The organism is Enterococcus moraviensis ATCC BAA-383 (assembly GCF_000407445.1).
Lineage (GTDB): Bacteria > Bacillota > Bacilli > Lactobacillales > Enterococcaceae > Enterococcus_L > Enterococcus_L moraviensis.
This window is the reverse complement of sequence record NZ_ASWB01000003.1, coordinates 634387-692057: the sequence shown is the minus strand read 5'-3', so window position 1 is coordinate 692057 and position 57671 is coordinate 634387. Positions and strand designations below refer to the sequence as shown.

53 protein-coding genes and 1 pseudogene (1 of these 54 running past the window's edge) are annotated in these 57671 nt (G+C 35.1%); 32 read left to right on the top strand and 22 right to left on the bottom strand.

The features are described from left to right. The 19 genes and pseudogenes from essC to I586_RS13250 form a co-directional block, all read left to right on the top strand. Positions 1-242: the 3' portion of a type VII secretion protein EssC gene (gene essC / locus I586_RS13340; RefSeq protein WP_010766670.1), read on the top strand. 4282 nt of this gene lie to the left of the window's left edge; only the last 242 of its 4524 coding nucleotides appear in the window; its start codon lies beyond the left edge, outside the window; the stop codon is at positions 240-242. 15 nt (positions 243-257) lie between these two features. Beyond that, positions 258-698 carry a hypothetical protein gene (locus I586_RS13335; RefSeq protein ID WP_010766669.1) on the top strand — a complete coding sequence of 147 codons (441 nt, stop codon included), beginning with the start codon at positions 258-260 and terminating at the stop codon, positions 696-698. Between the two features lie 16 nt (positions 699-714). Continuing rightward, positions 715-996: a hypothetical protein gene (locus I586_RS13330; protein ID WP_010766668.1), complete on the top strand. Its 282-nt coding sequence runs from the start codon at positions 715-717 to the stop codon at positions 994-996. 19 nt (positions 997-1015) lie between these two features. Continuing rightward, positions 1016-1315 (top strand): hypothetical protein, encoded by a 300-nt coding sequence (locus tag I586_RS13325; RefSeq protein WP_010766667.1) that lies wholly within the window; start codon positions 1016-1018, stop codon positions 1313-1315. Between the two features lie 30 nt (positions 1316-1345). Beyond that, positions 1346-6241 (top strand): DUF6531 domain-containing protein, encoded by a 4896-nt coding sequence (locus tag I586_RS13320; protein WP_010766666.1) that lies wholly within the window; start codon positions 1346-1348, stop codon positions 6239-6241. Positions 6242-6268: 27 nt separating this feature from the next. Next, positions 6269-6751: a hypothetical protein gene (locus I586_RS13315; protein WP_010766665.1), complete on the top strand. Its 483-nt coding sequence runs from the start codon at positions 6269-6271 to the stop codon at positions 6749-6751. 104 nt (positions 6752-6855) lie between these two features. Further along, positions 6856-11925 (top strand): DUF6531 domain-containing protein, encoded by a 5070-nt coding sequence (locus tag I586_RS13310; protein WP_010766664.1) that lies wholly within the window; start codon positions 6856-6858, stop codon positions 11923-11925. Positions 11926-11935: 10 nt separating this feature from the next. Continuing rightward, a complete protein-coding gene (locus tag I586_RS13305) occupies positions 11936-12616 on the top strand; it encodes a hypothetical protein (protein ID WP_010766663.1) in 681 nt (226 codons plus the stop codon). A gap of 387 nt (positions 12617-13003) precedes the next feature. After that, the gene (locus I586_RS17290; RefSeq protein WP_010766662.1) at positions 13004-13237 is read left to right on the top strand and encodes a hypothetical protein; all 234 of its coding nucleotides are present in this window, start codon (positions 13004-13006) and stop codon (positions 13235-13237) included. Continuing rightward, a complete protein-coding gene (locus I586_RS17285; protein ID WP_155854792.1) occupies positions 13215-13391 on the top strand; it encodes a hypothetical protein in 177 nt (58 codons plus the stop codon). The genes I586_RS17290 and I586_RS17285 overlap by 23 nt, the downstream gene beginning before the upstream one ends. Positions 13392-13901: 510 nt before the next feature. Then, positions 13902-14192, top strand: coding sequence for a hypothetical protein (locus I586_RS13295; RefSeq protein WP_010766661.1), 291 nt, complete (start codon positions 13902-13904; stop codon positions 14190-14192). 467 nt (positions 14193-14659) lie between these two features. Continuing rightward, positions 14660-15370 (top strand): annotated as a pseudogene (locus I586_RS13290) (FtsK/SpoIIIE domain-containing protein); the annotation flags it as partial. A gap of 55 nt (positions 15371-15425) precedes the next feature. Continuing rightward, complete coding sequence (locus tag I586_RS13285) at positions 15426-16058, top strand: hypothetical protein (RefSeq protein WP_010766659.1); 633 nt, start codon at positions 15426-15428, stop codon at positions 16056-16058. 613 nt (positions 16059-16671) lie between these two features. Beyond that, positions 16672-17478, top strand: a complete 807-nt coding sequence (locus I586_RS13280; protein ID WP_010766658.1) for a hypothetical protein — start codon at positions 16672-16674, stop codon at positions 17476-17478. Further along, complete coding sequence (locus I586_RS13275; RefSeq protein WP_010766657.1) at positions 17475-18041, top strand: hypothetical protein; 567 nt, start codon at positions 17475-17477, stop codon at positions 18039-18041. The genes I586_RS13280 and I586_RS13275 overlap by 4 nt, the downstream gene beginning before the upstream one ends. Positions 18042-18312: 271 nt before the next feature. Beyond that, positions 18313-18492: a hypothetical protein gene (locus I586_RS13270; RefSeq protein ID WP_010766656.1), complete on the top strand. Its 180-nt coding sequence runs from the start codon at positions 18313-18315 to the stop codon at positions 18490-18492. A 3-nt stretch (positions 18493-18495) separates the two neighbouring features. After that, the gene (locus I586_RS13265; RefSeq protein ID WP_010766655.1) at positions 18496-18966 is read left to right on the top strand and encodes a hypothetical protein; all 471 of its coding nucleotides are present in this window, start codon (positions 18496-18498) and stop codon (positions 18964-18966) included. A gap of 874 nt (positions 18967-19840) precedes the next feature. Then, positions 19841-20254 (top strand): hypothetical protein, encoded by a 414-nt coding sequence (locus I586_RS13255; RefSeq protein WP_010766653.1) that lies wholly within the window; start codon positions 19841-19843, stop codon positions 20252-20254. Between the two features lie 31 nt (positions 20255-20285). Beyond that, positions 20286-20639: a hypothetical protein gene (locus tag I586_RS13250; protein WP_010766652.1), complete on the top strand. Its 354-nt coding sequence runs from the start codon at positions 20286-20288 to the stop codon at positions 20637-20639. 59 nt (positions 20640-20698) lie between these two features. Here I586_RS13250 and I586_RS13245 read toward each other — a convergent pair whose 3' ends face one another. Beyond that, positions 20699-21748: a bifunctional transcriptional activator/DNA repair enzyme AdaA gene (locus tag I586_RS13245; RefSeq protein WP_010766651.1), complete on the bottom strand. Its 1050-nt coding sequence runs from the start codon at positions 21746-21748 to the stop codon at positions 20699-20701. A gap of 15 nt (positions 21749-21763) precedes the next feature. Next, a complete protein-coding gene (locus I586_RS13240; protein ID WP_010766650.1) occupies positions 21764-22591 on the bottom strand; it encodes an isocitrate lyase/PEP mutase family protein in 828 nt (275 codons plus the stop codon). Between the two features lie 806 nt (positions 22592-23397). On the opposite strand from I586_RS13240, the gene I586_RS13235 reads away from it, so the two are divergent. Further along, positions 23398-27705, top strand: a complete 4308-nt coding sequence (locus I586_RS13235) for an LPXTG cell wall anchor domain-containing protein (protein WP_034702470.1) — start codon at positions 23398-23400, stop codon at positions 27703-27705. 316 nt (positions 27706-28021) lie between these two features. On the opposite strand, the gene I586_RS13230 is transcribed toward I586_RS13235, so the two are convergent. From I586_RS13230 to I586_RS13220, 3 genes are all read right to left on the bottom strand, one after another. Next, the gene (locus I586_RS13230; RefSeq protein ID WP_010766648.1) at positions 28022-28996 is read right to left on the bottom strand and encodes a dimethylarginine dimethylaminohydrolase family protein; all 975 of its coding nucleotides are present in this window, start codon (positions 28994-28996) and stop codon (positions 28022-28024) included. A gap of 100 nt (positions 28997-29096) precedes the next feature. Continuing rightward, a complete protein-coding gene (locus I586_RS13225; RefSeq protein ID WP_010766647.1) occupies positions 29097-29861 on the bottom strand; it encodes a peptidoglycan amidohydrolase family protein in 765 nt (254 codons plus the stop codon). Between the two features lie 147 nt (positions 29862-30008). Then, positions 30009-30356 (bottom strand): hypothetical protein, encoded by a 348-nt coding sequence (locus tag I586_RS13220; RefSeq protein WP_010766646.1) that lies wholly within the window; start codon positions 30354-30356, stop codon positions 30009-30011. 258 nt (positions 30357-30614) lie between these two features. Between I586_RS13220 and I586_RS13215 the strand changes: the two genes are divergently transcribed. Further along, positions 30615-31148: a hypothetical protein gene (locus I586_RS13215; protein WP_010766645.1), complete on the top strand. Its 534-nt coding sequence runs from the start codon at positions 30615-30617 to the stop codon at positions 31146-31148. 352 nt (positions 31149-31500) lie between these two features. Here I586_RS13215 and I586_RS13205 read toward each other — a convergent pair whose 3' ends face one another. The 9 genes from I586_RS13205 to mnmE form a co-directional block, all read right to left on the bottom strand. Then, positions 31501-31824, bottom strand: coding sequence for a hypothetical protein (locus I586_RS13205; protein WP_010766644.1), 324 nt, complete (start codon positions 31822-31824; stop codon positions 31501-31503). Further along, positions 31818-31991, bottom strand: a complete 174-nt coding sequence (locus I586_RS17280; RefSeq protein WP_155854791.1) for a hypothetical protein — start codon at positions 31989-31991, stop codon at positions 31818-31820. The genes I586_RS13205 and I586_RS17280 overlap by 7 nt, the downstream gene beginning before the upstream one ends. 119 nt (positions 31992-32110) lie before the next feature. Continuing rightward, positions 32111-32491: a hypothetical protein gene (locus I586_RS13200; RefSeq protein WP_010766643.1), complete on the bottom strand. Its 381-nt coding sequence runs from the start codon at positions 32489-32491 to the stop codon at positions 32111-32113. Positions 32492-32504: 13 nt separating this feature from the next. Further along, positions 32505-32825, bottom strand: a complete 321-nt coding sequence (locus tag I586_RS13195; protein ID WP_010766642.1) for a hypothetical protein — start codon at positions 32823-32825, stop codon at positions 32505-32507. Between the two features lie 247 nt (positions 32826-33072). Further along, the gene (locus tag I586_RS17490; protein WP_010766641.1) at positions 33073-33783 is read right to left on the bottom strand and encodes a barstar family protein; all 711 of its coding nucleotides are present in this window, start codon (positions 33781-33783) and stop codon (positions 33073-33075) included. A gap of 123 nt (positions 33784-33906) precedes the next feature. Then, positions 33907-34248 carry a hypothetical protein gene (locus tag I586_RS13185; protein ID WP_010766640.1) on the bottom strand — a complete coding sequence of 114 codons (342 nt, stop codon included), beginning with the start codon at positions 34246-34248 and terminating at the stop codon, positions 33907-33909. A gap of 15 nt (positions 34249-34263) precedes the next feature. After that, positions 34264-35835: a polymorphic toxin-type HINT domain-containing protein gene (locus I586_RS16985; RefSeq protein WP_010766639.1), complete on the bottom strand. Its 1572-nt coding sequence runs from the start codon at positions 35833-35835 to the stop codon at positions 34264-34266. A 533-nt stretch (positions 35836-36368) separates the two neighbouring features. Then, on the bottom strand, positions 36369-38267 hold the full coding sequence (gene mnmG / locus I586_RS13175) for a tRNA uridine-5-carboxymethylaminomethyl(34) synthesis enzyme MnmG (protein ID WP_010766638.1): 1899 nt from the start codon (positions 38265-38267) through the stop codon (positions 36369-36371). Between the two features lie 13 nt (positions 38268-38280). Next, positions 38281-39678 carry a tRNA uridine-5-carboxymethylaminomethyl(34) synthesis GTPase MnmE gene (mnmE, locus tag I586_RS13170; protein WP_010766637.1) on the bottom strand — a complete coding sequence of 466 codons (1398 nt, stop codon included), beginning with the start codon at positions 39676-39678 and terminating at the stop codon, positions 38281-38283. 307 nt (positions 39679-39985) lie between these two features. Here mnmE and I586_RS13165 point away from each other — a divergent pair, with 307 nt between their 5' ends. Next, entirely contained in the window at positions 39986-40327 is a 342-nt protein-coding gene (locus I586_RS13165) for a hypothetical protein (RefSeq protein WP_010766636.1), read from the top strand. A gap of 269 nt (positions 40328-40596) precedes the next feature. Here I586_RS13165 and jag read toward each other — a convergent pair whose 3' ends face one another. The 4 genes from jag to rpmH form a co-directional block, all read right to left on the bottom strand. Beyond that, positions 40597-41367 carry an RNA-binding cell elongation regulator Jag/EloR gene (gene jag, locus I586_RS13160; protein WP_010766635.1) on the bottom strand — a complete coding sequence of 257 codons (771 nt, stop codon included), beginning with the start codon at positions 41365-41367 and terminating at the stop codon, positions 40597-40599. Positions 41368-41382: 15 nt separating this feature from the next. Continuing rightward, on the bottom strand, positions 41383-42210 hold the full coding sequence (locus tag I586_RS13155) for a YidC/Oxa1 family membrane protein insertase (protein ID WP_010766634.1): 828 nt from the start codon (positions 42208-42210) through the stop codon (positions 41383-41385). A 15-nt stretch (positions 42211-42225) separates the two neighbouring features. Beyond that, entirely contained in the window at positions 42226-42564 is a 339-nt protein-coding gene (gene rnpA / locus I586_RS13150) for a ribonuclease P protein component (RefSeq protein ID WP_010766633.1), read from the bottom strand. Positions 42565-42915: 351 nt separating this feature from the next. Next, entirely contained in the window at positions 42916-43050 is a 135-nt protein-coding gene (gene rpmH / locus I586_RS13145) for a 50S ribosomal protein L34 (RefSeq protein WP_010762140.1), read from the bottom strand. A 744-nt stretch (positions 43051-43794) separates the two neighbouring features. Here rpmH and dnaA point away from each other — a divergent pair. Both dnaA and dnaN read left to right on the top strand, forming a co-directional pair. Further along, positions 43795-45138 (top strand): chromosomal replication initiator protein DnaA, encoded by a 1344-nt coding sequence (dnaA, locus tag I586_RS13140; protein ID WP_010766632.1) that lies wholly within the window; start codon positions 43795-43797, stop codon positions 45136-45138. Between the two features lie 200 nt (positions 45139-45338). Further along, the gene (dnaN, locus tag I586_RS13135; RefSeq protein ID WP_010766631.1) at positions 45339-46469 is read left to right on the top strand and encodes a DNA polymerase III subunit beta; all 1131 of its coding nucleotides are present in this window, start codon (positions 45339-45341) and stop codon (positions 46467-46469) included. Between the two features lie 93 nt (positions 46470-46562). Here dnaN and I586_RS13130 read toward each other — a convergent pair whose 3' ends face one another. Together I586_RS13130 and I586_RS13125 are read right to left on the bottom strand one after the other, a co-directional pair. Then, on the bottom strand, positions 46563-47165 hold the full coding sequence (locus tag I586_RS13130) for a DUF2812 domain-containing protein (protein ID WP_010766630.1): 603 nt from the start codon (positions 47163-47165) through the stop codon (positions 46563-46565). A gap of 9 nt (positions 47166-47174) precedes the next feature. Continuing rightward, positions 47175-47483, bottom strand: coding sequence for a PadR family transcriptional regulator (locus I586_RS13125; protein WP_010766629.1), 309 nt, complete (start codon positions 47481-47483; stop codon positions 47175-47177). A 312-nt stretch (positions 47484-47795) separates the two neighbouring features. Here I586_RS13125 and yaaA point away from each other — a divergent pair, with 312 nt between their 5' ends. The 6 genes from yaaA (at position 47796) to I586_RS17275 (ending at position 54498) form a co-directional block, all read left to right on the top strand. After that, complete coding sequence (yaaA, locus tag I586_RS13120; RefSeq protein ID WP_010766628.1) at positions 47796-48038, top strand: S4 domain-containing protein YaaA; 243 nt, start codon at positions 47796-47798, stop codon at positions 48036-48038. Continuing rightward, positions 48025-49152 carry a DNA replication/repair protein RecF gene (gene recF, locus I586_RS13115; RefSeq protein ID WP_010766627.1) on the top strand — a complete coding sequence of 376 codons (1128 nt, stop codon included), beginning with the start codon at positions 48025-48027 and terminating at the stop codon, positions 49150-49152. Before yaaA ends, recF begins: the two co-directional genes overlap by 14 nt. Next, positions 49149-51098 (top strand): DNA topoisomerase (ATP-hydrolyzing) subunit B, encoded by a 1950-nt coding sequence (gyrB, locus tag I586_RS13110; RefSeq protein WP_010766626.1) that lies wholly within the window; start codon positions 49149-49151, stop codon positions 51096-51098. Before recF ends, gyrB begins: the two co-directional genes overlap by 4 nt. Positions 51099-51117: 19 nt before the next feature. Further along, positions 51118-53637, top strand: coding sequence for a DNA gyrase subunit A (gyrA, locus tag I586_RS13105; RefSeq protein WP_010766625.1), 2520 nt, complete (start codon positions 51118-51120; stop codon positions 53635-53637). Positions 53638-53773: 136 nt separating this feature from the next. Next, positions 53774-54205: a hypothetical protein gene (locus I586_RS13100; protein WP_010766624.1), complete on the top strand. Its 432-nt coding sequence runs from the start codon at positions 53774-53776 to the stop codon at positions 54203-54205. 125 nt (positions 54206-54330) lie between these two features. After that, complete coding sequence (locus tag I586_RS17275) at positions 54331-54498, top strand: hypothetical protein (protein ID WP_010766623.1); 168 nt, start codon at positions 54331-54333, stop codon at positions 54496-54498. A gap of 43 nt (positions 54499-54541) precedes the next feature. Here I586_RS17275 and I586_RS13095 read toward each other — a convergent pair whose 3' ends face one another. Continuing rightward, positions 54542-54913 carry a PaaI family thioesterase gene (locus tag I586_RS13095; RefSeq protein WP_010766622.1) on the bottom strand — a complete coding sequence of 124 codons (372 nt, stop codon included), beginning with the start codon at positions 54911-54913 and terminating at the stop codon, positions 54542-54544. A gap of 20 nt (positions 54914-54933) precedes the next feature. Then, positions 54934-55272 (bottom strand): hypothetical protein, encoded by a 339-nt coding sequence (locus tag I586_RS13090; RefSeq protein ID WP_010766621.1) that lies wholly within the window; start codon positions 55270-55272, stop codon positions 54934-54936. A gap of 172 nt (positions 55273-55444) precedes the next feature. Between I586_RS13090 and I586_RS13085 the strand changes: the two genes are divergently transcribed. Together I586_RS13085 and I586_RS13080 are read left to right on the top strand one after the other, a co-directional pair. Beyond that, positions 55445-55828, top strand: coding sequence for a YccF domain-containing protein (locus I586_RS13085; protein ID WP_010766620.1), 384 nt, complete (start codon positions 55445-55447; stop codon positions 55826-55828). A gap of 258 nt (positions 55829-56086) precedes the next feature. Beyond that, on the top strand, positions 56087-57601 hold the full coding sequence (locus I586_RS13080; RefSeq protein WP_010766619.1) for a zinc ABC transporter substrate-binding protein AdcA: 1515 nt from the start codon (positions 56087-56089) through the stop codon (positions 57599-57601). Positions 57602-57671 lie beyond the last annotated feature (70 nt).

Here is a 57671-nt window from a genome sequence, read left to right as displayed (position 1 = left end):
ATGGTTCTCAAATGGGTGTCTACTTACTTTATGGATCACTATTCAATGCTGTAAGTGGCTATGATGAAGTAAGTAAATTACTCAAAAAAGTGGATAAAGGTCTTGTACTTGGAAAAGTTGGTGATCAAGGACAACTAAAAGCATCAAATATTGGTTACAGAGATCCAACACCAGATGATACAGAAGGTTACTTTATTGAAAATGATTTTGCAGAAAAAATCAAAGTATCCTTGTCATTATAAAAAAGGAGGATAAACATGGACGATAGTAAAGAAAAAGCACGGGAACAAGCAAGAAAGGCGGCCGAAGAAGCTGAAAAAAATAGACGCCGTCAAGAACTTCAAATGAAAGCGGAGAAAGTCAGAGGGAAAATCTCTAAAGCCAATAACCTTGTTACTAGCTTTCACTCCAAAAAAAGTGAATTCGATCAAGCAATTTCTCAGATAGAGCAGAAAAAAAACTCTGCTCTATCTAGTCAAATTGTGTCACAAGTAAGAGTTCCTAAGGTTTTTGAAGGGGTTATTGCCGAAAAACAAGCCTCTCAACTCCCGAAAGGAATCAAAGCAATGGATGAAAATATAAAAAAAGTAAGAAAAGTTGTAGAAGGCATTGATGATCAAATAAGAGAATTAAATACCTATCAAGATACACAACAAGATATTTTAACCAATATCATGGCTCAAATAGCCAGTATTTAAATAAAGGAGCGATATTATGGGAAAAATAGCAGTAATCAATCATGAATTTGAGCAAACTACATCGAATTTGAAAAGAAGCCATCATGAAATCATTAATTCTTATAAGAAAGTAATCGAATTGACGAATCAACTAGGTTCAGGTTCTTTAAATACTGATAATTTAACACCAAAAATTCAAGGTTTAATGGATGGTGTTAACTCTGACGTAGTTTCTAGATTAACAGAACTATTCAACCAAACCGAAAATGTAATCAAAGATTATGAAGCAGTCATCATGAATGTGGACACTAGCTGCTAATTATTAAGGAGGAATAAAAATGGGAAAAGTAGATATAAATTATGGACAAGCAAGAAGTGAAATCAGTCATATCGAAAACCAGATCAACTCTAGTTTATCATCAGCTAAGAGTGCAGTCTCTCAACTGTCTTCTTTGCTTAATGAGTCAGAAGGAGCATTTGTCTCAGAGATCAAGCAACAATTTAAAGCAGAAGAGCAAATTATTATTGCATCAGAAGGTTTTTTTAGAGAAATGTGCCAAGCCCTTTTAAGTGCTGTGGATACCTACGAAGAACAAGATCGTAACATTTCAAATAGTATGGATAAAGCTATTTCTTAATAAATATGGATAGAAAAGGAGGAGAAAAAAATGGGAGTTGGAAAAGATCGCGTGTTTCTCTTATCGGCCATCGTCGAGTTAAAAACACAATATGAAACCCTCTTCAAAACCGCTGAACAATTCAGTCACGAAATGGAAGCCAAAGTTTCTAGCGTTCGATCACTAGAAGCTCAAGTACCCTCAGAAGCCAAAAGCGGACGCTTAACTGGGGCCACTAGCGGCTTTAAATTAGAAAAAAATAAATTTCAGGATTTACTCCAAAAACTACAACGAGATGTGGAAAAGCTTCAAAATGATTTACCCACGCTAGATAAAGCAGCCGCGAGTAATGTGTCTGATCTAACCAGCGCGGCCAATGAACTCGCTAGTCTGTTTAAAGAATACCAATCGTTTATCAATGGCGGCTTCACTGCTCAAAGCGTTGATGCCTTTAAAAAATCCTTATCCAAAATGCGCTTAAAAAATGGCATGCGTATGTCTGATGTGGACAAAACACTGAAACGTGTGTCTGAAACCTCTAAAGGCTTAAAAGTAGCCAGTGCCCGATACAGTAAAGATCCAGTCAACCTCACAACTGGAAACTTCAGCGCAGACAAAGAAGATTTAATCATTCAAGGGGAAGTGCCTTTGAGCTTCACCCGTACCTATAATGCCATGGACGAGTACCAAGGAGCTTTAGGGAAAAATTGGGTCCATCCGTTTGAAGTCTGTGTGACCGAAGAAACAGATGAGCTGAAAATCATGATGGAAGATGGGCATGTTGTTTTCTATGAGTTCTTAGAAGAAAACCACTACCATTCTCCCCTATTCCCTAGTCACATTGTGGTGAAAGAAGATACTGGCTATCAGTTAACGACAGAAGACCAAACCCATTACCACTTTAACAAAAATGGTCAATTGATAACTAAACAGACAGAATCTGAACCGAAAATCCGTTTCTCCTACAATTCAGAGCAACGATTGAAAAAAGTAGAAAGTCCTAGTGGCTTCATTCGTTTCCGTTATGATGACACTGGATTACTCACAAACATCAAAGATCAAGCCAAACGAAAAGTAAGCTTCTCCTATGAAGATGATTGCTTGACAGAAGTGAAGTTGCCAAGCAAAGCGATCATCCGTTACGGCTATGAAAATGGCAAACTCACGACAACGACCAATCCGAGAAGGATTGATTTAGTCAAAAATGAATACGACTATCTTTCAAGAATCACGAAACAAACCTTCCCAGATGGCGGAGTTATGACCTATGAGTACGATGACGAAGCGAAAAACATTGTCGTAACCGAACAAAATGGACTAAAAGTCACTTACTATCGAGACAAACACTACCGTAATACGAAAGTCGTTTATCCAAATGGTGAAGAAATCACCACCTACAATGAACAAAATAAACCCACTTCTGTGACCGACAGAAAAGGCAATAAAACACAATACAGCTATGATGAAAAAGGAAACCTAATCAATGTCACCAATCCATTAGGTGAAGTGACCACAATCAAGTATGATGAACAGAATCACCCGATTTATATGAAACAACCTAATGGCGCAGAATATAAATTCACCTATGAAAATGCTAATTTATTAAAAGTAGAAAATCCATTAAACTACTCATCTGAAACGACCTATGATGAACAACATCGACCAGTTAGTGTAAAACAACCCGATGGTAGTCTGATGTGCTTTACGTATGATGAACGGGGCAATCTAGCGAGTATTCAATACCCAAACCAAGGAACAACTCATTATGTCTACGATCACCAAAATCAAGTGATTGAAACCACCAATCCAAGGGGTGCCGTCACGAAATTCGAGTATGATTCAGAAGGCAATTTGACGAAAGTTACAAATGATGAAGGCAATACACGCGAATATACCTATAATAAAATCAATAAAGTGACTGCCGTTAAAGACTTCGATGGGACAACCGTCACACAAGAATACAATGAATTAGGGAAAGTTTCAGCTATCACGAATCAATCTGGACACGTGACAGAGATGGAGTATGATTTGATGTGGAATATCTCCAACATTAAAGAACCCAATGGCGCAGAAACGGCCTATTTGTACAACCAATACAACCAACTAAGTCAAGTCACCAATGCCAAAGGACACAGCGTTCACTATGACTATGATGAAAATCAAAATGTGACGAGCATTCGTTCTCCTAAAGGAGAAGAAACAACATTTGCGTATGATGCCTTAAACCGACGGACAAAGATGGTTGAAGCAGATGGTGCGACCACTCGTTATACCTATACTAAACTAGGTAAAGTCGCAACGATTACGGATGCCTTAAACCATACGACGACCTTTGAATACGATTTAATCGGTCAGCTCGTCCGCCAAACAGATGCTTTAGAAAGTGAACTCACCCTTTCTTACACCTCACTTGGACAATTAGAAGCTGTGACAGACGCAAACGGTGGGATCACGTCTTATGCGTATTATCCAGGTGGAAATTTAAAACAAGTGACCTACCCTGCCGGGGAAACAGAACACTATGTGTATGACTTGAATGACAATGTCATTGAAAAATGGTCAGGGGAAGAAAGTAAAATCACCTATACCTACGATAGCTTAGACCGTGTCACAGCTATTACCAATCCATTAGGCAACTCTCGGAAGTTTTCTTATGATGCTGCCGATCGAATCGTGTTGTATCAAGATGAAACAGGAGCCATTACGGAATACGATTATTCTCCAACAGGGAATCTTACTCTCGTTAAAGATGCGTTAGGCAACGAAACCCACTATGATTATGATATGGTGGGCAATCTAACCACCATTCAACAATACGGCTTAATTGATGCCGAACTGGAAAAAGTGTCTGAACAAAATCGTGTGACACAGTATCAATATGACCTACTAGGAAACGTAACCACTGTCACAGATGCTTTAGGAAACCAAGAACAGTATGGCTATGACGAAAACAATCAGCTTATCAAAAAGACGGATAAAGATGGCTATCAAACTGTTTTAAGTTATAACCAAACAGGTCAAGTTCAGAAATTAAACTATTCCGATGGTAAAGAAGTCCTGATGCAGTATAATCCCTTACGTAAATTGGAAGCGGTGAAAGACTGGTTAGGCACCACTCAAATGCAATTAGATGCTTTAGGTCGTGTAGAAGAAGTTCAAACACCAGATCAACAAATTACAAAATATAGTTGGGACGGTCAAAGTAATCGTACCAAACTAGTCTACCCAGATGGAAAAGAAGTACAGTATGTTTACAATCCTTCTAACAAACTAACAGAACTACACACAGACGATCAAGTCTACCGTTATCAGTATGATGCCCAAGGACGCTTGATTGAAAAATCTTTACCAAACCAAGTGACAACACGCTATGAATATACACCTGCTTCTCAATTAAGTGCCTTGATCCATCAAAAAGAGCAAGAAATTTTGGAAAAATACCAGTATCAGTACGATCCAGCTGGCAACAAACAAGTAATTGAGAAACAACGTCAAGGGTTGACCGAAGACAGCGGACACTACCAGTATCAATACGATGCCTTACAGCGTTTGACACATGTCTCAAAAGACCAAGAAGTCTTACGTCAATACACCTATGATGCGTTTGGCAACCGTACAAGTAAACAAGAATCCACTGGTTCAACAACCTATCAATACAATGCTCTAAATCAACTAGTAACTCAAAAAACAGCACAAGAAACAAAACAATTTAACTACGACCACCGTGGAAACCTTGTGGAAGAATTGATCAACAATCAAGTCGCTAAAGCATTTACTTTTGATGCGACAAATATGATGACACAAGTGACCACTGCATCAGGTGACAAAGCAACGTATCAATATAACGGTTTGAGAAACCGAACAGGTCAAACAGTTGAAAAAGCCAATGAACCATTGAAACAGATTCAATATATTCTAGATTTGACGAAACCATATAATAATTTGTTGGCACGTCAGGTGAATGAAGACACCGAACAGTATTTATGGGATAATGACTTATTGGCAAAGAATGAAGAAGAATACTTCTTGTTAGATGATCTAGGCAGTCCGTTAAGACAACTAACGACTACTGGACAGACTATGGAAGAATATGGCTTTGATGAGTTCGGGCAAGCGTTATTCAACACACCAACAACTCAACCCTTTGGATTTACTGGGTATCAACAAGATGAAGTTAGTGGATTGAATTATGCGCAAGCGAGATACTATGATCAGAAGCAAGGGCGTTTTGTCAGTGAAGATAATATTAAAGGAGCTGCTCCTCTCCCAAAATCACTAAACCCCTATTCCTATGTATGGAATAACCCCCTGATACTTGTAGATTTAGATGGAAATAGACCAGATTCTATTAATGGATCCAATTTTGAAAATGACTGGGCTGGACGAGATATATTATGGCATTATCTTTATGGAGATGGAAAAGATTTGAATCTTGAAGATAGTATAAAGTGGGCTAACTATATGAAAAATAATGAAAACTTGTCAGCACAAATATCTGATAAGATAAAAGAACTATCAAATCCCGTTCCTAACAATTCTTCAATTAAAGTTGATGAACAATTTCCTATGGAAATAGAAAATGGAGAAGCTGTAATAGGTTATCAATATTTACACGGAACAAATGCCGATGCAGGTGGTTTTACTATTGAAGGAACGATTTGGAAAGATAACAATGGGAATATAGAAACTGACTTGAGATATACTTGGAATGACATCATTGATCCCAACTTTACGTATGAAACTGATAGTTGGAAAGCAAATTTCGCTAAAAAAATTCCTTTTGCTAATCCAAAAGATTATCGTATAAAAATTTCTTGGAAAGATAATTCTAAAATGAATGCTAATGGTGACTTCACAAGTGGATGGCTTAAAACAAAATACAACTGGTGGGAAAAATTAATTAATCAATTTGTAGTAGTAGGCCCCACTCCTTGTGGACTAACATAATTCTATAAAAATGAGGAGAAACACCTAATGAAAAAAGTTATACTTTTCTGCAGTAGTATACTCGTTTTATTTATACTAATAACAATATTTATCTACTTTAGATCTTCTAATGTAGATATTCAAAGCCATAATTTTGAACAACTTAAATCAGCTTCTGGAGATTATATTTTAGTACAAGAAGAAAAAAAAGATAAATATGGCGTTGATGGTTATAGTTTTATAATCAAATCAACTAAAAACTTAAAAGATGTATACAAAGATGATGATGACTATTTTAGTAAAAACTCCAGATTCCTTCTTTCTTGGTCTGATGATGAAGATATAGTTTGGGTTTATAGCGGTGATGTTGGTCTTTACTACTGGACTCTAAACAGTGAAGATAACACATGGAAAAAACAACTCTTAAGTCAAAATACAGAAAATCCACCCTCACTTCCGAAAGTATTCAAAAAGGAATTAGCGGAAAGTAGTATTAGTAAAATTTTGAAAGAACGTGGACAATGGAAGTAAATATATACCGTGTTTAAATTATAAATAAGTAAAAGGAAGATAATGTAAAACTGTTATCTCCTTTTTACTTAAAACACAACTAAAGCAGATAGTAGGAGGAAAAAATGGGAGTTGGAAAAGATCGCGTGTTTCTCTTATCGGCCATCGTCGAATTAAAAACACAATATGAATCACTCTTTAAAGCAGCGGAACAATTCAGTCACGAAATGGAATCCAAAGTATCGACTGTTCGTTCATTAGAATCTCAGGTTCCCTCAGAAGCCAAAAGTGGACGCTTAACTGGTGCCACTAGCGGCTTTAAATTAGAAAAAAATAAATTCCAGACATTATTACAAAAACTACAACGTGATGTTGAAAAGCTTCAAAATGATTTACCAACTTTAGACAGAGCTGCGGCTAGTAATGTTTCTGAGTTAACGAGCGCTGCCAATGAACTCGCTAGTCTATTTAAAGAATACCAATCTTTTATTAACGGCGGTTTCACTGCTCAAAGTGTCGATGCATTTAAGAAGTCATTATCTAAAATGCGCTTAAAAAACGGCATGTCTATGTCAAATGTAGACAAGACTCTAAAACGAGTATCTGAAACGTCTAAAGGCTTAAAAGTAGCCAGTGCCCGATATAGTAAAGATCCAGTCAACCTGACAACTGGTAACTTCAGCGCAGACAAAGAAGATTTAATCATTCAAGGGGAAGTACCTTTGAGCTTCACCCGTACGTACAATGCCATGGACGAATACCAAGGGGCTTTAGGAAAAAATTGGGTCCATCCGTTTGAAGTCTGTGTAACCGAAGAAACAGACGAACTGAAAATTATGATGGAAGATGGTCATGTTGTTTTCTATGAATTCTTAGAAGACAACAACTACCATTCTCCTCTCTTCCCTAGCCACATTGTAGTGAAAGAAGAAACTGGCTATCAGTTAACAACAGAAGACCAAATCCTTTATCGCTTTAATACCAAGGGTCAACTAGTGACTAAACAGACAGAATCTGGACAAAAAATTCGCTTCTCCTACAATTCAGAACAACGTTTGAAAAAAGTAGAAAGTCCAAGTGGCTTCATTCGTTTCCGGTATGATGATACCGGGTTACTCACTAGTATCAAAGATCAAGCCAAACGAAAAGTAAGCTTCTCCTATGAAGATGCGTGCTTAACGGAAGTAAAACTACCAAATAAAGCAATCGTCCGTTACGGCTATGAAAATGGCAAACTCACGACAACGACCAATCCAAGAAAGATTGATTTAGTCAAAAATGAATACGACTATCTCTCAAGAATCACGAAACAAACCTTCCCTGATGGTGGTGTCATGACCTATGAGTACGATGATGAAGCCAAAACAATCGTTGTAACCGAACAAAACGGATTAAAAGTCACCTACTATCGAGACAAACACTACCGAAATACGAAAGTCGTTTATCCGAACGGTGAAGAAATCACCACTTACAATGAACAGAATAAACCAACTTCTGTGACCGATAGAAAAGGCAATAAAACACAATACAGCTATGACGAACAAGGAAATCTAATCAATGTCACCAATCCATTAGGTGAAGTGACCACAATCAAATATGATGAACAGAACCACCCAATCTATATGAAACAACCAAACGATGGCGAATATACCTTTACCTATGAAAATGGTAACTTATTAAAAGTAGAAAATCCATTAAGCTACTCATCTGAAACGACCTATGATGAACAACATCGACCAGTTAGTGTAAAACAACCCGACGGTAGTCTGATGTGCTTTACGTATGATGAACGGGGCAATCTAGCGAGTATTCAATACCCGAATCAAGGAACCACTCACTATGTTTACGACAACCAAAATCAAGTCATTGAAACCACCAATCCAACGGGTGCTGTCACGAAATTTGAGTACAACACAGAAGGAAACCTAACGAAAGTTACGAATGATGAAGGCAATACACGCGAATATACGTACAATGACATCAATAAAGTGACAGCTGTTAAAGACTTCGATGGGACAACCGTCACACAAAAATACAATGAGCTAGGAAAAGTTTCAGCGATTACGAATCCATCTGGACACGTGACAGAGATGACGTATGATTTGATGTGGAATATCTCCAACATCAAAGAACCCAATGGCGCAGAAACGGCCTATTTATACAATCAATACAACCAATTAAGCCAAGTCGTTAACGCCAAAGGATATAGCGTTCACTATGACTATGATGAAAATCAAAATGTGACGAGCATTCGTTCTCCTAAAGGAGAAGAAACAACGTTTACGTATGATGCCTTAAACCGACGGACAAAGATGGTTGAAGCCGATGGTGCGACCACTCGTTATACCTATACTAAACTAGGAAAAGTCGCAACGATTACCGATGCATTAAACCATACGACGACCTTTGAATACGACTTACTAGGACAATTAGTCCGCCAAACCGATGCCTTAGACAATGAACTCACCCTTTCTTATACATCACTTGGTCAACTAGAAGCTGTTACAGACGCAAACGGTGGGATCACGTCTTATGAGTATTATCCAGGTGGAAACTTAAAACAAGTCACCTACCCTGCCGGTGAAACAGAACAATATGTGTATGACTTGAATGACAACGTCATTGAAAAATGGACAGGTGAAGAAAGTAAAATTACCTATACCTACGATATCTTAGATCGTGTCACAGCGATTACCAACCCATTAGGCAACTCTCGGAAATTTTCTTATGACGCCGCCGATCGAATTGTATTGTATCAAGATGAAACAGGAGCCATTACGGAATACGATTATTCTCCAACAGGGAATCTTACACTTGTTAAAGATGCTTTAGGCAATGAAACCCACTACGATTATGATACTGTAGGGAACCTAACAACCATTCAACAATACGGATTAATTGATGCCGAACTGGAAAAAGTGTCTGAACAAAATCGTGTGACACAGTATCAATATGACCTACTAGGAAATGTGACCTCTGTCACAGATGCCTTAGGCAACCAAGAACAGTATGGCTATGACGAAAACAATCAGCTTATCAAAAAGACGGATAAAGATGGCTATCAAACTGTTTTAGACTATAACCAAACAGGTCAAGTTCAGAAATTGAATTATTCCGATGGTAAAGAAGTCATCATGCAGTATAATCCATTGCGTAAACTTGAAGCGGTGAAAGACTGGTTAGGCACTACTCAAATGAAATTAGATGCTTTAGGTCGTGTAGAAGAAGTTCTAACGCCAGATCAACAAATCACTAAATACAGTTGGGACGGGCAAAACAATCGAACAAAATTAGTTTATCCAGATGGCAAGGAAGTTCAATATATTTACAACCCATCCAATAAACTAACCGAACTACACACTGGGGATCAGGTCTATCGTTATCACTATGATGCCCAAGGACGCTTGATTGAAAAATCTTTGCCAAACCAAGTGACCACACACTATGACTATACACCTGCTTCTCAATTAAGTGCCTTGATCCATCAAAAAGAGCAAGAAATTCTGGAAAAATACCAGTATCAGTACGATGAAGCCGGGAATAAACAAGTCATCAAGAAACAACGTCGTGGTTTGACCGAAGACAGCGGACACTACCAGTACCAATATGATGCCTTACAGCGTTTGACACATGTCTCAAAAGACCAAGAAGTCTTACGGCAATATACCTATGATGCCTTCGGCAACCGTACCAGTAAACAAGAAGCAACTGGTTCAACAACTTATCAATACAATGCCTTGAATCAGCTAATCAAACAAAATACGCCTCAAGAAACCAAACAATTTAACTACGATCAACGTGGCAATCTTGTGGAAGAATTGATCAACAATCAAGTCACTAAATCATTTACCTTTGATGCGACAAATATGATGACACAAGTGACCACTGCATCAGGTGACAAAGCAACATATCAATATAACGGTTTAAGAAATCGAACTGGTCAAACAATTGAAAAAAACAATGAACCACTGAAACAGATTCAGTATATTTTAGATTTGACGAAGCCCTATAACAATCTTTTGGAACGAAAAGTGAATGAAGACAAAGAACAGTATTTATGGGATAATGACTTATTGGCAAAGAATGAAGAAGAGTACTTCTTGTTAGATGATCTAGGCAGTCCGTTAAGACAACTAACGACTACTAGACAAACGATGGAAGAATATGGCTTTGATGAATTTGGGCAAGCGTTATTCAACACACCAACAAATCAACCCTTTGGTTTTACTGGGTACCAACAAGATGAAGTTAGTGGATTGAATTATGCCCAGGCTAGGTATTATGACCAGAACCAAGGCAGATTTGTGAGTGAAGATGGCATTAAAGGCGTATTGACTTCACCTATGACATTAAATCCATATACTTACGTTTGGAATAGTCCTTTAGATTTAGTAGATAAGGATGGATATTTCCCTTCACTGGGCGATATTGGAAAAGGAATTTCAGATTTTTGGAATAATAATATACATGGGAAGTCTAATACAATAGAGGAGACTCTTCCAGATGGGACCAAGCATGTTACTAGCGAGTCAAGTGGCGGTGGTATACTTGTTGAAACTTCCAAGATATCAATTGATCCTATTACTGGTAAGAAATCCGTAAATGCTGGAGTACAAGTAAATATTCCAATAGACATTTCTATCCCTACTCCTTGGGGAAAAATAGGTTGGTCTAACAAATCTAGCATCTCAGTAGATTCAAGTGGCCTTTCTTCTTTGAAAGCTACCCAAGATCAAAAAGCCTCTTTCACAGATAAACAAGGGAATACGTCTGATATTCATAGAAATATTACTATCAGCAAAGACCCATCTGTTACTCTCGGAGCAGGAACTAAATCGTCAGATGGGAATTTGAATGTATCTGATTTTGGTTTTGATAAAAATGGTTGGACCGGAACTGGTACAACAGGTAAAAGTAAAGGTAGAATGACAGATAAATTGGTTAAATCTATTAGCTCAAAAACTTGGAAAGAATTGTTTGAATATGCTAAAGTACCTGCTAAGGTGCTTGGAGCTGTAGCTCTTACAGCACTTATGGCTTATCTAATAGCAAATGATGCAACTATTATAGGTATCCTAGACGATGCCTTAATCGGTCCAGTTGGAGCGGCACTTTCTAAACTATTACTTCAACTAGGAGAGGCATTTGGTAAAAATCCAAGATTTGCATCTGCTATGAGCTGTAGCTTAGCATAAGGAGGGAACTATGAAAAAAATACTCACTTTTTTACTATTAGGAGGATGTATCCTCAGTTTGCAAGGATGTATTAATTTTAGTGATAGTGAAGGAAATAGTCCAACTAAAGTTGAACGTATTACTGAAGGTGATGAAGACTTCAATGAAGATGATTACATTACAGGATACTATCCAACACTTGCAGAAGCCATCAAACATAATACTTTAGCAGATGGAAAACCTATTGATTTTGAGTTGGTGAAAACCATAAAAATAATTGAAGATGAAGAAAGCTGTATTTTTTATGGAACATTATTTCAAGCTGATGATAGCGGTGAATTTTTTGCAGTCATGAGATTTAGAACAAAAGATAAAGATGGAAAAAAAGAATATTCTAATCCTCTGTCTTACGGACCATTGCCAACCGAATTCATAGACAGTAAATTGCATAAAAATGATAGTGTTATAGAAGAACAAAATATGTTCCTAAATCTTTATAGTAGTACCTATGCCACAAAAACACTAAAAAATCATCCTAATTTTGTATGGTCTCTATCTGCAAAAAAAGAGGTACAAAAAATTAAAGTAAATAATCAAAAGCCAACGGAAGTAATTCCCTTTAAAGTAGAAAAAGTCCAGCTATATTTTTACTACTTCGATGATTTAAAAAATAACACTAAGGATGATGAATTTGTTATAACAATTCAGTAGCTAGAGTGAAAAAACAGTTTAAGTATCTTATCTCAGATACTTAAACTGTTTTCTACCTTTATCACTTATAGATTTAGATGGGAAATTCCCTTCACTTAGATACATTGGAAAAGGTATCGGTGATGCTTTCAATAGTGCTGGGGACTGGTTAGGTAATAATGTATTTGGTACAAGCAATACAGTGGAGATCTCTGCTCCAGATCTGCCAGATATGGATGGAGGGATAGTTTACTCTGAATCATCTAGTTCTAAAACTGAAACAAATGGTGGCGGTATTTTTGTACTCAACAGTACCAATGAAAACGTCGATGGAATATCAATAAATTTACCTTCTTTAGACACTCCTTTGGGAAAATTTGGTTTTGATGGAACAAGTTTAGGAATAAGTTGGGGCGATGCATATCTGTTGATGCCTCTGCATCTGTTGAAGCATTCTCTCATGGAGTGAATGCTGATGCACGTCTTACTATAGGAAACAAAGATATTGTAGGTATTAGCGCTGGTGTCCATAACGAAAATAGTAAATACGGTCTTGGTACCGATATTGGATTATTTGGTGATACAAAATTATTTGGATTTGGTTCAACAACTGATGAAAATGGCATTACCACTACTAAATAAAATAGGTGTAAGATTACCTACATGGGCAGTTGCTCTGATTGCTGCTAGAATCGTTCTTTCACCAGCAATATTAGCAGCTCTAGGGGCAGCAAGCTTACTTTTTCTAATTTTTGGAAATGCAAGTTCTGTTAATGCCAGTAATTGTTTAAATTAAAATAGTTCGTCATTTTCATTTAAAAAATTTGATAGAAAGTGGGAATAACCATAAAAAAATTAGTTAGTAAATATAATACGAATACTTTTCTTATGCTCATTTTTACCAGTCCCATTTTTATTATATTTATATAATAAAAACGGGAACTCGTATAACCTAGTTTTCTTCAGCCTATTTCTATTTATTCTAGTTTTAGTTTTCTTAAAAAAGAAAACTGATAAAAAAATATACGATATTTTACTAGAGCAGTGTGATCCAAAATCATACAAAGAATTTCAAATATTATTAGGCGATAAGAAGAAAAATATTATCTTTTTTAAACAAGAAGAAGCTGTTGCTTGTTACTATCTAGGTGATTTCAAACAGTCAATAACGTTGTTTAAATATATACTACCCAAGTACAAAACTGCAAAACAAAAGATACTTGCTTATTATTGGCAGGGGCTTTGTTACACTTTTCTTGGTGAACAAGAGTTATCTAAACATTGCCAAATTAGGATAGAATCTATTTTGAAATCAGAAAAATTAAAAAAACAAGAACAAGTTGACGGACAATTCTTGTTGAATAAATTGTCTTTGTTTAATAATATTATTTTAGACAAACTTGATAAACATACTGCTCTTGAAAATTTAACTGCTATGAATGAATTATCTAAAATAGAAAAAAATTATCTTTTGGGTGTTAATGAATGGAATAAACAAACTTTTACAAGTACAAATGAATATTTTCATAGAATAGAGCATAAAAACGAAGATCTATTCTATGTGAGAGATGCTAAAAATAAACTAAACTTACATTAGCCAGTTTGAGTTCTTTAGCTGGAATACTCTATTGTCTACTTAAAAATGGTTTCTCTTTTAATTTTTTGGTTTTGTATTGCTTCGAAAATATTTCTAGGCAATAACAAAATAAAAAGAACTATTGAAACAAATTAGGTATGTTTTGGATTTAACGACGCCCTGTAACAATCTATTAGAGCGTAAAGTGAATGAAGATAAAGAACAGTATTTATACTTGTTGACAAAGAACGAATAAGAGCCCTTATTGTTACAGAGTCTAGGTAATCCATTAAGGCAACTAATTTCCATAATGACTTTTATCAACTTTTCAAAAAAGAAAAAATATAAGCACTCCTCACCTTTCAAAGTCAAAAATTACTATTTTAGGTAATTTTTGACTTTTTCTTTTTAAATCAAAATTTTATTCTATCTTTATGTTATCCTTAATATAAAAGATTGAAATACATAGCTTCATTCATCGATAAATCAACGGACCGCATGGTTTAGTCGCTGGAACAACGGATTCTGGTAAATCGGAGATCGTACAGAGTTATATTTTGAGTTTAGCCGTGAATTTCCATCCGTATGATGTGGCTTTCCTACTAATTGACTACAAAGGTGGAGGGATGGCGAACTTGTTCCGTAATCTCCCTCACTTATTAGGGAGTATTGCCAACCTAGATGGCGCTCAAAGTATGCGGGCCTTGATTTCCATCAATGCCGAGCTAAAACGCCGTCAGCGCCTTTTCTCGGAGAATAACGTGAATCATATCAATCAGTATCAAAAATTATATAAAAATGGCGATGTAGAAGAGCCGATGCCTCACCTCTTCTTAATTTCAGATGAGTTTGCGGAATTGAAATCAGAACAGCCTGAGTTTATGAAGGAACTGGTTTCTACTGCTCATATTGGGCGTTCATTGGGGATTCACTTGATTCTTGCGACGCAAAAACCAAGTGGTGTGGTCAATGACCAAATCTGGAGTAACTCGAAATTCAAACTTGCGTTGAAAGTGGCAGATAAAGCCGATTCGATGGAAATGTTGAAAACGCCAGGTGCGGCAGAAATCACCCAAGCTGGTCGTGCCTACTTACAAGTTGGGAATAATGAGATTTATGAATTGTTCCAAAGCGCATGGAGTGGAGCGGATTATCAGCCTGAGAAGGATGACCAACAGATTGAGGATCATACGATTTACTTTTAATACAAGAAACTTATAGATCTTGATAGTGGCTTATAAAAAGGAGAAACGAATGCTTAAAAATAGGAAAATTGATTGTATTCTATTATTTTTACTAACAATTTTGCTCGCATCTTGTCAAAAAACTGATTTGAGTACTGTTACTACATATAGTATTCAAAATATTGAAAATACTTTAACTGAACAACAAAATGATGCAGTAAACAATGGATTTAAAGTAGGAAAATATATAGTATTATTGTCTGAAAATAACAAGAAATCTGAACAAGATATTGCTACTTTTATAGAAAATGACTTTTTTGAAAAAGCATTATTGAAAGCTGAAGCTAGAATTGATCCAAATAAAAAAATTAATATATTAACTTATTCTATGCACTACTCACCTGAGGAAGAACGTTACACATTGGGTGTATTCTTTATTAACTCCTCAAAAGATAATATCAATAGCATAAAAATGTTAGTAAAACCTAAGTTTAAGAACATTAAAGAAAGTGAATTTATAAATGTCCATTTTGAAGGTGATGATTTTCCCAATCTTCCCATAAATGGAGTTTCACCTAGAACTATTTCTGCCAGTGCTCCTATAGAGTATCTTGATAAACTAAAAGAAAATACTGGTTCTGATATTACATTTGAAATTAAAGACCTAGAAATAAATGGAGAGAAGCTAGGCAATGAAAATTGAATGATCAAAGTATCTAAGTAGAAAAAATCCCTATGATGGATTAGTACTAGACAGAAACAATAGTAATGACGGTCAAGAACACGAAATCCATTCCTTTGAAGACTATCAAAAATATAGTAGATATACCAATAAAGATGATTAATTTTGAAAAAACTTATTTAAAATACTAAAGAATGGATAGATTTAAAAATAAAAGCAGGTGCTCTTGCCTTACTATTAGCCTTTTTGGTTGCAGATGACTTTACAAGCATAGGTGCTGTTGTTGATTTTGCAATTGTTCCTGTTCTGACAGCTCTCATGCTCCTTTTAAAGACGCTTTTCCAGAAGATCTGTCAAATCTTAACTGTTCAATTACAACAAAGATGAGGAAATAAAAAAAATGAAGAAAAAACGCTTCAGCCATTACCAAAACCTATTACTAGTACCTCTGAAACTGTAACACATAACTATAGGGAATTGAAATTGAGTCAACTAAAGAATTAAATATCATTTTAAAAGAAGTTCATTCTCAGGGATAAGTAGAAGCAGGAGGCTTGGCTACTGCTGGATCAGCGGCATTATTAGCTCTGATTGTTTTCTTAAATGGAGAAGAAGTATCAGCAGAGGAGGTAACATGTTTAAATTAGAACCAATCTATGAGGAAAAATTGAAAACATACAAAAAAGAGCAACAGAAACGGCTGTTACTACACCTGCCATTAATAATGTTACTTTTTCTAACTATTATGCCCTTTTTTAGAAAAGGAATTATAAATGGGTATGCACTATTGTTAATGATTATCCTTTTTTTCTTTTTAAAGAAAAAGAACTACATTACCTATTCTTCCATAGAAGAGTATAAACAATATTTTAGCTTAAATGCTATTTTACTAAATGACTGTGATGCAGTACTTTGGCTATATTATTTAACAAAGATGAAATTTGATAAACGGAAAAGAGTTTCCATCCAAATCGAATACATCAACGCATTATTATTAACAGGTGAATTTGAGAAAGCATCCAAAAAGCTATCCTCAATAAATCCAAATAAAATATATTCTATTTCAGACTTTGTTAATTACTATATCGTTAAAAATAACCTTAGCTTTTATTTACAAGATATGAATGGATTGCAACAAATAAAAAATGAACTTAGAAATTTAAATTATAAAAGAAAAAGTATTTCATGTAAAATTTTAACGTTAAAAGAATCAAATCAAGCCTATATTGAGTGTTTAGAAGGAGATTTAGATTATAAATTATACATGGGACATAGAAAAATGAGTGCCTCTTCTAATATATCCAAAGTAAACGTTGCATATGTTGCGTATTTAGCATCTAATAACGATCTTGAATATCACAAAAAATGCAGAAATTTTATAGTAAAATATGGTGGAACATGTTTTTTTAAAGAAGTTGTGGAGAGTGATGAGAAAAAATGAAAAAATTTTATTTTCACGACCTAATAAAATATTTTATTCTACTATGTATTTTTTTGACTGGATATTTTATTTTTACTAACGTAACAAAAAAAAGTGTTGATGATACTGTTGTAACAAAATATCCTGTTAAACTTTCAAATAGTATCGCAAAAATTGAATATAGTGACAGTATGGATGCATTCTATAGAATAAAGAATGACTTTGTTTTTCAATCATACAAAGATAAAAATCAGAAAAAATTATTATTTGAAACAAAATCTGACAACTATTTTGACTATAACGCACAGAAAAAGATGGAAAAAGACTTTGGTCTTGAACAAATAATCAAAATAAATGTTGTAGGAAATGAAAACAAAAAGCTTACGCGTCAGCCTTCTTACGGGGTGAGTATTAACCCAGAAGTAAAAATGCTCCACGTAAATGGAAAAAAAGTAGATAAAGTTTTTGATTATGAGTACAAAGGAAATATGTTTTATATCTGGTATTTCAAAGACTTAGAAATTAATTTAGAAAACATCAACACAGAAGATGATTGGGATAATATATTAGTAAAGTTTTCTTGAATTTGGAACTTGCTTGATATCAATGGTAAATTAGGAGCTGCTGCTATGACAATACTTGCTTCGTTAATACCATAATTTTTCCCGAAACAAATGCTTCAGAATACTTAAAATAAAGGAGAATACGATGAAAAAATTTAACCTAAAAATATTTTCTAGCATTTTTTTCCTTACTCTTATTTCCGTTTTTTTCTTCTCTTCAGAAAAAAAACGAAAATAATAAAGGTCTAATGGTAATAATCATTCATATGAAAAAAGAAAGGTGCGGAAAACCATGAAATTTAATTGGACAATCAATTTAAGTGAGAATTCTGAATATAGTTTTGTTTTGATTTCATTAGAAAGTAAACAACATGGAGATAGATTCCGAAAAATATTTATTAAGCGACTTGGAGCCAAAGTTAATTCTAAAGTAGTACCTATTCCAAGTTTAGATTTTGGCTGGGGGTTATAACTCATGATAAATAAATTAAAAAATAAGTGGTGGTTATTCACTATTTTATCAGGTATCTGTATGTACATTGATCCGTACTTTGGTTTTTTTTCTATTTTTATGATAGTTATTCTGTTTTTTGATATAGTATTTTTTGCGGTTATGAAGGGTCATTTTAATATCTTTTCAAAAAAAATAACAGATAGTAACAAGCATATTGTTATAATTAAAAAAGTATTTAATAAAGAAGTACTTTCTTTTAAACTCGGAAAATTATTCACTACTGTTTTTACAGTTCTTTCGATAGTGATCATTTTCATACAAAATATAGAAGCAAAAGAGATACTAACTCCATATTATTTTTCAGCTATAAAAAACAGCTTTGCTTTACAAGTCATTTGTATAATTCTCGCTCTAACTTCAATAATATTCTCTTTTATTCTATTTTGGTTTTATGTAGATTCCTATAAGCAAAAATTAAATCAATTGGAGTAACGAAATGAGACAAAAATTATTAAGCCTATTAACTTTTTTTATATTTATAGTTACATTATTAATCAATGATAGTATTAAATATTACGGATTACTCAGCTTATTTTTATTTCTTCCCTACTTTATTCATACTGTAAATCTAGCTATACGCAAGAGATTAGCAACTAGCGATAGTTATTTAGGACAAGAAGCTCAACGACAACTGAGATTTTTTAAGAGTAAAATCTATAGAATGTTTGTATTAGTTCCAACTATTCTTCTTGGACTAGTATTATTCGTGGTATATATTTTTTTAGTAATTGTTTCAAGTAACTCATTTGAACTACAAAATCTAAGTTTATTATCAATAAGTGGTGCACTTCTGATAGGATTTTTATGGCAATTTTATGTCCAGTTGATGTCATAAATCATGTAACATATCGTATGCATCACCTGATAAAAGGCCAAGATACCAGGAATCTATTTCGCTTGACATCAAACATTACAGCCTTTCAATACCTCAATCTATCACAGTAGCGGTGGCGGTTGGTGAATATAGATTATCATAGAAAATTAGCGTTGGGATAATAGCTAGAGTAACATCTTGATTATTGCCCCGCTTTTTTTATTTTAGGCTACACAAAAAGCAACGCCGAAAATAATCCCTTTGTTACAATAATCGACTAGTAGGTCTTATCTGCACATTTTTTATTCTTTCTTTACGTCAATCACTCATTTTTTTCAAAATCCTTTCCTCTTCTCTATCCATTTATGCTACAATTAGACAGAAATAAGTAAGGGATATACATTTAATAAATAACAGTCATCTCGTTTCTATTGATCAGAATAAACATATTCTCGCTCATTGAAAAATAAAAACAAAAGGTAGGAAAAAAAAGTGGTTGTAGAAAAAGGTAGTTTTTTAGCAACAATGATTAAGATTCATGGAGTAGTTCAATTATGTAGTACGCTAGTTTTAGCATTTCTTGCACTAACTAGACATACAAGTTTTATTTATTATAATTGGAGATTGGTTCAATGGCCGAACTATTTAGCAGTCTTATTGATTCAAGCGGCGATTGCAGTCCTACTTTTGATGAGTTTAAACAATAACGTAAAACGTCGGAAAGCTTGGTTTGCTTGGATAAGTACCTTCTTTTTAGGATTTATCACGATCTCAACAATCCAACAGATCAGTATCCATTCCAATTTAACGATTTATAGCTTGCCAACGTTGATTAGCGGTTTGATTTTAGTCATCGCAACACATCGTTATGTGAAAAAAAGAAAAACATACGGCTCTTGGCTTTAATATTAAATTTTTAATAGTTAGGAATAAAAAAATGAGCATTATCAAGCGAAAAACTGGTGTCTTAGGTGGCTCCTCAAAAATTAATATCGTTATTAATGACAGTACCATTCAAAAATTGAAACACAATGAAGAATACACACTAACAATCAAAGAACCTACTACTATTCAAGTCAAACAATTTGGTTTTGGCAGTAAAAAAGTCGTGATCAAGGAGTCCGATTATGTTGAAATAACAATTAATCCGCTGATTATGATTTTGTATCCATTAGCTATCCTGTTAGCAATCTTGGGTCCTTTACTTTGGTTAAATGCCGCTGGGGTTTTGTTATGTGTGTTTACACTCCTCTATTCATCTAAAAACTGGTTTAAATTAATAATACGATAGCGTAAAAAGAAGCCACACTCTTAACAAATGAGTCGGCTTCTTTTTACTATCTTTTACATTTACAAATCATACTCCCGTTCATGCTTCAATAACCATTTCTTCCGCTCTACCCCCCCGCCATAACCACCTAGACTGCCATCTATTTGAATCACTCGATGACAGGGAATAATGATTGCTAACTGATTCGCACCATTTGCATTCCCTACAGCTCGCATTCCTTTTGGATTACCGATTGCAGCAGCCAATTCCTTATACGAAGAAGTTTCACCTCGATCAATCTCTGTCAACGCTTGCCACACACTCTTTTGAAAATCAGATCCTAAACACAGATAGGGTGTTTGAAACGCATCTAGCTTCTTCTCAAAGTATAAATTCAATTCTTCTTTGATTTGTTCGTTGATCCTAGTTTTTCCTGGAACGATCGAAACATTCATTCGATTCCGCAATCGTTCAATTTCTCTCTCCAAACCACGGCGGTCAACAAATTCCAATAAATATAAATAGTGATCATCCGCAATACTCATCATGGGTCCTAAGATCGTGTCGATCCAATCTGCAGATAAAATTTTGATTTCTTTCGATTGTTTTGGATTTCTACCCATGATTTTTGAAAAGGCATCATAAAACCCACTGGGTGAATCATACCCCACGTCTAACTGTGTATCAATACGCTTCTCACCATTCTTGATCGATTTCAAAGCCATCCCCATCCTTCTTGAGCGTGCGTATTGAACAAATGTCATACCATACACTTTTTTAAATTGTCTTCTAGCAGTCATTGAATGAATCCCCAATTCAGCGAAATCCTGATCTTTCCAACGTTTTTCTGGATTCTCTTCGACTAATTCCACCATTTGCTGCACTAACGGTGGGATTTCTCTTGGATAAGATAGTGGTTTACAGCGTTTGCAGGGACGATAGCCTGATAGAAGTGCTTCTTCAGCGGTTTCGTAGAATGTACAATTTTCATACTTAGGTTTTCTTGCAGGACATGTTGCGTGGCAAAAAACACCAGTAGAGCTGATCCCAACAAAGAAAATACCGTCATATGTTGAGTCTTTTGCCAGCAAAGCTTGGTAGTAGTGCTTTTTTTCTTTTTCGCTGATCATTGGGCATTCTCCTTTCTACTTGATTCTAAATAATTCAATACGTTCTTGCTCTTCATATTCCGCTAACTCAGCCAGTAATGACGTGTAAAATGTAGTTAGTTCATTCTTCTCGCTATCATTATAATGCAAGTAGATGGATGGGCCAAAACTAATTCTGGAAACACCACTATTCAAGTAATCAGCAATTGAATCTTCTTTAACATCTAACATGATATTAACTGGTAAGGTTGTTTGTTTTGTAATGGTTTTAATATGTTCTTTGTTTTTTAATCCTGGTATAAAAATACCATCGATTCCTGTTTTTTCATACGCGTTGATTCGCATGATTGTTTGATGTAAAAGTGCTTCATTTTGATTATTTTTAGCACTATCGCCCATAAAATACATATCCGTTCTAACATTGATAAATAGTTCTCTGTTGATCTCTGTTAGTTTTTGTTTGATACATCGTAATCGCTTGCTTTGTTCTTCTATAGAGTATAGTCTATCCGTATTTGACTTTTTATCTTCGATATTGATTCCAATTGCGCCACTATTGACGATTTTTTCAATAGTTGAAGCTAATGCTGGCAAATTTGACGCATAGCCTGATTCGATATCAACAGTGATAAAATTAGTTGGGGTATTTATTTTTTCGACAACGTACATAATTTCTTCAAAAGGCATTTTTTCACCATCTTGATAGCCATAAAAATCGGACATCGCATAACTGCCTGTTGGAATAAGCTTTATCTTGTTCTTGATCAATTCATTCGCGCTTGCCTCATTCCAAATATTCAATAAAACAAGTGGTTTGTCTTTTTGGTGTGCCACTTTAAATTCTTCTACTTTACTTCCTACCATTTTTCATCGATCCCTTCATTTTCTATCTGTATTTTACAGCTGATTTAAGGTTATTTCTTTCGAAAAATGAACACCAATTTTTTATTTGACAATTTTAGGAAATAAAAGAAAGCCTCTAGAGATGTCATTGATTCTTTCAGTCTCCGGGGGCTTTTGTATATGTATTATCTACTCTAACAGAGCCAGTCGTAGTCCTTCAATTCTTAAAGCTTTAGCTTCTATTGATTGATGAGATCGAAGCGTAGCGTAGTGATTCACAATAAATAACCCGCTCTTTGGGGAAGAGCGGGAAAAGGAGTTAAAAAATGAAAAAGTGTTTTGTTAGGGTTGTTTGTTTGGTATGAATTCATAATAACCTCAAAGTATGAATTTTTTGTGTTGAAAAATCGGATTATTTATTACAATTGTTTGTTTAATATAAATCCACCACTATTTACATTTCGTTTTATCGATTATTTTTGCATAAAATTGTTATAAAAAAAGTGGCTCTTTTTTTTATGTTCAACTAACCTCAAAGAAGATAGTTTATTTAATGAAATTTTACACGTTAATTTAATTACCTTTTGTCTCTCTTTTCAATTCATTCCCTCTCATTTCCTTTTAAACATATTTTAATATAAAAATTAACTTGTATCGTTATTTAATCCACGTTTATCAAAAAATTAGAATTGTATAGAAAAACATGATAAATAACTTACGTAATCATAATGTATAATGACATTAATAAAAATATAAATAGCTTAAGGTTTTATATTTTTACTATATAAAAAATATTATTTTAAAAAAAAGGAAGGTTCGTGTGTTCAATGAATGATTCATGGAAAAAAGGTTCGTTTAAATTTTTATTATATTCAAGCACGTTTCTAATGGTAGCAGGCAGTGCTCCTTTGCAGACATTAGCCACTACTATAGACCAGGTATCCAAAACAGCTCAACCAAGTAAACAGAAAGATTATATTAGCGTATTGAAGGAATATACGGATGCTAAAGATGCATATCTGACAACTAAAGCAGATTATGATGCTGCATTAGCAGAATACAATACATTTAAAAGTGAGGCTGATAAAACGTATGAAACGGCTAATCAGCTTAAAGCAGCTTTAGATGGATTGAAACCAGACTACCAAAAACAATTATCAGATTTTGAAGTAGCGACTAAGGCGTATGAAGCACATAGAGTTACATATGAAACAAATAAGTCTAGCTACGAAGCACATATTGATACTTACAACGAAGCTAAAGCAAATTATGAAAGTGAACGGCTTCTTTATCAAGCCTCACAAGATACTTTTATTACCATGCAAAGTGATTACTTGAACGCTAAAAGTGATTACGAACTATTAAACAATGATGCTGAAGCAAAACGAGTAGCTTACGAAACTGTACGTACTGCATATGAAACGAAACTTGAAGCATATAACGCCGCTGTACTAGCCTATGAAAAAATTCAAACTGATTATAACAATGCTAAACTGGCTTATGATGGTCAAGTGATAGACTATAACGCACAAAAGCTTTCTTATGAAAATTTACTTAATACGTATACTACTAAACAAGTGGCTTATGATGCTAAAGCACTAGAATTTAATAACGCAACTATAGCTTTCGGTACCCTAAAAACAGATCTTGAAGCTGAAAAGGTCAAATACGACGCAGTAAAATCCAATTACGATAAAGCTTTGGCTGATTATAATGTATTACTTACTAACTATAATAATACCAAAGAAAACTACTTGACTGAAAAAACTAGCTATGAAGAACGTTTAGCCAAATTAACAACTTCAATCAGTAATTATGAGATCCAACTTGCTGAATATGATAAGATCAAAACTGATTATAATACTATAAAACAAGCCTATGAAGCGGCTCAAATTGCTTACAACGATAGCTCAGATCAATTAGTCCTATTGACAAATCAATATGATACCGAGCGCTCAACGTACGAAACTGAAAAAGCAGCGTATGATCAAAAAACGAAAACATATGAAACGGCTAAAACAGCCTATGATCAACAAAAAGCAGCGTACGATACTCAACTTACTGCTTATGAAACCGAACTAAATTCATATAACGAAAAGCGAACAGCTGCAGAAAAAATTCTTGCACAATATGAAGAAGGAACCGTAGAATATGCGACAGCATTAGCAGCGTATAATGAAAATAATGATCGTTATAATGAAGTGAATAAAGACTATCAAAAAGTAAAAGAACAAGCTGATTTACTAAATACTCAATTTAATGAAACCCAAACAGCTTACGAAACAGCATCTAACGAGTTTCAACAAATCTCAACTTCATATCAATCGATCAAGCAACAATATGATGCTCTTGTTATCAAAAAAGACCAAGCACAAGCTGACTATAAAAAATTAGAACAAGACTATGAAGCGATTAATATTCGTTATAACGAAGTAATGAATGTCTATACTGAAACGAAAACCGCTTATACCACAGCTCTTACAGAATCTGATGCAGTAAAAGCTCAATATGATCAACTAAGACAATCATATGACACTGCATTAGCAGAGTTTACGAGTGGTTCAAATGCGTTTACTCTTATTGATGAGCAATATACCTTAGCAAACCAAGCATATGAACTTGCTGACAAAAAATATCAAGAAGCCCTTGCTGAACATGATCGTCTTTTCTCAGAACAATTAATGCTGAAAGAGGAATTATTAGCGCTAAAAACTGAATTCTCACAAGTACAAACAAATTTTGACAATTTAGGACAATTATTGCTAACAGCCCAAGGCAACTACACAAATTTAGAAGAACAATATACTCAAACAAGAGATGTTTACCTTGATTTAAAAAATCAACTCGTTACGATAGCAGGCGAACGTTCTGCAGCTGAAATTCTTCATATTGAAGCCGTAGATGCTATTAGAGATGCTACAGAAACATTTGAACTTCGCAAACAACAATATGCTGATTTAGCGGCTTCCCATGTGGAGCTTGAAAAAAAATATCAAGCAACTCTACTACTTTATACGGATGCTTCTACAAAATTAAAAGCACTTGAAACTGAGCAAATTACTCACAAAAACGATTACGATGCTGTTTTAGCTGAGTATCTAGGGTTAAAAAATTCATTTACAACACTTGAATCAGAGTACACTAAAGTGGATGAAGCCTACACTAAAGCAAATGATGCTTTTACTGAGGCTAACACTAAATACACAACGGCATCAGACAAACTAAAAACACTTACTGAAAATTATGATGCTACACTTATATTATTTAATAACCTACAGACTAAATTTGATCTTGCATCAGAAGATTTCAAGACAGCCGCAAAACCTTACGATGACGCACTGGCAGCCTATAACAAGGCACTACTTGCTCAAGCGAATATTAATGCTGCTATCGATACTATGAATCAGACCATTGACGATTTTCCAGTTGATAAAATTACTCAAGATAATCTTGCTAACATTTCAACTGATGTAGCTGCTTGGAAAGAAAAATACGATGCTGCTAAACAAGCTTTAACAGATGCCTTATCTAATTCATGGCCAGTCATTGAAGAATATCAAGCTCAAAATGACCTGTATAATGCTAGTTCTATAGCACCAACGAACATTTTAACGTCTGTTTTTAATCCTGGAGACTTTAAAAGTAAACTGACTCAATATATTGTTGATGCAGAGACAGCTATGCAAAATAATGTAGATAATTCAGAAACTTATCAAACTTACTATCAAGCCTATTCTGATTACCAATTAGCTTTTGATGAGTACACAAAGGGCTGGTCAATCAATAATGTTGGTGATCCTAATAATGATTTTGAAAATATTTGGCGACCTACAATCAATTCCCTTTTCACATTAGATTTTACATCAATTGGTTATAGTGATGACGATCTGAGAGCAATTACAACAAGAGAAGATTGGAAATTATTTATTGCAGCCTATGAAAAAATTGGACTTGAAAAAATTGAGGAAGCTTCACAATATTCAGATTATCTGGCAGGTGTAGCAGCGAAGTGGGCAGAAGCAAAAGTCAAATTAGCTGATGAAATAAATGCTTTTAATGCAAAAACTGGAAGTAATGTAGAAGTTGATTTCGATTATAATGTTGACTATATTACAAGTACTGCAAAAGCAATGGTTACAGGATTAAAAACAACACATATGTACAATCTAGAAATGTTGAACAGTTTCCCTCTTAGAAGTGGGGATGACGCCTATACTTGGTTAAGAGGAATAAGATTTTCTAACGCTCAAGCATATAGAGGGAGTATAAGTGGACAAGAAGAGGAAGATATAATCACGCCACTTCCACCTTTTGTTCCAGCAATGATCCAACCAAGTTTAGGACCATTAGAAATCTATAAAATAGCTGATCCGGTAATCCCTACAGTACCAGCAATGCCAGACGCTCCACTACCAGCTGATCCTGCTCTTAACAAACCGGAACAAGTAGAACCTGTAGTAAAACCTGTTAATAATACTATTAAACCATCTGCCGTTTCAGCAAAAACATTAGATCCACTTGTTGAAATCACATTACCAGCACTAACTCAAGATGTTGCATCAAATCCTACTGATCCAGTTGATGGACTGGGTGATCCATTAGATGTATCCGATATAGTATTAGACAGTGAACAAGTTGTAGAGAGTACGAAACCGAGCGCACCTATAGAATTAAATGACTTGGAAGATGTCACTGGTGCCGATCCATTAGAAAAACCAAAAGAATTAGAACAAATACCTGACGTCCAAGCACCAAATATTCCAGAGATAATAGCACCTGATTTAATTGATCCTACAACGCCGACAGTGGAAAAAACAGTTGATCTTACTGCACCGACAGATCCTGCTGCATTAGAAGCACCTGTAGCCAGCGCTAAAGCTCAAGCACCTACCGCTTTAGTCGATCCTAAGAAAAAAGCTGAAGAAAAAACAAAGACTGGCGTTTTAACAACTACTAAAACAGGGCTTGTTGCACGCCCTTCAAGCTCTAAGCTACCAAATACTCGTTCTGAAAGAAAGCTTCCTAATACAGGATCAGAAACTTCTCTATTAGGCCAAGGAATGGGTTCATTTATGGCTGGAGCAGCTGGAACACTTCTTTTCTGGAGAAGAAAAAAAGGAAAACACCACAAGTAAATAGCGAACTATCTAACTAACAAAAAGCACCAAACCGTGATCATTCAACTTTGTATTGATTACGGCTTGGTGCTTTTTTATTTACTATCTAACTATTTCGAATCATTTTAGTTTTTGCGATAAAAAAATAACCCACTCTTTGGGGAAGAGTGGGTAAAGGAGTTAAAAAATGAAAAAGTGTTTTGTTAGGGTTGTTTGTTTGGTATGAATATATAATAACCAGAAAATGTGACTTTTTTGTGTTGAAAAATTGGCTTCTTTATTACAATTGTTTGGTGAAACTCTGAACTTCTTTTCGTTTTCTATAAGTTCTCCACTAGTTGGTTGTTCTTAATAATGCTTGCGTGGTACATCGGAAAGACCCTCCAAATATTCTTGAGATTTCATAGTCTAACGTTTCAACTTTCATACCCTGTTTTTCTAAATCTGCTATTAGTTTTGTAAAGGATTGGTCCGTAATATAGACCGATTCATTGAGTGGCAAACCATTTGTCATCAGTACAGATGCTTCTTTCAAGGACACATTGATCTTATCCCAAGCATTTAGTTCTTGAGGCAAACCATCTAAAAATGCTTCCTCACAATAAATCATCAAGCCTTCTTTCACCATACTAAGCGCACAGTCCAAATGTAAAATCTCAGGATGCAAACGGACCGGTACAATAGTGTAATCCCAATGCGCTAAAAATGATTTCAGCCAATTGATCCCATTTAAATTACTGGCTAAACCAGAGTAGCCGACAAATATTGTTTTACCGTAAACTAAAACATCCCCACCTTCTAAAAAGGGACCTGTCTCACTTTCTATTCCTTGCGAAATATCTGGTTGTGGTACAGCTGCATAAATCGCCTCTGGATGGTTAGACTCTTCAAGTAAAATAGCTCGAATGGGTAAACCTTCCAAGCGCCGATGCGTAAATCTCAAATTTCCTTCAATAATAAAATGCCCGATTGTAAAGAAAGGATCTCTTGAAAAAAAATTGGCATAACCATGTCCGCTCTTTTTACCTAGTTCTTTTTCGTGTTTTGTTAACATCCTTGGTCGAATCACTTCCACACCATACGATGTCAACAATTGAGACATTTGCTCTTTTTCATTTTCCCATTTTAGTTGCATCTCTGGATATAAATCGGCTATATCACCGACTTTATTTCTGAAAAGATCTAAATTTTTTTCGGATAAAAAACTTGTGTCTAACTCATTCTCCTTTTCAGGTAAACAAAATTGGGATTGCGCTAAAACCACTCTTTTTAACGGAGCGAATTCACTCTCTACAAAATTAGTTTTCATTAATCGTCACTCCATCTATCATTCCTTTTTCATTATTATAACAAGATCCTGCAAATTTATATAGAACTGCCCCTCACTACACGTATTCTCTTTAGGTAGATCAATTAAAGAACCCACGCCCCCATGTCGTATCCGTTCGGCTGTCGTCTGGTCCTACTGCAACATAACGCCGTACACCGCCATGACTAATATAACTGATCCAAACATAACCGTTACTATGAATATAGTGATCATAGTGAATCATCATACCAGGTAAATAATAGTCAAGTGCTGGGCTAGCCACATCATCTGGATTGGTATCTTGGCTGACCGCTAGTTCTCTATCTGGATAAAATTGACCTGACATTGGAATCAAACCAGATTGTTGTTCTTGTGGTGCAGGTTTGGGTTTGGTTGGAGTTGGACTTGGAGGGAATTGATTGTTTTCATTTTTTCCATAACGATAAATCGTAATTGCAGGACACCCATTTAACGCCCAAATCGTATCATGATTATTAACTGTGATACCATTATAACCGTAATTACAGTGAATGATACTATCTTGATCATCTATGAAAATCCCTGTATGGCCAGCAGCTCCTCCTGAGGCTCCTCGATTTCCCCAAATAAAAATATCTCCTCTTTTAGCTGGATAATTGCCCGCTCCATCTGCTTGTACCTGATTCCATCCAGCATTTTCCAAATGGGCGAACAATGTATCTGTATTGCCCATCTTATCTGTGTTTAAAAAACCACCATTGATCAAAGCGAAATAAACCGCACTGGAACAATCATAACTGTTAGGTCCTAGACGAGCAGCCATGCTGTAAGTTACTTTCCCTTTCCTATCTGACATCCATTTAATCATTTTTTCTATATTTTCCATTTTTTCTCCTTTTTACTTACTGTTGAGAAAAAAGCCTCGGCCTATTTTCTGAAGCTCTTCCACTCGTGTGTGTTTAAAAAACAAAGTGGTAAAGACTAGCGTAGGTTGCTCTTTCTCAGCATTATTTTGTCTTTAGATGACCTTTTATTATAAAATCGTTCTTGCAACTTCTTGTACTTTTTGAAGAAGTTCTTCATCTTCCATCCAATTGTCAGCTTGAATCCATTGGTAAATCAACTTCATTTTTTCGGGTACTTCTGGATCTTTTGTCACTTCTTGCTCTGCTTCCGTTAATTCATAGACAAGTGTATTGATAATATCTACATCAAGCTTCTTTTGCATTTGAAGAATATCTGTCAAAGGCGGATTCCATCGTTTACTTGCAGCTAATTGTGCTTTTCCTCCAACTAAATTTGACCAGTTTATTTCCTTTTTTACTCTTATTTCATCGATTACTTGCCAAAAATCTTCCACTGTTTTAATTATGCGCACCATTCTCACTCCCTTACTTTGCTTCTGTTTATATAGTTATTTTATTCCATACCTGTCTCTCCAAACTTTTGATTTACTGTCAAAAATCTCCCTAAATGTTTCACATGAAACAAAAACAACCTTACAGTAATTTTTTTCTGCAATTTTTGTGCGGTTAAAAATTATAGAAAAAAATTTCACTATAGATAGTGAATACGTCTTGTAATGTGGTAAAATTAATAGGTGTTACGAAAAATAATTTGTTTTACAAGGAGAATGGAAATGAAAAAGTTAAAAATGGGTATCGTTTGTTTTGTGATGGGGGCTATAGTTCTTAGTGGTTGTGGCAAAGCAGCGGATACTTCTGCAAGCAAAGATTCTAGTAGTCAAGTAGAAAGTTCTGAATCTTCTACTAAAGAAAGTACTAAGAAAAGCACAGAAAAAAGTACTGAACAGAGTACAGAAAAAAAATCTGGTAATTCAAGTACCTTTTCACTTATGATTGAAGGAGCTCAATCACAAATTCCAAGCTTAAAAGAACAATATGCAGGAATGTATTCTGATATTTCTATCACTGAAGGAGAAGACAGTACTATTGTTTATACTTATGTATTTGCAGAAGCACCAGAGGCAAATATTGATGCAGAAGCCTTAAAACCTACTTTAGTTAAAGGGCTAAAACCAGTTATGGATACCGCTAAGGTTGCTATTCCAGACATTAAAATCCAAGTGATTTTTCTTAACCCTGATCAATCAGAAGTAATCAATTTCCTTATCACGCAAGATGATACGGATAATGTTGACAGTGCTCAATAATATAAAATAAAAAATTTAACCGTTTGTAGAGTGGGATATTCCCACTCTATTTTTTTGCAATACCTTTTAATTCAAACGATTTTCTGTAAATAAAAAAAGCCAAACCTCTTGGTTTGACTTTTAACTATTACGATTTGAAATTTCTAATAAATTGTATCAAGAATCCTAAGCCAAAAAGAATATATACATTTTTCACAACAAATACTGCGATATAAAAACTCTGTGAAACATCTTCTTTAGCAATCGGATAGTTATCTACTGATTTCAAGAATAAATAAAAAGCAATTGCATATACAAAAACACATAAAGTAAATTTAATTAGTTTAACCTTCAATTTTATCATCTCAGCTTTCTATTTATAAGTAAAGCTCTTTTTAAAAGAAACTCCATAAGCCTTTTTCACTGTGCCTGTACCTTGTTTAGACCATTTGGTTGAATTCCAAGGCATTTTATGAACATCAAATTTCTTTGTTTTATACACTGTGTGAGCTGTCAACTTACAATTTTTCACCTTTTTATTTCCAATTTTAGAAGGAACTTTATATGAACCTGAAATTGCAATAGACGTAGAACCTGTAACGTTCCACCCCACACTAGCACTAATAACTTTATTAGAGGCTCCGAAAGAACCACTTAATGATGTTGAAATCGATTTAGTCTGGGTTATAGTCAACATAACACCTGGGGTCCACCACTACTTGTAGCAATGCTTCCACCAGTATAATCACTACCAGAACGAACATTGTTTACTTTATACTTCGTAATACCAGCTCTTGCCATTCTAACTTCGTCCACATAGTTAGGTATTACAAGAGTATCATCTTCTGCTAATGAAGGATCCACAACAACTAATTCTTCAACTGATGTAACAAGTCTTTTTTAAACTATGAAAATGTTATAAACTCTACTATTACGTTTATCATGTAATCGTCTACATCATAGTGTTTCTTTGCCCTCATGACTTAGAGCTCTCTCCACTTAATTTTTTTACATATAAAACTTGTAGCACTTTCATCCTCAATGTCATCGCTACTATACCAATAAAAATTCCCCTCTTTTTCAAAGAAGCTAGCTTCGAATATTTCTAATGTTGAATCTAAAATATTATTTATATGAAACTGACTAAGACCCTCTAAACAAAATTCAATCGTTGTCATAAATTCTGATTGTCTTTGAATAAATAGATTTACAACGGGATCCGTGTTCATTATCATAGAAAAATCTTCATCTACATAAGTACCACTTGTATATTTCAAATCTTTTATACAACTATCATGAAAATTATCTAGCGATTGCATTAATTCGTCTATATCAGATTGTGTTTCTAAAATTTTCCATTCCATCTATTATTCATCCTCACTTTAATCTTTTTGGCTTTTCAGGATTTGACCAATCCCATTTGTGTCTATGTGGAAACTCATGAGTTCCATCATCTGAGTGATTGAAATCTATATCTTCTGTAGCTCTACCCTTTTCATCATAATATCTTCGTTGTTTAACACTCCCATCAGGATTAAGAATATCTGCAGAAGAGTTTGGTTTCCCATCTTTAGATAGCCCTCCCTTTTGGATAACTATATGATTTGGCATTTTTCCACCATTTTTAATAACAGTTCTAAGATTAATTCCACTAGGAATCTTAACGCCCCAGTTACCCTTACTCTTATTTCTATCCAATGTATAGTTTTTTCCAATTATCTCGTTTAGCTTTTGCTCGATTTTCCATACATTAATTATGATAAAAGAGTGAATTCACAAAAATTAGGCTACCAATTATCAGTAGCCTAATATACTTTTATGTTACTGCACTTATTATTTTAGGTCAGCTCTATCTTAGTTAACGTGATAAACCATTTTCACTTTCATAATATTCACTCTAACATCCAATAATTCTCATAGGAGAGTTAATATTTTTTTATTATTCCTAATCAATTAAGTACACGTTGAAACTCTTTGTTTTACCATCCACTACAGTATCTACTACCTCTTTTTCCCAAAATAATAAGATGTCATCTTGAAAGATCTCAATAAAAAGTTCCTTTGTGTTTTTATCCTCACTTAAAAACTCAGAATAGTTATATATAATTATTTTAAAGCAATTATTATCAATCCAACTTAAATCCGTCATCCAGTCAGTAAGCGAATCCCATCCTGAAACGTCCGAAAGATCGAATTTTTCTTTCACACTTTGAAAAAACTGTTCTTTACTTTGTATCTGCTTACCATCTAGTTCAACAGTATAGCAATTATTATTCTTCATTTCTTTACTTAAGATATCAAATTTTTCTTTTGATAATTCAAAAATCGTATTAGATGTTAGCTTATCATATTTTATATAATCTTCCGCAACATCAATATGATATGTTAAATTCAAATCAGAAAACTTTTGGTCTAACCCCCTCAAGCATTCGATAAATTTTCTACTCTGTAGTCTTTCAGATATATCTTCAAAAACTTCACTAATCCAATAAACATTATCTTTTGAACAGCCCATTAAATAATTTATTGTCTTTACTTCATTTTCTGACAATATAGCTGTCAATTTTTCCCAACTATTTTCTACTCCATAATCATAATTTAAACTTATTTCTCTTCTTTCTTCTAACACTTGATTTACTCGATCAGATAAATTCATAAAATAGTTCCTTTTCTATACTTTAAACCTCTTATAAAGCTACCATGAAAATTATTTAGCAATTACATTTACTATCCGACGCCAATCAAATAGTAAAGCGCCTCTTTTTTTATTTTTATGTTGCTAGAAGTCTGATGGTTCTGTATATTCAATACAATCTCCTGATAAGCCTTCTGGAAACTCTTCTTCTGGATATTCTCTTTCTAACAGCTCATTAAAATTCTTTATCGTTTCACTCAACGCTTCCTGCTGAGTTTTACCAAAACCAACAGCAGATTCTGGATAATTATCATCAGACCTCAATTTTATATTAATATCTGTATAACCAGAAAACGTACCTGAATTATCTTCATAAATTTTCACTTTCATTTTACCATATGGAAGAATTCCTACCATCCATATATTATATTCACCAACACATCGCTCGATTTTTGAAACATTTTTTAAAGATAAATTTTTCCACATAACTTTATTCTCCTTTTATTGTTTTCCAAATGATATTATTTTTCCTGTCGGCTTATGAATATCAATGTATTTCCCATTTTTGTAATATCTTACTACATTAGGTGTAGGATAATCTATTTTTTTTGTTCGTGCGCCTTTTAGTTTACGACTAAAATCTTCTGCTTTATTCAAATATTGTTCAAGAGAGTTAGCTTTAACTTCTGCTCCATGCTTCTCAAAATGCTTTGTCAAAGAAGCTTCCGAATCAGCAAAAGTCCCCTTATGCCATTTATTTAGAGCATCATCACATATGTTATGAACTAATATACTCAAATTAGAAACAAAATAAGTATGAGCATTCTCTACTTCAAAATTATATACCTTAATAGGTTTATTCAGACAGATAATTTGAATATCGGTGATTAGCAATGTATTTCCTAAACTATCAATCAAATTGTCATTACACGCTAATTCTTTGGCCTTTACCCATCCTTTGTTTATCAAATAGAATGGATGCTCTTCAGTGGTTTCAATTATTTCATTACCAACAATAATTCGAACAATTCTGCTAGTGTCACTAACAAATAATTGAACAACTTTTTCATAAGACTGAATATTAGAGTTTTCATGCTTTGCAAAAACTTTTTCACCTATTTGAATAGATTCAATTGGTTTATGTCCTTGTTCTGTTAAAATAAGGGTTCCTGAAACAAAACACTTAGGTCCACTAGCTTTCTTACTCTTAGGCGTAACTTGCCCCGCAGTCAAAGGCTTATTTGCATAATAGCCTGCAATCCCTGTCGCGGCAATCATACTTGCAATAGTTGCCCAACGTTGCGCTTTTTCAAGATCCGTTAAGGGTTTTCCTGTATCATAATTTTTCCCATCTCGTAATTCAATCGCTAATCTCGTTAAATAATCAGGTTCTTCTTTGCCAAAAACCGCATCTCTGCCATAAAGTTCGATCTGATTTTTGATCCACAAATCATAGGCTTCATTCACTTGGAAATCTTCTTGCGTGATACGTGTTGGATCAATGACCCACATCCATCTTTTCGTCCCATTAATATCAACAAGCATATATTTGCGTTTATCCAATTCGCCTTGTAATTTTAAGCCTTCTGCTTTTACTTGTTTTTCCCAATTATCTCGTTTAGCTTTTGCTCGATTTTCCAGCTCTTTTGCTCGAGCTTTCCATCGTTCATTGATTGGTTTCGCCCAGCTCATATTTAAACGAGTCATATCAAACGTTCCTGTTGCTGGATTCCAAGCTTTGCAGTTTGCTACTTGATTCAAACCTGCATTAAATTCTGCTTCACATGATTCATAATCGGAAAAAATAGTTGCTGAATGGACATTATATTGATGAAACTTCTTCAATTTTTCCTGCCGCTTCTCAATAATCTCACAGGCATTGATATAACGCCGTTCTAAATCAGGGCGCATTGTTTTCGTTGTGCTCATTTGTTGCTTAATATCTCGTTTGACCTCTTCGAACCGATCGATTTGTTCTAAAATTTCATCTTCGATCGTATCAATTCCACAAACCATACTCTGATAATCGCTAAGTAGGCGTTTATTCGCACTTTCTAGTGCTTCTCCTGTCATTATAGCAGATTGACACAATGGCGTGTAAGCCACTATGAAATAGCTTTTGGCCGAATCATATGCCTTACTAGATAATGGTGCTGATAAAAAAGACTGAATACTTGTTTGTAATAATCCTTAGATTTTAAATAATTAAATGCTTCATCAAATTCTTATTCTGTAACAGGCTCCATTCGTTTCATGTGAGACCCTTAAAGAATGAAAAACCACATTATCAAAGAAAAATTTTAACTCGGTATACGAGCTCAAGATTTCAATGAAAATGTAGTTTTTTGTAATTTTGTATTAACAAATAAAAATCAATATCTATATAAATCATATGCTAATAATGTGATGAAGAGAGTCAAAAAGACTAGGTCATAAATCTAAAAAAATTACGACCTATCTCTATATTAAAGTCACTCATGCTAAACAAAATGAGTCTGCTGAAAACTTTTCTAAATACATGTCTTTTAAAAAACCCTATTCAACATCTTATTCAAAATTGATTTGGTTTATATTGAACAGCATGTATCTATTGGTACATAAGCATTCTAAGGCTTAACCTTCGCAATCTTCCCTTGTTCAATATATACCATCAAAATCGATACATCAGCTGGATTGACACCACTGATTCTACTTGCTTGGGCAATTGTTTCTGGTTGGATTTTTTGAAGTTTTTGTTTGGCTTCTGTTGCTAAGCCATTGATTGCAGCATAGTCGATATTTTCTGGAATTCGTTTGGCTTCCATTCGTTTTAATTTATCGACTTTTTCTAATGCTTTTTTGATGTAGCCTTCGTATTTTAATTGTATTTCTACTTGTTCGATCACTTTATTATCCAACTCTACTTCAGTTGCTGGGATAAATTGTGTCACTTCATGATAGCTCATTTCTGGGCGTTTTAAGAAGTCTCCGGCTAAGACCCCATCTTTCAACGGAACAGAACCTTTCGCTTCTAAGAACGCTTGTACGTCCGCTGTAGGCTTCACTCTAACTGAATTTAAGCGAGCAATTTCAGTTTCGACTGCTTTTTTCTTTTCAAGATAAGCTTTATATTGGTCCTCTTTGACTAAGCCAATGGCATATCCTTGCTCTGTTAAACGTAAATCGGCATTATCATGACGTAAAATCAAACGATATTCAGCTCTTGATGTTAGTAAACGATAAGGTTCATTTGTCCCTTTTGTCACTAAGTCATCAATCATGACACCGATATAGCCATCGCTACGTTTCATTACAAATGGTTCTTTGCCTTGGACTTTTAGCGCAGCATTGATTCCTGCAATCAGTCCTTGTCCTGCAGCTTCTTCATATCCGCTTGTACCATTTGTTTGACCAGCTGTAAATAGACCATCGATCACTTTCGTTTCAAGTGTTGGGCGTAATTGATGCGGAACGACAACATCATACTCGATCGCATAACCAGTACGCATCATTTCAGCTTTTTCCAATCCTGCAATTGAGTGTAGGATATCCGTTTGAACATCTTCTGGTAAAGAAGTAGAAAGCCCTTGAACGTACACTTCTTCTGTGTTCAATCCTTCTGGTTCTAAGAACAATTGATGACGAGGCTTATCAGAGAATCGAACGATTTTATCTTCGATCGATGGACAATAACGAGCCCCCACTCCTTCAACGATTCCAGTAAACATCGGTGCACGATGTAGATTGTCTTGAATGATTTCATGGGTTCCTTCATTGGTATAAGTTAACCAACAAGAACGTTGATCTAAATTATAGGCATCATCTGGCGTGCTGAAACTAAAATGATTCGGTTGCTCATCACCAGGTTGTTCTTCTGTGACAGAATAATCGATCGTGCTAGATTTCACGCGAGGCGGTGTTCCTGTTTTGAAGCGATCCATTTCTAGTCCTAGTTCTTTTAAGTGATCCGCTAACCCAATCGATGGTAATGAATTATTGGGTCCTGAAGAATATTTTAGTTCACCGATGATGATTTCGCCACGAAGTGCTGTTCCTGCTGTAATGATCACGGCTTTACTTTGGTATTGTGCACCTGTTGTTGTGATAACGCCTTTGCAAATACCATCTTCTACAATCAAACGTTCCACGATACCTTGGCGTAATGATAGGTTATCAGTACGTTCGATCGTGTGTTTCATTTCAGTAGCGTAGGCGTGTTTGTCCGCTTGGGCGCGCAGGGCACGAACGGCCGGACCTTTTCCGGTGTTTAGCATCCGCATTTGGATGTATGTTTTGTCTATATTATGACCCATTTCGCCGCCCAGTGCATCGATTTCTCGAACTACGACGCCTTTTGCTGGACCTCCTACAGATGGGTTACATGGCATAAAGGCCACCATATCTAAATTGATTGTTAGAAGCAGCGTTTTGCTGCCCATACGAGCGGATGCTAAAGCGGCCTCTGATCCTGCATGACCTGCTCCGACTACGATTACATCATAAGATTCTGCTTTAAATTGATTCATCGACTCTTCCTTTCTATTTTCCTAAACAAAATTGACTGAATAATTGCGTGATCAGTTCATCTTGGACACTGTCACCGACGATTTCACCTAAAAAGTCCCAGCAACGAGTCATGTCCATTTGAACGAGATCCACTGGCATTCCAGCTTCAATTCCTCGAATCACTTCATCTAATGCTATGGCTGCTTGATCTAGTAAGGCGATATGACGAGTATTGGATACGTAGGTCGCATCTTTTTCCCCTGTTTGACCACCGAAAAATAGATCTGCAATTTTTAATTCTAATTGTTCCAACCCTGTATTAGATAAAACGGATACTGGTAAAATTTCTTCATTTTTAACAAGTTGCATTAATTCTTCTCGATCTAATTGAGATGGTAAATCCATTTTATTTAACAAAATTACACGTTTTAAGCCATCTGTTGCAACTAATAACTGACGATCTTCTTCTGTTAAGGGTTCATTTTGATTCAAAACGAGTAAAATCAAATCGGATTCCGCTAGTGCTTTACGGCTGCGCTCTACCCCAATCCGCTCTACGATATCTTCTGTTTCTCTGATACCAGCTGTATCGATCAATTTTAGCGGTACACCGCGGACGTTGACATATTCTTCAATGACATCACGTGTTGTGCCCGCAATATCTGTTACGATTGCTTTTTCTTCACGCAATAAATGATTTAACAAACTGGATTTTCCAACATTTGGCCTGCCAATAATTGCTGTACTCAATCCTTCACGTAAAATTTTCCCTTGTTTGGCTGTTGTCAATAATCCTTCTATCTGGGCTTTCACAAATCCAGCTTTTTCAAGCAATAATTTTGTTGTTAATTCCTCTACGTCATCATATTCAGGATAATCAATATTTACTTCAACTTGAGCTAGCGTTTCTAAAATTTCCTGTCTTAATGAGCGGATCAACGAAGATAAATTTCCATCTAATTGATCTAAGGCTACATGCATTGCTCGATCCGTTTTTGCCCGAATCAAATCCATCACAGCTTCGGCTTGAGATAAATCCATCCGACCATTTAAAAAGGCCCTTTTGGTAAACTCTCCTGGTTCAGCTAAACGTGCACCTTCTCTTAATAGTAGTTGTAACAACTGATTAACGACTACAATACCGCCATGACAGTTGATTTCCACCACATCTTCTCTGGTAAATGTTTTAGGTGCCCGCATGACAGAAACCATCACTTCATCTAGCAAACTTTCATCTTTAGGATCAAGAATATGTCCATAATGAATCGTATGTGTCGGCACATCCAATAGTTGTTTACTTCCGGAACGATAAACTTTGTCTGCAATTGCGATTGCTTGGTCACCACTTAAACGGACAATACTGATCGCTCCTTCACCGGGAGGCGTTGAAATTGCAGCGATCGTATCAAATTCTAGCGTTATTTGTTGCATGATTAACTTCCTTTCCTTGGTGGATTGAGCTGTTGTCAGATAGTCATTGCTACATTAAACAGCTCTTATTTTTTTAAACTATGTATCGTTCGATTTTTGGCTACAAAAAAAGCGCCCACTCCACCCCTTATTTTTTCAGGTTGGATCTAGCACTTTCACTGCGTCAATTCCTATTAATTTCATGACATAGAATAGCATATTTTCTTTTTTTTCGCAACATTGTTTATTTGTTAGAACCATTCGTTAACTTTGCATTTATTCTAAGATATCTTTAAAATAAATGTAATAAAGTAGGGAGGTTCCGATTATGAGACAAACAAGAAAAGATGAACTTAATGAACAAGAATTAGAGAATCGTTTAAATGGAATCACATTATCTACAGGAAACGTCAACAAAAAATATATCCTTCGTGATATTGTTTTTGCGACAGATCGAATCGAAACAGATTTATTTTCACCAGATGTCAATCCAAATGATGTATTCAGTGGTGTCTATCGTCAATTGAAAGTCATTGCATTTGAATATGAAGCAGATGCAGTGATCAATTGTCACTTTGAAGAAAAATATGTGGAATATCAAGGGAAATGGGTCGTGGAAATATTTGCTTATGGTACTGTAGTTCAGTTTACGCAGACGAATATTGGTTAATTTCATCATTTGATTAGAAGACTGTATTCTTTTGATCCACTCTCTTTTCCAGTAAATACAAAAAACCTGATTCTAAAAGAACCAGGCTGGAAGAAGCACGAATGCTCCAACTACTTTATCATCGTATTTTGTACGTTGATAAGAATGATTTCGTTTAAAATATACTTTGTTTAATAGTATTTGTCAATGTATTTTTTTTAAGAAATTATCTATTCCAAACAAAAAAAGACCCTTTAAAAAAATAATTTTAAAGGGTCTTTTTTATTGATTTAGTAATGTTTTTTTGCAGGTTCAACGACTAAATAACGGTAAGGTTCATCGCCTTCTGAATGTGTTTTGATATGGTCATCTTTACTCAAAGTAAAATGAATTTGTTTTCGTTCAAATGCAGGCATTGGCTCTAGAAAAACTGGACGTCCAGTTTGTTTCACTTTTTCTGCTGTTCTTTCTGCTAGACGCTGTAAAATTGCTTGGCGTTTTTCACGATAGTCTCCAACGTTGACTACAACAGATAATTTGTTTTCTGCCACACGATGAACGAATACTTGTGCTAGATACTGCATTGCATTCAATACTTTTCCATGTTTCCCAATCAAAATCCCTTGTTTATCTGTATCTAGATGGAAAACCAACAAGCCATCTTTACGCTCTAAACGGACTAATGCTGGTGCATTCAACTCTTTTGAAATATTGGTTAAATACAGCGCTAACTCCGTAATTGCTTCTTCATCATTTAGGTTTTCCAAGACTTTCGGTTCAGAGGAATCAGACTTAGCGGACAGCAATTCTTCAACAGCTGTCTCTGCTTTTACTTCCTCGTCTGTAACAATGATATCTTCAACTGTTTCTGCAACTGCTTCTGCGATTTGTTCGCTAACAGTTGGCTCGATCGATACTTGAGCAAGTTTTTTACCAAAACCTAAGAAACCTTTTTTAGCATCTGCTATTACGTTGATCTCTACTTCTTCTTTTGATAAATTCAGTGCGCGCAACCCTTTAGTTGTTGCTTCTTCAATTGTGTTTCCCTCATAAACCGGCATCTGGAAAACCTCCTTTTATTTTTTCTTATTTTTTTTCTTAGGATTCATTGCTTTCTTCAATGCACGTTCGCGTTCTTTTACTTGTCTTTCCGCTTCTGCACGTTCTCTACGAATCTTGAATGGATTATTGATCAATAATGTTTGACCTACTTGGAATGCATTAGAGACTACCCAGTAGAGTGATAATCCGCTGGCTAAACTCATCCCCATAACAAAGATCATAACAGGCATTACAAAATTCATGATTTTCAATGAAGCATTTGATTCAACTTGACTCATACTTGTTAAATAAGTGCTAGCAAAAGTAAAGGCCGCTGCAAGTATCGGTAAAATCAAGTATGGATCTGGCTGACCTAGATTCAACCATAAGAAACTTCCTTGTTTCAATTCTGGTACACGAGAAATCGATTGATATAATGCCATCATGATCGGCATTTGGATCAATAATGGTAAACAACCCGCATAAGGGTTTACATTATTTTCAGCATATAATTTTTGTTGTTCTTCACGGAACAGACGTTGTGTTTCAGGATCTTTCGATGAATATTGTTTTTGCAGCGCTTTTAATTTTGGTTGTAACTCTTGGGTTTTGCGCATGCTTTTCGTTTGGAAATGCATCAATGGTAATAAAATAATCCGAATTACTAATGTAAATAGGATGATCCCGATACCTGTATTTGCTGAAATTGATAAAAATTTGATTGCTTCAGCGAAATAATAGACGATATAGCGGTCCCAAATTCCTGTACTGCTTTCGTTAATCGGGGCGGTTCCACAGGCAGACAACACAAAAACAAGTGTAACTAAACCTGCCATCAATAATAAGCGTTTATACTTCTTCACAAAACTGTTCCTCTCTTATTTCAAAATTTTTGCAAGTTTCAAAGCATGCGTCAGGTTGCTGTGAATTTCTTCAGAGGTCAACTTGTCGACACCTGGTCTTGCGATGATAATAAAATCACAAGTCGGATCGATTGATTCTTTTAATTGGTAGATCGACGTGCGAATTTTACGTTTTACAGCATTTCTAACAACAGCATTCCCGATTTTTTTCCCAACGGAAATTCCTACCCGAAAATGCTTTTGTTCTGGTTTTTCCAATACATAAATCACAAATCTTCGATTCGCACAGGACTGTTTATGTTGAAACACTGCTTGAAATTCTTTTTCTTTTTTTACTCTATAGGATTTCTTCATCTGCATCCCTTTGTTTCTTTCTATCTTTCTTTTTTACTCACTCTACAATAATAGCATATTTCAGTCATTTTTTATCAAAATTAAAGGAAAATATCCAGAGATTTTGTCAATCATGACTCTAAATTCATATAGTATCATTTTTTTTGGTTTTTTTCACTTTATTTAGTTAGCATTTTGGTACAATCATTCGCTAAAAACATAACGCTCTCTTTGATTATTATTCTTTTTCAAATTCTCCACAAGTTCCTATATAAAAAGCAAAGAACCCTTTATTATTTCCACAGAATAGTTTGTGAAGATAATAAAGGGTTCTTAGTTTAAACTTGATTCGTTATTTAAAGTCAACATAGATTATGCTGAAATAACTTTTCTGCCTTTACGACGTCTGCTCGCTAATACGTTGCGACCATTTTTTGTGCTCATGCGTTTACGGAAACCGTGAACTTTTTGACGTTTGCGTTTGTTTGGTTGATACGTTCTTTTCATCTCTTGTTCCACCTCCTGAAATTGTAACTATCCATCAATACATAGACATACTTTGATAGTATAACTAGTATTGGGTCGTTTTGTCAATAAATTTTCAGGAATTAATTTTTCCTACACACTAAATAAGTTATCCACAAAACGGTTTTCTTTCGGGATAACTTGTGGATAGTTTTTTTTAAGCCCATTATTTATTTTGAGTTTTCTCCACACTTTTGCACAAAAAAACAGCCTGTTAAAAAGTTATGCACATCTTTATTTTCTTCTGTGTATAACTTTTTTAAAAGCTTGAATTACTTGACTTTGTTTTACAGATTGGTCTGTGGATAAATGAAATTACTCTGAGAAATCCACCGTTTTTTACCTTCATGTGGATAAGTTTATAACCTTCTGTGAATTTTTTTTCCACAATTCACAATTTGCCTGTGGAAAAAGTTTAAAAAAAATGCTAAAATTCTATTTGCTTATCTATTTATATTTGTTCTGCTTTTTATAATAGAAAAAATTTATTTAGCTTTATGAGCTTTTCTGTTTAAACATACCAAAACACCACGAAGAAATGAGTTGATGTTGAATGGTACATGGTGAAGCGGAGCGTTGTTACCATATACTATCTAGCTGCATGGGCTAACTCTTCGGGAAAAAGATAAAAATAGTTTGTGGTAAAAACTACCACAATCGATTTTTCCTATTTTCCTCTCAGAGTTGAACGAGCCCGCTACGCTTTTATATTAAGGAGGTCACCATATGCCCGATATGGAAAGTTTCTGGAAAGATCTAGAAGATACTTACCAATCTGTTTTGTCTGCGCCAAGTTTTGATGCTTGGATAAAAACGACACAACCGCTAAAGTTGGAGAATAACCAATTATGGTTAGAGGTTCCATCTGCTGTTCATAAAGACTATTGGGAAAAGAATTTAGCCGCAAAAATCGTCGAAACCGGCTTTAAATTGACTGGTGCTGAAGTAATGCCTCATTTTGTTGTTACTGGTGAAAAAGAGACCATGCCGATTCAAGAAGAAAAAAAAGCCCCTGTAACGCAAGAAAAAATTGCCGAACATGGGAAAAAAGCTTTATTGAATCCAAAGTATTCTTTTGACACCTTCGTCATCGGAAAAGGGAATCAAATGGCACACGCTGCAGCTTTAGTTGTCGCAGAGGATCCTGGTTCGATTTACAACCCACTATTCTTTTATGGTGGCGTAGGTTTAGGAAAAACCCATTTGATGCATGCCATCGGTCATCAAATGTTGCAAAATCGACCAGATGCGAAAGTAAAATACGTCAGCAGTGAAACGTTCACGAATGAATTTATCAATTCGATCCAAACAAAAAATTCAGAACAGTTTCGTAAAGAGTATCGAAATGTTGATTTACTTTTAGTGGATGATATTCAATTTTTGGCTGAAAAAGAAGCAACCTTGGAAGAATTTTTCCATACCTTCAATGATTTGTATAATGAAAACAAACAAATCGTACTGACAAGTGATCGACCACCGAATGATATTCCTAAGCTTCCTGAACGTTTGGTTTCTCGTTTCGCTTGGGGATTATCCGTCGATATTACCCCACCAGATTTAGAAACACGAATTGCTATTCTACGGAAAAAAGCCGATGCAGAACGCCTAGAGATCCCTGACGATACACTTAGTTACATCGCTGGTCAAATTGATTCCAATATTCGTGAATTAGAAGGTGCTCTAGTCCGAGTTCAAGCGTTTGCTACGATTAATGGGGAAGATATTACCACTAGTTTAGCAGCCGATGCTTTAAAATCGTTGAAATCTGTCGGCAGTCAAAATCATTTATCGATTTTACAAATCCAAGAAGAAGTGGCAAAGTATTACCATATCCAATTAAAAGATTTAAAAGGCAAAAAACGTGTGAAGTCCATCGTTGTTCCAAGACAAATCTCAATGTACCTCTCTAGAGAGATGACGGAAAACTCTCTACCTAAAATCGGTGCAGAATTTGGCGGTAAAGATCATACAACGGTCATTCATGCGCATGAAAAAATCCAACAATTAATGGAAAAAGATCCAACGATCCAAAAAGAAGTTGGAGAAATTAAAAACTTGCTCAATTCATAGCCTGTGGATAAATAAGAGAAATAATAAAAAGTTTTCCACAAGTTATACACAGGTGGAAAACTCCTATTTCATTTCGTTTTTTCACTTTTCCACAGAATTAACAGGACCTACTACTTTTATTATTTATTTATATATAAATACAAAACTGTCCTAGCAAAATTTATGCTTTTAAAATCAATTAAAAAAGGAGTTCATTCATTATGAAACTAACCGTAAAAAGAAATACATTTTTACAAGAATTACAAACTGTTCAACGAGCTATTTCTTCTAAAACGACCATCCCAATTTTAACAGGTGTAAAGATCGTTCTAACAGATGAAGGTTTATCATTAACTGGTAGTAACGCAGACATTTCGATTGAAAGTTTTCTAAGTAAAGAAGATGAGAAAGCACAAATGACGATCGAGTCAACAGGTAGTATCGTTTTACAAGCTCGTTTCTTTGGAGAAATCATCCGTAAATTACCTGAAGATATGTTTACATTAGAAGTACTAGAAAATAATCAAGTCGCAATCACTTCAGGAAAAGCAGATTTTACCGTTAATGGATTAGATGCAGATAATTATCCACACCTTCCTGTTATCGATGCTAAAAATCAAATTCAATTACCTGTTCACCTATTGACAAAAATTATCAATGAAACAGGCTTTGCTGTTTCTCTTCATGAAAGTCGTCCAATTTTGACAGGGGTTCATTTTATTTTAGAAAACCAAAAATTATTAGCTGTTGCAACAGACTCACATCGTTTGAGTCAACGAATCATTCCGATCGAACAAGCAGCTGAAAATTTCAATATCGTAATCCCAGGGAAAAGTTTAACGGAACTTTCTCGTTCATTTACAAATGAAGAAGAAATGGTCGAAATCAGTATCATGGAAAACCAAGTATTGTTTAAAACACAAAACATGTATTTCTATTCTCGTTTGTTAGAAGGAAATTACCCTGATACCAATCGTTTGATTCCAACAAGCTTCAATACAGAAATCGATTTTTATGTTCCAGAACTATTATCTGCTATCGATCGAGCTTCTTTACTTTCACATGAAGGACGTAACAATATCGTTCGTTTAGCAATTGCTTCTGATTCAGTTGTGCTTTACGGAAATTCTCCAGAAATCGGTAAAGTGGAAGAACCGTTAAACTACGAAAAAGTAACGGGTGATCCATTAGAAATTTCTTTCAACCCAGATTATATGAAAGATGCCTTACGTGCTTTTGGTGATATGAGTATCACAGTTAAATTTATTTCTGCGATTCGTCCATTTACTTTGGAACCAACAGAAACAGATTTAGACTTTATTCAATTAATTACGCCAGTTCGTACGAATTAAAAAATTTAAAAAAACGTGTGAGTGAAAAACTAAAATTTAGTTTTTCACTCACACGTTTTTATGTTTATCGTAGCTAAGATCAAGATAGGGATGTTATACAGTTTCATATTTCTTTATAAGTTTTTTTGTTTTGGTTCCCATAATTGTAAAGTAGACAGCACCAAACATAAAAAACATCATAGGCATTATCTGGAGGCTCAAAAAGAATGTTTGCACAAGGATCATTCCAAACAATTGAAAACCAGTATATGCCCAAATGCTTGAAGTCAAATACCATGAAGAGATATTTTCAAATGAAGGCTGCAACAGAAAGAAATAAAGAATCATCAATGTTGCCCATATAATAGCTTGATTATATAAACGTTTATACCGTTCATTACTTGACGAAGTATCTGAAAATATATCTAAATCTTGATTGTTACTGTTTAACGGTACAAAAAATTGAAAACCACTACTCTTTGTACCACTGATATGCTGCCAACCACTATCTTCAAATAAAGTAAGATATGCAATATAATCAGCTTTCTTTTTGAATGTCTGATAGTCAATTCTGTAATTCAGCGTTTTTGGCGCTATCTTTTCAAATGTATAGATACCCCAAACGTTATATTTTTCCAGAGCCCAACCTTGTTCAGCCATTTCCTTTAAATACTGTTCTTCTTTTTTAATATCAATTAATAATTTTAACTTTTTCATTTGTTCCTCCTATAATAAATTGTCAGCAAGTATTACTAATTCTTTTAACCGTTCGACTTCAAGCTTTAAAACTTTTTTGCCAGTAGTTGTTAATTTGTATACGCGCCGACGTTTATCTTCTCCAGGAACTTCACAAATTAGTTTTTGTTTTAATAAATTTTCTGTTGCGCCATACATTGTGCCAGCTGCAATGCGTACTCGACCATTGCTTATTTCTTCTACTTTTTGCATGATGGCATATCCATGAGAAGGTTCAGTGAGTGACATCATAATATAAAAAGTTGTTTCTGTCAGAGGTAAAATCTTATTGATAGTCATTTAGTGTACACCTTTTATAGAGTTATTTTATACAGTTTGACTGTACAATTGGATTGTATATCGTTAGACTGTATAAGTCAATTACTTTTCAAAAGAATCTTTAAGTGAGAAACACTGAAAAAAATTTTAAAAGACAAAACTTACAAATTTCTCCTTAAAATGCATTTTAAGCCTTTTTTAATCCTTAGAATATTTTTTATCGATTAGATTCAAAATTGCTTAGAAACAAAATTAGACGGATAAATTTGTTTTTTGACATAAAAAAGAGTATAATATAAGAGTAAAAGTGAAAACAAAAAAGAGGGATGCATTTTGAAAAAGACGATTGTTTTAGAAACTGATTACATGACACTGGGTCAAGTCTTAAAAGAAGTCGATGTTATTAGTAGCGGCGGTGCTGCCAAATGGTACTTAGCTGAAAATAGTGTTTTCGTAGATGGGGAATTAGAGAATCGCCGCGGCAGAAAATTATATGCTGGTATGATGCTCGAGATACCTGAAGAAGGTACTTTTTTTATGGTCAAAAAAGGCGAGGTAGTCGATGAGACTGAATAAAATCGAGGTACAGCATTATCGTAATTATGATGGGCTGACCTTAGATTTTCCTAAAACACTGAATATATTTCTAGGAGAAAATGCACAAGGCAAGACAAATCTCTTAGAAAGTATTTATGTTTTAGCGATGACCCGCAGTCACCGAACCAGTAATGAGAAAGAGTTGATCCACTGGGATTCTGATTCAGCTAGAATCAGTGGTGTTATTGAAAAAAAGACAGGTACTGTACCGCTAGAGATCATTATTTCTAATAAAGGTCGTAAAACAAAGGTCAATCATATTGAACAAAAACGTTTGAGTTCATATATCGGGCAATTAAACGTTATTTTATTTGCACCGGAAGATTTATCTTTAGTTAAAGGCTCACCTCAGTTACGTCGAAAATTTATCGATATGGAATTAGGCCAAGTCAATCCAATCTATTTATACGATTTGGTTCAATACCAATCTGTCTTAAAACAACGCAACCAATATTTAAAACAGTTAGCTGAAAAAAAACAATCTGATCATGTTTATCTAGATATTTTGACTGAACAATTGGCAGAATTTGGTGGTAAAGTCTTATTTGCTCGTTTAGAGTTCATCAAAAAATTAGAGCATTGGGCTAATTTACTTCATAAAAAAATCAGCCATGAAAAAGAAGAATTAGCGATCGACTATTTTTCAAGTATCCCATTAGACAAAGAAAATTTTTCACTAGAAGAGATCCAAAAGCAACTACTGCAGAGCCTTCTTGATAATCGGAAAAGAGAATTGTTCAAAGCGAATACTTTTTTAGGTCCTCATCGAGATGACCTGATTTTTAATGTAAATGGACAAAATGTCCAGACATATGGTTCACAAGGACAGCAAAGAACCACAGCTCTTAGCGTAAAGCTTGCGGAAATTGATTTAATGTATTCAGAAACAGGTGAATATCCTGTTTTGTTATTGGATGATGTCATGAGTGAGTTAGATAATGAACGACAATTGCACCTGCTAGAAACGATTGAAGGAAAGGTTCAAACTTTTTTAACTACAACTAGTTTGGATCATTTAAACAATAAATTAACTGTTGAACCAGACATATTTTATGTTCATCAGGGAGAGATAGAGAGGGAAGCAACTATATGACAGAAGAAGAAAAAAATATGAAAGAACGTGCCCAAGAATATGATGCCAGTCAGATTCAGGTATTAGAAGGTCTTGAAGCGGTTCGTAAACGTCCTGGTATGTACATAGGATCGACAAGTTCAGAAGGGTTACATCACTTAGTTTGGGAGATCGTTGATAATTCCATTGATGAAGCGTTAGCTGGTTTTGCGTCAAGTATCCAAGTAGTTATTGAAGAAGATAACAGTATTACAGTTGTCGATGATGGGCGTGGAATCCCGGTTGGTATTCAAGCTAAAACAGGTCGTCCAGCAGTAGAAACAGTCTTTACCGTTCTCCATGCCGGAGGAAAATTCGGCGGTGGCGGATACAAAGTTTCCGGCGGACTTCACGGGGTAGGTTCTTCCGTTGTTAATGCCTTATCGACAACATTAGACGTAAAAGTCTACAAAGAAGGCAAAATCTATTATCAAGAATTCCATCAAGGTGCTGTTAAAGACGATTTAAAAGTGATCGGTGATACAGACCGTCATGGGACAACCGTTCACTTTGTTCCAGATCCAGAAATCTTTACAGAAACAACGATTTTTAACTTCGATAAATTAGCAACACGTGTGAGAGAATTAGCATTCTTGAACAAAGGATTAAAAATCTCGATCGAAGATAAACGTGAAGAAAAACCTGTCTTGAAAGAGTATCACTACGAAGGCGGAATCAAGAGCTATGTTGAACATTTAAATGCCAATAAAGATGTTTTATTCCCAGAGCCTGTTTTCATTGAAGGGGAACAACAAGACATTATTGTAGAAGTTTCTATGCAATATACGGATGGCTACCATACTAACTTATTAAGTTTCGCTAACAACATTCATACGTATGAGGGCGGAACCCATGAATCAGGTTTTAAAACGTCATTAACGCGTGTGATCAATGATTATGCTCGTAAACAAAAGATCATGAAAGAAAATGACGAAAACTTAACAGGGGAAGATGTTCGTGAAGGTTTAACAGCAGTTATTTCTATCAAACATCCAGAACCTCAATTTGAAGGTCAAACGAAAACTAAATTAGGAAATTCAGAAGTTCGTACGGTTACAGACCGTTTATTCTCTGAGTATTTCAATAAATTCTTGATGGAAAACCCAACAGTTGGGAAACAAATCGTAGAAAAAGGTCTACTTGCGTCAAAAGCCCGTATGGCTGCTAAGCGAGCACGTGAAGTAACCCGCCGTAAAGGGGCACTTGAAATCAGTAATTTACCTGGTAAATTAGCCGATTGTTCAAGTAAAGATCCTGAAAAATGCGAAATCTTCATCGTCGAAGGAGATTCTGCCGGCGGTTCAGCAAAACAAGGTCGTAGCCGCGAATTCCAAGCAATTTTACCGATTCGTGGGAAAATCTTAAACGTTGAAAAAGCCAGCATGGATAAAATTTTGGCAAATGAAGAAATCCGCTCATTATTTACAGCGATGGGAACAGGTTTTGGTGCTGACTTTGATGTATCGAAAGCACGTTACCACAAACTAGTAATCATGACCGATGCCGATGTCGATGGTGCACATATTCGTACACTATTGTTGACGTTGTTCTATCGTTTTATGCGCCCAGTTGTTGAAGCGGGATACGTTTATATCGCTCAACCACCTTTATATGGGGTCAAACAAGGAAAAAATATCACGTACGTTCAACCAGGGAAAAATGCTGAAGATGAACTAGCTGAAATCTTAGCTTCTCTACCAGCTAGTCCAAAACCAAGTGTTCAGCGTTATAAAGGTCTTGGGGAAATGGATGATCATCAATTATGGGAAACAACGATGGATCCTGAAAGACGTTTAATGTCACGTGTCAGTGTGGATGATGCGATCGAAGCCGATCAAATTTTTGAAATGCTGATGGGAGACCGTGTTGAACCACGCCGAGCATTTATTGAAGAAAATGCCCATTACGTGAAAAATCTAGATATTTAATTAAGAAGGAGATAGATTCATGAGTGAAGAAATGAAAGAGAACATTCAAGACGTCAATCTGACCAGTGAAATGAAAGAATCCTTCATTGATTATGCGATGAGCGTTATTGTAGCTCGTGCGCTACCAGATGTTCGTGATGGGTTAAAACCAGTTCATCGTCGTATTTTATATGGAATGAATGAACTAGGTGTGACACCTGACAAACCCCATAAGAAATCAGCCCGTGTTGTAGGGGACGTAATGGGTAAATATCACCCGCATGGTGACTCGTCAATTTATGAAGCAATGGTTCGTATGGCGCAACCGTTTAGCTATCGTAGCATGTTAGTGGATGGCCACGGAAACTTTGGTTCTGTCGATGGTGATGGCGCCGCTGCGATGCGGTATACCGAAGCGAGAATGAGTAAAATTGCGTTAGAAATGTTACGCGATATCAATAAGAATACAGTTGATTTCCACGGAAACTACGATGATTCGGAACAAGAGCCTGATGTATTACCCGCTCGTTTCCCTAACCTTTTAGTCAACGGAACAACCGGAATCGCTGTAGGGATGGCAACAAACATCCCACCTCATAACTTAGCAGAAGTAATCGAAGCGACCAGTTTATTAATGGAAAATCCAGATGTTACGACAAATGAGTTGATGGAAGTATTGCCTGGACCTGACTTTCCAACTGGTGGTCTTGTTATGGGTAAATCAGGTATTCGTCGTGCTTATGAGACAGGACGTGGCTCAATCACTGTCCGTGCGAAAGTTGAAATCGTTGATATGCCAAATGGCAAAGAACGTATCTTAGTCTCAGAATTACCTTATATGGTCAATAAAGCGCGCTTGATCGAACGAATTTCAGAATTGCATCGTGAAAAACGAATCGAAGGAATCACTGATTTACGTGATGAATCCTCTCGTGAAGGTATGCGGATCGTTATTGATGTTCGTCGTGATGTCAGTGCCTCTGTCATCTTGAATAATCTATACAAAATGACAGCACTGCAAACTTCTTTTGGTTTTAACATGTTAGCAATCGAAAAAGGTGTTCCGAAAATTTTAAGTTTGAAATCAATTCTTGAAAATTATATAGAACATCAAAAAGAAGTTATTACTCGCCGTACTGAATTTGACAAGAAAAAAGCAGAATCTCGTGCGCATATTTTGGAAGGTTTACGTATTGCGTTAGACCATATTGATGAAATCATTTCAATTATCCGAAATTCAAGAGCAGATGATGAAGCAAAAGCATCATTGATCGAGCGTTTTGAATTTTCTGATCGCCAAGCGCAAGCAATCTTAGATATGCGTTTGCGTAGCTTAACGGGCTTGCAACGAGATAAGGTAGAAAATGAATACCAGGAATTATTAAAACTTATCGCAGATTTAAATGATATCTTAGCGCGTCCAGAACGTGTCGTTGAGATCATCAAAACTGAACTAGGTGATATTCGTGATAAATATGGCGATGCCCGTCGTACTGAATTATTAGTGGGTGAAGTTTTAAGTCTAGAAGATGAAGACTTGATTGAAGAAGCGGAAGTCGTGATCACATTAACAAACAATGGCTATATCAAACGTGTAGCTAACAGCGAATTTAGAGCACAGCGCCGTGGTGGTCGTGGTGTTCAGGGAATGGGCGTTCATGATGATGACTTCGTGAAAAACCTAGTTTCTTGTTCAACTCATGACACGTTATTATTCTTTACAAATAACGGTAAAGTCTATCGTGCTAAAGGATATGAAATTCCAGAATACGGCAGAACGGCCAAAGGAATTCCTGTAATCAATATGTTAGGTATTGACTCTAGTGAGAAGATTCAAGCAATCATCGCTGTTGAAGGGCAAGCTGAAGAAGGGCATTATCTATTCTTCACGACCCGTAAAGGTACTGTTAAACGTACAGCAGTTAAGGCATTCTCTAATATCAGAAGCAATGGTTTGATCGCAATTGGTCTAAAAGAAGAGGATGAACTAGTTAATGTTGTATTAACGAACGGTGAACAAAATATGATTATTGGGACTCACAATGGTTATTCAGTAACATTTGCGGAAACAGCTGTCCGTGATATGGGGCGTACAGCATCAGGTGTACGTGGTATTCGTCTAAGAGAAGATGATTACGTCGTAGGAGCCTCTTTATTGGACGCTGACACGGAAGTTCTTGTGTTGACGGAAAATGGTTACGGTAAGCGTACAAAAGCTTCTGAGTACCCTGTGAAGGGCCGTGGTGGTAAAGGAATCAAGACAGCAAATATTACTGCGAAAAATGGTCCATTAGCAGGACTTACAACAGTTCGTGGCGATGAAGATATCTTAGTAATCACGAATAAAGGAGTTATCATCCGTTTCAACGTTGATTCAGTTTCTCAAACAGGACGTGCTACATTAGGTGTTCGTCTAATGAGAATGGAAGAAGATGCAAAAGTTGTAACGATGGCTGTTGTTGAGCCAGAACCAGATGAAATCGTTGAAGAAGTTGAAGGTGTTGAAACAACAGTAGTTGAAAGTGAAACGCCAGAAACAGATACAGCGACTGAAGAATAAATTAAAAGAAGAACATTTCAGAAAAATGCTGAAATGTTCTTTTTTTTAAATTTAAAAAAAATAGAATATCATTTTGCTTTGTTTTGGAAAAAAGTACGATTATAATAAAGGGTAATAAGAAGTGAGAGGTAAAATTATGACACAAGAGAAATTATTATTATCTAAAACTTTTTCAAAGCAATTAAATATTGGAACAGCGTTATCTAACTTTATTGAAAATATACTAGAAATATTCGGGGAAAAGACAACTGTTTATGAACGAAGACCGATTACTTTTTCAGAGTATCTTTATGTAGAAATGATTACTTTTTCAAATGGTTTTCAGATTAGAACGAGCTTAAAAAGAAATCCCGACACCTTTGAAATCGAAGCTTTTGCTTATGCAGAACCGAACCATGTTTATTTATCTAATTTAACTTCAGAAGAATTAAACTTAATGTATAAGCTTGTCAAAAAGGAAAGAGAAAAGATTATGAATCAAAAATATGCGGAAGTAAATCAAAGAGAATTGGACGTCATGACCTCGCTATTAATGAATTTAAAGGTAATCACGGGAGAAATCATTTAGAAAAGGGACAAATGCCATATTGAAAGAATATGATTTTTGTCATGTCAATCTCTGACAAAAACGTCTGTTTGTTGATCTCTGAATCCGTCATAATAAGCTTATCAATTAATTAGGAGCGAATAAGTATGACAAATCAAAATGAAAAAATCGAAGCATTAAAATTAGAAAATGAAAACTTGAGATTACGCTTAGCTACGATAAAAGAGGATAATAAAAGTCATTTGACTTCGTGGGTTTGGGTTTTAGTACCTGTGATGGGCATGTTAGTCAGCTTAGTGAATAACATTTTTTAAACGTTAAAGACGCACGGCCGCATTTCTGTCCGTGCGCTAATTTTTACTTCTCTATTTTTCGGCTCATCAATGTACAACGACCAACTGCAGTCATTTCACCAGAGGCATTAAAAATTTTTCCTTCCCAAACTTGAACGGATTTTCCGATGTGATTGGGTGTGGCAATTGTTGTTAGAACACCACTAGACATTCCTTTTAAGTGGTTGACTTGAAGATCAATACCGACTGCATAAGAAGTCTTATCCAACTGTTCATTAGCGCCTAAACTACAGGCTGTTTCAATCAAGATCCCATTCATTCCGCCATGTAAAATGCCATAAGGCTGTTGATGGAAATCGGCTATCTTCATTGTTAAAACAACTTTTTCTTTAGATAGTTCAGTTGTTTCGATGTTTAAATAGTCTAATAAATGCATGGAAATCAACCCTTTCTTTTTTAAATTGATTCAAGAAAATCAATTACTTTATTTAGTGCCAGTTCATGATAACTTAAAGAATCAAAATAAAAAACTTTTTCTTTTGGGTAATCCTTGAAATCAAATTGTTTTTGTAATCCAGGTACACAAATTATTGCATTTGCTCTTTGAGCAATAAGATCAATATCTGCTATAGAGTCGTCCAAGACAGCTAGCCAGTTACTCCCTTTTTTTTCAAGCGCTTGGTTTAGTTGTGTTACTAATTTTTTTTGTTTAAACATTCCTAGAATATTACCGTTTGGGAGTTTGCTTGTTCCGATCATAGGTGTACTTTGATAAAAGACGATTGCTGTGCGCATAAACAACTCTCCTTTGTGATGAATAACTTACTATCAATAGTAACCAAGTTAGTAAATGTTCACAAGGAAATTCCTATAATTTAGTAAATTTAGGTTTCGAGTAAGGTTTTGTTTTTTTGTTTTGTAGTATAATTTATTTTGTAAGTTTAAGTAGAAAGTAGAGGTTTGCTTTATGGGATGTCTTGGAAATATTATTTGGTTTATTTTTGGCGGTTTCGCTGGTGGTTTGGCTTGGCTTTTAGCAGGAGTCCTTTGGTGTATTACGATTGTTGGGATTCCGATTGGGCTACAGTGTTTCAAGCTTGCAGGATTGAGTTTTTGGCCGTTCGGTAAAAGGGTTGTATACAGTACAAGTACGAGTTCGTTTTTAGTAAATATTCTCTGGTTGGTTATCAGCGGATTTTGGCTAGCGGTAGGTCATTGTATTAGTGGAATCATTTTATGTGTGACAATTATTGGAATTCCGTTTGGTATGCAGTCATTTAAATTGGCTAAGTTAGCATTGATGCCATTTGGTGCACAGGTCGTTTCGACAAATAGTGTTTATATGGAATAATAGTAAAAAAGCAAAAAAATAGAAAGACCAAGAAAAAACAGACATGTTTTTTCTTGGTCTTTCTTCGTCTCTTGACAACGATAAAAAAAATTGTTATATTCTCATGTGGTTAAAACGTAATCGTTACGCTTTAGGTGTTGAGAATCGGAAAGGAGTGATCGAATGAACAACTAGACCATATACAATAATGTTTTTTTCGCAAGAGCAATTATCTTAAGATACAGTAAATTATAAATAAAACGATTGAGGAGATTAGGGATGAAAAAGAAGTTAATGCTTATTATTACAGGTTTATTTTTACTAACGGTTATTTTAACTGCGTGCACTAAACCGAAATCTGAAACACAAAATAAGGAGAAAGAACAGTTGACGATTGTTACTTCTTTTTATCCAATGTATGAATTTACAAGAAATATTGTCGGTGATGTTGGTGAGGTTACACTAATGGTGCCTGCAGGAACTGAAGCACATGATTATGAACCTTCTGCAAAAGAAATCGCTAACTTACAAGATGCGGATGCTTTTGTTTATAACAGTGAATATATGGAAACGTGGGTTCCTAAGATGGAAAAATCACTAAAGAATGTGACGAGCATTAAAGCAAGTGAAGGCATGGTTCTTTTACCTGGAAGTGATGATCACGATCATTCAGCAGAGGAAAGCCACGAAGGACATTCTCATGACTATGATCCTCATCTATGGTTAAGTCCTTTTCGTGCAATCAAAGAAGTGGAAACAATCAGAGATGGATTGATCGATCAATTTCCGGAACAAAAAAAGACATTCACTAAAAATGCAGCTGATTATATCGAAGAGTTAACAGAGCTTGATAAGTTGTATGAAGCAAAGTTGGCGAATGCTAAACAAAAGAATTTTATTACGCAACATACAGCTTTTTCTTATTTAGCCTTAGATTACAACCTAAAACAAATACCGATCGCAGGAATTTCTCCAGATCAAGAACCAAAGCCTTCACGGATTGCGGAATTAAAAGAATTAGTTGAAGAAACAGGAATCAACTATATTTATTTTGAAGAAAATGCAAATGACCGAGTAGCAAAAACGTTAGCGAGTGAAGCGGGTGTTGAATTACTTGTGTTAAATCCGTTAGAAGGTCTTACCAATGAGGATATGAAAGCCGGTAAAACATATATCAGTGTGATGAAAGATAATCTAGAAGCATTGATAAAATCAACGGAAGTGACACCTAAAAAAGAAGTCGCTGAACCAGAAGCAAACAAGACGGTTTCAAACGGGTATTTTGACGACAAGGATGTTAAAGATCGTGTTCTTTCTGATTATGCAGGTGAGTGGCAATCAGTATTTCCTTATTTAGAAGATGGTACGTTTGATCAAGTATTTGATTATAAAGAAAAATTAACGAAAAAAATGACAGCAGAAGAATACAAAGCCTATTATCAAAAAGGGTATCAAACAGACGTTGATCGTATTGATATCAGTAAGGACGCCATGACATTTATAGTAGGGGATAAAAAATACACATCGAAATATAAATACGCAGGAAAAGAAATCTTAACTTACAAAGCTGGAAATCGTGGGGTTCGCTTTTTGTTTGAAGCAACGGGGGATACGCCATATAAGTATGTTCAATTTTCAGATCATGGCATCGCGCCTTCTAAAGCAGCACATTTCCATATCTATTTTGGTAATGAAAGTCAACAAAAATTATTGGAAGAAATGGATAATTGGCCGACTTATTATCCAGTTGATATGACGGGATTTGATATTGCACAAGAGATGTTAGCACATTGATAAGCATGTAAATAGTTAGATTCAACCCCCTAAAAAATCGGCTAGATGAGATTTTTTAGGGGGTTATTGT

What these genes read in the sequence shown, in the direction of transcription:
- I586_RS13225 (WP_010766647.1), bottom strand. Translation starts at nt 29,861, where the DNA reads ATGGAAAATATAGAAAAAATGATTAAATGGATGTCAGATAGGAAAGGG.
- gyrB (WP_010766626.1), top strand. Translation starts at nt 49,149, where the DNA reads ATGACAGAAGAAGAAAAAAATATGAAAGAACGTGCCCAAGAATATGAT.
- I586_RS13080 (WP_010766619.1), top strand. Translation starts at nt 56,087, where the DNA reads ATGAAAAAGAAGTTAATGCTTATTATTACAGGTTTATTTTTACTAACG.
- rpmH (WP_010762140.1), bottom strand. Translation starts at nt 43,050, where the DNA reads ATGAAAAGAACGTATCAACCAAACAAACGCAAACGTCAAAAAGTTCAC.
- I586_RS13280 (WP_010766658.1), top strand. Translation starts at nt 16,672, where the DNA reads ATGTTTAAATTAGAACCAATCTATGAGGAAAAATTGAAAACATACAAA.
- I586_RS13215 (WP_010766645.1), top strand. Translation starts at nt 30,615, where the DNA reads ATGAAAAAGTTAAAAATGGGTATCGTTTGTTTTGTGATGGGGGCTATA.
- recF (WP_010766627.1), top strand. Translation starts at nt 48,025, where the DNA reads ATGAGACTGAATAAAATCGAGGTACAGCATTATCGTAATTATGATGGG.
- I586_RS13205 (WP_010766644.1), bottom strand. Translation starts at nt 31,824, where the DNA reads ATGTTGACTATAACCCAGACTAAATCGATTTCAACATCATTAAGTGGT.
- I586_RS13240 (WP_010766650.1), bottom strand. Translation starts at nt 22,591, where the DNA reads ATGGTAGGAAGTAAAGTAGAAGAATTTAAAGTGGCACACCAAAAAGAC.
- I586_RS16985 (WP_010766639.1), bottom strand. Translation starts at nt 35,835, where the DNA reads ATGACAGGAGAAGCACTAGAAAGTGCGAATAAACGCCTACTTAGCGAT.
- I586_RS17275 (WP_010766623.1), top strand. Translation starts at nt 54,331, where the DNA reads ATGACAAATCAAAATGAAAAAATCGAAGCATTAAAATTAGAAAATGAA.
- I586_RS13130 (WP_010766630.1), bottom strand. Translation starts at nt 47,165, where the DNA reads ATGAAAAAGTTAAAATTATTAATTGATATTAAAAAAGAAGAACAGTAT.
- I586_RS13185 (WP_010766640.1), bottom strand. Translation starts at nt 34,248, where the DNA reads ATGTGGAAAAATTTATCTTTAAAAAATGTTTCAAAAATCGAGCGATGT.
- I586_RS13310 (WP_010766664.1), top strand. Translation starts at nt 6,856, where the DNA reads ATGGGAGTTGGAAAAGATCGCGTGTTTCTCTTATCGGCCATCGTCGAA.
- gyrA (WP_010766625.1), top strand. Translation starts at nt 51,118, where the DNA reads ATGAGTGAAGAAATGAAAGAGAACATTCAAGACGTCAATCTGACCAGT.
- I586_RS13250 (WP_010766652.1), top strand. Translation starts at nt 20,286, where the DNA reads ATGAGCATTATCAAGCGAAAAACTGGTGTCTTAGGTGGCTCCTCAAAA.
- I586_RS17490 (WP_010766641.1), bottom strand. Translation starts at nt 33,783, where the DNA reads ATGAATTTATCTGATCGAGTAAATCAAGTGTTAGAAGAAAGAAGAGAA.
- I586_RS13200 (WP_010766643.1), bottom strand. Translation starts at nt 32,491, where the DNA reads ATGGAATGGAAAATTTTAGAAACACAATCTGATATAGACGAATTAATG.
- I586_RS13305 (WP_010766663.1), top strand. Translation starts at nt 11,936, where the DNA reads ATGAAAAAAATACTCACTTTTTTACTATTAGGAGGATGTATCCTCAGT.
- rnpA (WP_010766633.1), bottom strand. Translation starts at nt 42,564, where the DNA reads ATGAAGAAATCCTATAGAGTAAAAAAAGAAAAAGAATTTCAAGCAGTG.
- I586_RS13085 (WP_010766620.1), top strand. Translation starts at nt 55,445, where the DNA reads ATGGGATGTCTTGGAAATATTATTTGGTTTATTTTTGGCGGTTTCGCT.
- I586_RS13090 (WP_010766621.1), bottom strand. Translation starts at nt 55,272, where the DNA reads ATGCGCACAGCAATCGTCTTTTATCAAAGTACACCTATGATCGGAACA.
- I586_RS13320 (WP_010766666.1), top strand. Translation starts at nt 1,346, where the DNA reads ATGGGAGTTGGAAAAGATCGCGTGTTTCTCTTATCGGCCATCGTCGAG.
- I586_RS13325 (WP_010766667.1), top strand. Translation starts at nt 1,016, where the DNA reads ATGGGAAAAGTAGATATAAATTATGGACAAGCAAGAAGTGAAATCAGT.
- I586_RS13220 (WP_010766646.1), bottom strand. Translation starts at nt 30,356, where the DNA reads ATGGTGCGCATAATTAAAACAGTGGAAGATTTTTGGCAAGTAATCGAT.
- I586_RS13330 (WP_010766668.1), top strand. Translation starts at nt 715, where the DNA reads ATGGGAAAAATAGCAGTAATCAATCATGAATTTGAGCAAACTACATCG.
- I586_RS13270 (WP_010766656.1), top strand. Translation starts at nt 18,313, where the DNA reads ATGAAATTTAATTGGACAATCAATTTAAGTGAGAATTCTGAATATAGT.
- I586_RS13125 (WP_010766629.1), bottom strand. Translation starts at nt 47,483, where the DNA reads ATGACTATCAATAAGATTTTACCTCTGACAGAAACAACTTTTTATATT.
- I586_RS13315 (WP_010766665.1), top strand. Translation starts at nt 6,269, where the DNA reads ATGAAAAAAGTTATACTTTTCTGCAGTAGTATACTCGTTTTATTTATA.
- I586_RS13230 (WP_010766648.1), bottom strand. Translation starts at nt 28,996, where the DNA reads ATGAAAACTAATTTTGTAGAGAGTGAATTCGCTCCGTTAAAAAGAGTG.
- jag (WP_010766635.1), bottom strand. Translation starts at nt 41,367, where the DNA reads ATGCCGGTTTATGAGGGAAACACAATTGAAGAAGCAACAACTAAAGGG.
- I586_RS13265 (WP_010766655.1), top strand. Translation starts at nt 18,496, where the DNA reads ATGATAAATAAATTAAAAAATAAGTGGTGGTTATTCACTATTTTATCA.
- I586_RS13095 (WP_010766622.1), bottom strand. Translation starts at nt 54,913, where the DNA reads ATGCATTTATTAGACTATTTAAACATCGAAACAACTGAACTATCTAAA.
- dnaN (WP_010766631.1), top strand. Translation starts at nt 45,339, where the DNA reads ATGAAACTAACCGTAAAAAGAAATACATTTTTACAAGAATTACAAACT.
- I586_RS13275 (WP_010766657.1), top strand. Translation starts at nt 17,475, where the DNA reads ATGAAAAAATTTTATTTTCACGACCTAATAAAATATTTTATTCTACTA.
- I586_RS13100 (WP_010766624.1), top strand. Translation starts at nt 53,774, where the DNA reads ATGACACAAGAGAAATTATTATTATCTAAAACTTTTTCAAAGCAATTA.
- mnmG (WP_010766638.1), bottom strand. Translation starts at nt 38,267, where the DNA reads ATGAATCAATTTAAAGCAGAATCTTATGATGTAATCGTAGTCGGAGCA.
- I586_RS13285 (WP_010766659.1), top strand. Translation starts at nt 15,426, where the DNA reads ATGCTTAAAAATAGGAAAATTGATTGTATTCTATTATTTTTACTAACA.
- I586_RS13165 (WP_010766636.1), top strand. Translation starts at nt 39,986, where the DNA reads ATGAGACAAACAAGAAAAGATGAACTTAATGAACAAGAATTAGAGAAT.
- dnaA (WP_010766632.1), top strand. Translation starts at nt 43,795, where the DNA reads ATGCCCGATATGGAAAGTTTCTGGAAAGATCTAGAAGATACTTACCAA.
- I586_RS13335 (WP_010766669.1), top strand. Translation starts at nt 258, where the DNA reads ATGGACGATAGTAAAGAAAAAGCACGGGAACAAGCAAGAAAGGCGGCC.
- I586_RS17285 (WP_155854792.1), top strand. Translation starts at nt 13,215, where the DNA reads ATGGCATTACCACTACTAAATAAAATAGGTGTAAGATTACCTACATGG.
- I586_RS13235 (WP_034702470.1), top strand. Translation starts at nt 23,398, where the DNA reads ATGAATGATTCATGGAAAAAAGGTTCGTTTAAATTTTTATTATATTCA.
- I586_RS13245 (WP_010766651.1), bottom strand. Translation starts at nt 21,748, where the DNA reads ATGATCAGCGAAAAAGAAAAAAAGCACTACTACCAAGCTTTGCTGGCA.
- mnmE (WP_010766637.1), bottom strand. Translation starts at nt 39,678, where the DNA reads ATGCAACAAATAACGCTAGAATTTGATACGATCGCTGCAATTTCAACG.